This is a genomic window from Gammaproteobacteria bacterium (assembly GCA_016199745.1).
Lineage (GTDB): Bacteria > Pseudomonadota > Gammaproteobacteria > Acidiferrobacterales > Sulfurifustaceae > JACQFZ01.
Genome location: JACQFZ010000043.1, coordinates 1 through 57671 on the forward strand (window position 1 = coordinate 1; position 57671 = coordinate 57671).

The following is a 57671-nucleotide window of genomic DNA, read 5'->3' on the forward strand; positions in this document are numbered from 1 at the left end:
ATGAAATGCTACAGATCTTGAGTCTGACCTTGTTCGAGCGAATGCCATTGGATCAGCTACTTAATAACATCATCACGGATGACATCCAGGCGCTTGCGGCTAATCAGCTGACTTTATTCGATTAACGTCCGGACACTACTGATCCTCAATAACTTTTAAGGTTGAGATTAAGCATGGTGAATATCTCGGCGGATTATCTCAACATCCGGGCGGATGTCGGCACAGCTGGGACGCAATCTTCTCCCCGATCATGATGCACGTAAGATTCGTCGGTGCGCTCGGGATCGTCGGCATGATCGACGCATCCGCCACCCACAGGTTATCTACGCCATAAACCCGCCCGCTTGCGTCAACCACGGCGCCGTCATCGGGAGAGCGGCCCATCTTTGCCGAGCCGCATAGGTGCGCGCTCGGTCGCACGAGGGTCGCGACTGCCTGTTGCAGCGCGACGTCGGAGTTAATCATGCCGTCGGTCCATGCAAGTACCCGATCGAAGCGGGAACAAAGCTCGCCATGCTGCAACAGCTGCCACGCCAGTCGTACCCCTTCCTTGAGCGGCGCGACATCGCTCGGCTCGCCGAGGCAATTGAGCGCGACCTGTGGCGACGCCCGCGGGTCCGCCGAGGTGAGACGAACCACGCCGCGAGAACTTGGCTTCATGAGAGTGACGAGCGCGCCGACGATCGTCGGCGCCTCCGAGATTGCGCGCAATTGCGGCAATAACGCATGCGCGTTCATGCTCGCCAGTACGCAGATCTCCATGTCATCCGCATAATGCGTCCGGCGAGAGGAGTAGCGCAGCAGCGTCTGCCGCGACGGCTCGCCCGGGATGCAAACATCCGGCTTCGGCACACCCCAAATGCCGACCGCGGGATGATCCATGAGCCCCGAGCCAACGCCGGGTAACGCCTGTCTGACCTCGATGCCCAGGGGTGCAAGCGCCGCCGGATCGCCGATACCGGAGCGCATCAGTATCGCCGGCGTGCCGACGGCACCGGCGCAGAGAATCACATTGCGCGCCAACAAACGTCGTGGGGTTCCGGCGACGTCAGCCTCGACACCGCCGCAGGTGTACCTACCGGACCAAAGAATCCGATGGACATGCGTGTCGGCGAGCAGCGTCAGATTCGAGCGGCGGCGTGCCGCTTCGAGATACGTCAACGCCGTCGACATCCGTACCCCATCGACGACATTCCTCGGAATAATGCCGACGCCGGGGGTCTGTGGATTGTTGAGATCCGACGTCTCGGGAAAACCGTGCGCGATACACGACGCCATCAGCGCTGCTTGCAACGGCCGCAGTTCGTCCTTGCGTTCGCGCCGTATCGGTATCGGTCCGCCGCGCCCATGCAGATCGTCCGGGCCCAACAGGTCATCCTCCAGCGCCCGGAAATAGCGTAAGCAATTTTCCCACCCCCACTGTACGCCGCATTCGGCCGCCCACTGATCGTAATCCTGTGGTGTCCCGCGCAATGCCTGGGCGGCATTGACCGCCGACGATCCACCGACCACCCTTCCTGGGTTATACCCGAAAACGCCGCTGCTACCACGCAGTCCGTGCGACGCCTGCGCGGTCGCAGCGCCCTTGATCGACGCACGTATATTCCAGTTCAGGCCGGGCGCTACCGCCGGCTGATTCGCATCGCGCATCGCCTGCAGCATCTCCGTCGTCACCGGCTGGTCCGGACCCGATTCCACCAACAACACGCGTCGTTCGCGATCCTCGCTCAAACGACTGGCGAGAACCGCTCCCGCGGAGCCGGCACCGACGATAAGAAAGTCAATGTCGTCGACAGAGGCCGTCATATGTTTTGATTAGCCATGCAGACTACGCCGAAGACGGAGCCAATATTCCGGCGGCGTCAGGTTAGCGAGTTTGCTCGCCTGGCCGCAGCGATCGAAGTACCCGGTATCGAGCGGATGCGCATGAAACATATGCTCCACCGCCGCGCCCAATGACCGGTCCGCAAACAGCATAGAAGCAAACCTTGCGCCCTCCCACGACAATCGGGCGGCAACTTCCCGGCACTTCGACTTCCATTCCGCGATTGAGATGCGAGATACAAGCTCCTTGTCGGCTAAAAGAATTTCCAGAATCGACGTAACGCTAAGCGGATTGTGATTATCGATATGGACAAGTCCACGGTAGTCGTCGCTAATGAGTGAGTTCTCGACCACTAGATACGCCAAGACATCCACCGGAACGCCGTAGAACAGCGAATCGCTCCAATCGGGCACCGAACCGGCGGCACACGCGGCACGCAACACATTCACGTAGGTGTCGTTGGGTTTTACCCGGCCGCTACGCGCCGACGGCAACGCATGCGAGCTTCGATAAATCTTTACGGGCAGTCCTCGCTCCACCGCGGTAAGGAATACCTGCTCAGCAGCCCACTTGGATTGCGCATAGCCAGTGAGCAATCCTTCCGAATCGGTATGTGCGCGCTCCTCGTGCAAGATCACCAGCTCACCGTTTCTATGGCGCCGGCATACGGTCATCGGCGAAACGAAAAAGACCGGCTTAGTCCATCGTTCGGTCGCGAGCTGCAACGCCCACACTGCGGAGCTCACGTTGGTTTTTCGATGAGCGGTGTAATGGGCAAGCACGTTGAGCGAGGCGCCCAAATGGTAGATGGAATCGACGGAGTCGCAGAGATCGCGCCACGTCGGTGGTTGCAGTCCCCATTGCGGCTCCGCCAAGTCACCACACACCGGTTGCACACGATCTCGCCACGATTGATCGACCTCAATACCGCACTGCTGCATCATGTCGAACAAACGTGCGGCACCCTCGGCGGCGTCGCGTGTCCGAACCAGGCAGTAAATTTTCGCCCGCGTGCGTGCCAACAACTCGGCCAACACGTGCGCGCCGATCCAGCCGGTCCCACCGGTCAACAAAATGTTTTGCGGCGCAGATGGTGGGCGGCGTGCAGCGCTACCATCAAGCGCAGCGACACGTGTAATCGCCGTAGCGATGTCCGCCAGCATAGTGTCACGATCGATCGACGCTATCTCTACCGTTGGCGACGCGTCACCCGGTATCGGTGTACCACGACGCCGATGTAACGCTGCCAACGATTCGATCGTGACGTTCTCGAATAACTCATGCATCTCGAGTCGGAACGACGGCAGCGCCGCGTTGATCTCTCGCACCAACTGCGTGGCCTGAATGGAATCGCCGCCGAACTCGAAGAAATTATCGGTCACGCCGATTTCAACCCCGCCGATGACGCGCGACCATATCGCGAGAATCGCGCGCTCCGCCTCGTCGCGCGGTGCCACGCATGCGCGCGTCGCGCTGTCCGGCTCCTCGACCGGCGGCAACGCACGGTAATCGATCTTGCCGTTGCCGGTTATCGGCAGGCGTTCGAGCGCCACCATCGCACGGGGCACCATGTACTCCGGCAAGCGCCGCGACAGATAATCCTTCAGCGCTTGCACATCCAGTCCGGTTTCGGTCGTTTCGATGTACGCCGTCAGCTGGCGCGTCCCAGCTCGCTCGGCATCGAACACAACGACACACTGCTTCACCTGCGGATGCTGGCGCAACACTGCTTCGATCTCGCCCAGCTCCACGCGATGTCCGCGTATTTTTACCCGACGATCGTTGCGCCCGACGATGATAACGTTGCCATCAGCCGCGTAACGTCCCAAATCGCCGGTGTCGTACAGGCGCTCCCCCGTTTGCGGATGCACGATGAAACGCGCGGCGGTGGCTTCGTCGTCGCACCAATACCCGCGCGCCAATCCGGCGCCGCCGATGAAAATCCGACCTGTAACATGATCAGGACACGGCCGCAGCGCCGCGTCGTACACCCAGAGCGTCTGATTCGGCAACGGTTTGCCGTACGGAATACTGGCCCAGTCGGGCGAGACGGTCTCGATCGGAAAATAATTCGACCAGATCGACGCCTCGGTTGCGCCACCGAGCGCAATCAGCGTTGCATCGGAATAGCGCGCGCGAATCCGCTGCGGCAGATCGAGCGGAATGAAATCGCCGCTCAGCAACACGGCACGCAGCGCCGTCATCTCGCGTCCGTCGTCGTGGAAGCTGTCGATCAGCATACGCATAAGTTGCGGCGTGGAATTCCACAACGTTACGCGCGACTGCGCAATTAGCGCGCACCAATGAAACGGATCATGCGCCTTGCGCGCATCGGGCAACACGAGTGCACCGCCGGCGGCGAGCGGACCGAAGCTGTCGTACACCGAAAGATCGAAACTGAGCGACGACACCGACAACACACGATCCTGCGCCGAGACGCCGAGCAAACGATTCACCTGCTCGATCGTGTTCATCGCCGCGCGATGTTCGATCATCACCCCTTTGGGAACGCCGGTCGTGCCGGACGTAAAAATGACATATGCCAGCCCATCGAGCGCGCCCTCGAGCGAGCGCCGATGCGCGGTGTCGAACTCGCCACGGCGGCTGCCATCGATCTCGAGCACGTCGCAACCTGCCGCGATCGCTACCGGGACCACTCCCGGCTGCGTCAGCAACTGCGCGATGCCGCCGAGGCGCAGCAGCTCTTGCTGGCGCCGCGCCGGCAAATCGGCATCGATCGGTAAATACGCGCCACCAGCGAGCAGCACGCCGTATACCGCGACCAGCTGCTCCCAACCTTTGCGCATCAACACCGCGACCGGTCGGTCGGCGCGCAGACCGTGGCGCATCAACCAATCGGCGACGGCAACGCTTTCGCCGAGCAACTCGCCGTACGTCATGGTGCGCGTGGGCGAAAAAATGGCCGGCGTCTGCGGCGCAGCGCGTGCGCGCGCGACAAATTCTCCCTGCAAGCGTTGCGACGGCAGCGCCGCCGATATCCGATCGATCGGCGCGCGCCGAAGTTGCATGTCCTCGGGCAACTCGACGATATCGCGGCACTGCCAAGCCGACGCATCCGCGCACAGCCGCTCGAGCGCGCGATTGTAAGCCGCGAACATCGCCTCCGGCACGCCATCGTCGAACACGGCATCGGCCACGTCCCAGATCAGTAACAGACCATCGCGCTGTTCCAACACATCGTGATCGAGCCACACCTGCGATGCCTGGCTGATGTTATAACCCATGCGCCCGAACTGCTCGGTGTCGGTAATCGCGTCGGCGTCGCTCCAGATCAGTCCGCTGGTGTAGACCACCGGCAGCGTCGCTTGCAACGGCGCGCCGTTACGTCTGGCCCATTCGCGCATGACGGTCACGCCACTCAGCTGAGCGTAATCGAGGTCGGTCAGAAACTGCTGCTGTAAGCGTTGCGCGAATTCGACGAACGTCAGTCGCGGGTCGCGCCGGTCCACCTCCAGCATCAGCGTCGACGTGAACTCGCCAAGCACGCGGTTCACGTCGGGATGCAGCTGCCGGCGCAGCCCGCTCGTGACGTTCAGCGTGAAATGCGCACTCTGACTCCAACGCGCTAGCACTTCCGCGTATAGCGCCATCACCAAATTCGACGGCGTGAGCCCACGCGCCCGCGCCTCGACCTTGAGCGTATTCCAGCGCGTCTTATCGAGCAGCCGTTCATGCCGGTGAAAGCGCGGCGATCGGCGCGCGGCGGGATCGGTGCGCAACGGCAGCGCCGGCGCGGGCGGAAGCGAGTCGATGCGCGCCATCCAGTAATTCTGCGCGCGGCGATACGCCGCCGAGTCGTGCAGCACCTGCTCCGCCAACACGTAATCGCGAAACGAAAACTCAAGCGCCGGCGGCTGATACCGCGGTTGTTCATAAAACTGATGCCATTCGCGCAGAAACAACGATAGGCTCCACACGTCAAGCATCAGGAGATCGACACTGAGATGCAAACGCACGCGCTCGTCCGGCAACAGGGTCGCGCGGATCTCGAACAGCGGCCAACGATCCGGTCGAAAAACTTGGTGCGACAGCGCCGCGCGCACTGCCACGGTCGCCTGTTCGATGTGCGCAGATATGGCTCGACGCTGATCGCCGACCTCGATCCGATAGCGCGGCACCTCGGGCAACACACGCTGCAGGCCGGTACTGTCGACTACCGCGCGCAGCATGTCGTGGCGCTCGATCACGCGGCACAACGCATCGTTGAGGCGCTCGATATCCAGCGCGGCGCAATCGAACTCGACATAGAAATGTGTCGCGACATCGCCCATTTCGATCGCACCATCGCGCCCGAGCCAATAGGCGTGCTGTAGATCGGTGAGCGGAAATGGTTGAAAGCGATTGGCGGCGTCGGGAGTCCATGCGCCCGACGCCTCTTCCGCGTCCGACGTCTGTGCGCGCAACAATTCCAGAAGCTCGGACTTGTGCAACTGCAACGCATGACGCAGTTCGTCGTTCAACACACCCACGGGCGCCTGGATGCGCAACTCGTCCCGTTCCAGGCGAAGTTTCACACCCAGCTGGTTCAGTTCCGTAAGAAATTGTTCCATCATTGATTCAATCCGATGACCAGTTCATTTTCGTTACGCGAGCACCAGCGTTGCAGCACTCGCGGCGGCGCTCTGACGGACGATGATCAGACCGCCGATGTGCCGACGACATTGGCATCGATGTCGAACCCGGATCGCGGCTCCCTGGCCCAACGTATCGCGATCAGTGTTACCCAGACTCCGAGCGCATGATGCGCAAAATCCGGCAAGTAGAGCACGAGCGGTTTATCTCCGAGTAACAGGTGCCTGACGTTGTGCGCGCCGACAATCAGCGTGAAACCAACGGTCAGTCCCACTGCCGCCCACCGAAACCAGTACCCTTTCACGGTGAGGGCCAACATGGGTGCGAAAACATACAATGCCAACAGCAGCGCCAGTGGGCCGCGCATATCGAAAAATTTCTTCTTCAACAACAGCAGTTGCCATGGCGTCAAATCTATCGCGGCAACGATCATCATTATTTCCGTAAGAAATATCGACAGGACCGCCAGGAACATCATGGTCCAGCCTTGTGCGATAAGTTTTTCAGTAGACTCGTGCTCGGTATCCTTCATGGTGTTGCGCCTCGCTATTGACCTAGGGAACCTCAGATGTATTCATACTTGTAGCGTGCGCCATGCGCACGATTAAGATGATCCGTGCGCATAGCGCACGCGACGTGAATTATTCAGGGCTTCCCTAGCCACAGTCGATCGCCTGCGGAAACCGTTTTCGTTCGAGGTGTGATCGTACGACGGCGGCGACGGTATCGACGTTGCTCTCACTCAACACGGTGTAGTGCGTGCCCGGTACGCGCGCGCAATGCACCGCCCCTGACGTAAAACCCAACCAGCCCCAGTCTTCCGCCGTCAAGCTCGGATGATCGGAAAACTCACCGACGCTGCCATCGGCGGCGCGCAACACGCTGATGTCGGCGGTGATGGGCGTGGGCCGGTAACGACGCGCGGCGCGAACCGTGCGCGTAAAAATCGCCAGCATGTACACCAGCTGCTGCGAATCGAGATTGGCGTGAATGGATCGATGCGCGCGCATGAGGTCGAGTGCTAGTACCAGCGCTCGCTCGGGTTCTACCTCGACGTCTTCGCGTCGTAGGCAGCTCACGTCGATGCCAACGTCGAAATCTTCGAGGAACCAGCGCAACAAGGTGACATTGTCGACCGGCCCATCTTGCATCGGTGCGGCGGCGTCGATCATCACCACACGCTCCACCTCTTCGCCGGTGCTTTCGAGCTGACGCGCCATCTCGAAAGCAATCGCGCCGCCACTCGACCAACCGCCAAGCAGATACGGACCTCGCGGCCGCCGCTTTCGTATCGCCGCCAGATACAACGCCGCCATCTGTTCGATGCTCTCGAGCGGCGGCTGTTCGCCGAAAAGCCCGGGCGCTTGCAGGCCGTAGAACGGTCGATCGAGCTTCTGTGCCAACCCCCGATAACACAGCACGTTGCCGCCGGCTGGGTGCACGAAAAAGCACGGCGCGCCCTCGCCCGTCGTGCGCAGCGGCACCAGCGGCGACCAGGTCGCTTGCTTTTGCAATCTGCGCGCAAGCGTCTCGATGGTTCCGTCCTCGAGCAACAGGCCCAACGGCAAACGTCGCCCGCATTCCTGTTCGATGCGCGTCATCACGCGCACGGCGGCGAACGACTGGCCGCCGAGGTCGAAGAAGTCGTCGTGTACGCCGACAGGCTTGACCGCGAGCACCTCTTGCCAAATCGCAGCGAGTTTCCGTTCGGTGTCGTTGCGCGGCGCAACGAATTCGCGCTTCGCCTGTCCAGCGGGTCCGAGTTTAGCGAGCGCCGCGCGATCCACTTTTCCGTTCGCCGTCAGTGGCAACTGCGCCAACGGCACGATGTGTGACGGCAGCATGTAGGCGGGGAGCTTCGTGCGGAGATAACGTTGCAACGCGTCCTTCATCTCTACCCATGCTCCAGAAGGAATCGCGTTTTCCCTGGCGGGAAGAGCGTGCAGCGAAAGACTCGCGCGAGAACCGGCGTCGGCAACAACGAAGGCAACGAGCTGCTTTCCCACCGGCGTGACGCTAACGATGACCGCCGCCGCCTGTACTTGGGAATGCTGAACCAATACCGCTTCGATCTCCCCAAGCTCAACGCGATAACCCTGAATCTTCACCTGCAAATCAGCACGGCCGAGGAATTCGATGTTGCCGTCCGGCAGATAGCGACCGAGGTCACCCGTGCGGTAGAGCCGTTCGCCGGTGCGCGGGTGGGGCACGAAAACAGCGTCGGTTTTTTGCGGGTCACCCCAATATCCCAGGGCCAGACCGCGGCCACCTATATATAGGTATCCAGGCGCCCAAATTGGTGCATCCTCGCCGTTCTCGTCCAAGACATGCCAGGTCTGGTTGGCCAACGGTTTACCGTAGGGAATGCTGACCCAGGAGGAATCGACGTGCTCGATCGGATAATAAATCGACCAGATCGACGCCTCGGTGGCGCCGCCCAAGCTCACGATACGCGCGTTCGGCGCGACGCGTTTGATCTGCGCCGGCAACGCGACCGGGATCCAGTCGCCGCTCAACATAACGAGTCGCAACGACGGTAATTGCGCCCCGACAATCGCCGCGGCGTCGACCAGCAGTTGCATTAACGCCGGCACGGAGTTCCACACCGTCACTGCGTGTTGCTGGATCGAATCGATCCACCTGGCAGGCTCCGGTTCAGGCGTGGTGGATGGCAGCACGAGCGTGGCACCTGCGGCGGCGGCACCGAAAAGATCGTAGACGGAGAGATCGAAGCAGAGCGAGGAGACGCCGAATATCACGTCGTCCTTCGTCACACCGAAACGACGATTGATGTCGAGCACGGTATTGAGCGCACCACCGTGGTCGATCATCACACCCTTGGGCACGCCGGTGGAGCCGGACGTGTAGATGATGTAGGCCAGGTCGGTTGCTCGCCGCGTCGCTAGAAGCGGCGCGTCAGCGAATGGCGAGCGCTCGATATCGTCGACGTAGACGGCTCGAACGTCACGATGGCCCTCCTCACTCCCGCCTCTCGCCGTGGGAAAAGAATCAAGGATGACGGAAACGGTTTGCAAACGCCGACTCGTCACTACCGCGCGCGCGTCGATGTTCTTCAACACGAAGTGCACACGCTCCGCCGGCCAGTGCGGATCGATCGGCACATAGGCCGCGCCGACGGCGAGGATGCCGAAAACCGCCACCGCTTGCTCGCTGCCCTTTTCGAGCAAAATGGCAATGCGCTCGCCCGGTTGTGCGCCTGCTTGCTTCAAACATTGGGCGAGACGGTTGGCGGCGGCGTATAGCTCGGCGTACGTCAGCGTGCGCTCATCGGTGATGACTGCCGGTCTCTCGGGGAAACCATCGGCGCTGGTCGAGAGTCCTTGTGTCAACAATGCCTCGTAGAGCGGGTACGAGGTCTCGTTGATCCGGGCGCGCTGGTCGCGCTGCGCGCTCGGCAGCAGATCGAACGATGACCGCCGCCACGCCGCTTCGTCGTCGGCGAGTTTTGCGAGCAGCGTTTCGTAACCGTGCTGCATCGCGTCGATCAACCCAGACGGGAAACACGCTTCGATCGCATCCCAACTGACCAGCAACGATCCGTCCGGAACCTCCCAGAACTGATAATCCAGCAGCACCTGCGACGTCTCGAGGCAACTGAAATAAAATTCCTCCCACTCCTTGATGAATAATCCGCTGCCGACCACGAACGGACACGGCGCGCGTCCTGGCGTCTTCTGCGCTTGATTGAGCGCCTGCAACACCTTCATGCCGCTCCAATACAGATGCCGCATATCGGTCGTGAGTCGCGTCTGCAGGCGCTGTGCCCGCTGGTGAAACGTCTCGTGTGCGCGCCAATCGACTTCCAGCGGATAGAGTGACGCGAAGTTGCCGTAAACCTCCATGATCTGCGGATGCATCGGAAAACGATGCGTCACCATGTGGTTGAACAGGAAATGGCGCGATCCACTCCAACTCGAGATAATTTCGGCGTACACCGCCGTCAACGCGTTACTCGGCGTGATGCCGAATCGATAGGCAAACTGTTTGAACCGCGCCCACTGCGACGCCGGCAACCTGAGCTTGCGGCAACTCAAAAAAGATCGCCGGCGTGCAACGTGACCGGCGGCGAGCGGTATCGATGGCGGACCCGGTAGCGCGGCGAGGCGCTCCTCCCAATAGCGCCGCGATGCCTGACCGAGCAGCGATGCCTCGAGTCGCGCCAACGCCAACACACAATCGCGGAATGCCAGGCTCAATTCCGGCAACGGCCGCGGGCGGCGATAACATTCCATTATCGTCGCGAACAATTTCATCGTGCCGTAACCGTCACCGAAAAAATTATTGTGATTGATATGCAACCGCACGCGCGCGCCGGCGTAGCGGCTGACGCGAAAATCCTCCGACGGCCAGCGATCGAGCGGCAGGATTTCGCGCGACATCGCGTCGCGCGTCTTCAGCAATGCCGTCTGCGCTTCGTCAGCGGTGAGATGGCGCAGATCGTCGACCTTGAGCTTCAACGGCTGCCATACGAGCGGCACTTGTAGCTGCAAATCCGGCCGCAGCAGCGGAAGATTGTGCCGCTGCTGATATAGCACCGCGTTCAACGTCGCTTCGAAGCGCTCGACGTCCAACTCCGCGAAATCATTCTCGATATAAAAATGCGGGCGCACGTAATACTCCATGTCCTCGTTCTGCCCGACGAGAAAACTTGCCTGCAAATCCGCCATGAGAAACGGCTCGTACCATCGCGCGGGATCGGGGACAATCGACGGGATCGCCTCGTCGATCGACTCGGCGTCGCGATGTTGCTTCAACCACTCGATCAGCACCGACTTGTGTTCGGCGATATGGGCGCGCAGCGTTTCGTTGACGCTGCCTTTGGGCGCGCTTACCGAGAGCCGGTCGTCCGTGGCTAAACGCAGCTGCACGCCAGCCTTCGTCAATTCGCTAAGCAGAGTATCGAGACTCACAGAATAAATTCCTCGTTCTCGGTACCCTGTTCGACGGCAACCGCGCTCGTGATCCGGTTCAACACGCAGTGACGATAAATCAGATCAACCACATCGGTCCCGGTCGATCCGCCGATAAGCAGGTGAATCGGGATATCGACGCCAAGATCCGCCAGCAAACGATTGCGCAACTGCACCGCCATCAACGAATCCAGGCCCAGCTGATTGAGGCGCCATTGCCCAAACACCGGCGCCAACTCCGCGTGTCTGGCATTGCTCAATTTCAATATCGTTACTACTAAGTGCAGCAGACGATTTAGGATATGCGCTTTGGCAGCGCCGTGTTCCATGTTGCCGAGTTGCTCCCGGGATACCGGTTGATCGGCAACGATGTCAACTTGCACTGATGCTGCATCAACACGACCGACCTCGGACAACAATGCGTACGGCTCAACGCGTGTGGCGGCGGCAACGCGTGTCCAATCGACATCGAATACGCCAATCTGCGCTACGTCGGAATGCAGCGCCGCCGCCAATGCCCGCAGTCCGGCTTGCATCGAGAGGCCGCGCACGCCTTGTGCGGCGAAACGATCTATCAGACCGCGGCGCGCGGCCATACCGATATCGGACCATGGCCCCCAATTAATGCTGAGCGCCTTCATTCCCAACGCGCGACGATACTCGGCTAACGTATCGAGGAAGGAATTGGCGACAACGTAGTTCGCCTGACCGGGCGAACCGATCAACGACGCCATCGATGAAAACAACACGAAGAAATCGAGAGTCGTGTTGCTTGTAATGGTGTGCAGATTCCAGGCACCGCGCACCTTGGCGTCCATGACACTGCGGAAACGCGACCAATCGAGTTGCTCCAGTACCGCGTCGTCCGTTATGCCGGCGGCGTGAATTATTCCTCGCAACGGCGGCAAATTTTGCGCAACGTGCGCAAACACGCGCGCCACTCCCGCCAAGTCGCTCACGTCGACCATCAACGCTTCGACGTGCGCGCCAGCTGCACGCAATAACGCCAATTCCGTTTCGATATCCGGTAGTAAGCGGCGACCCAGCAATACCAGTGAGCGTGCCCCTTGCGCCACCAACCACTGCGCGACCGCCAGACCGAGACCGCGCAAACCGCCGGTAATAAGATAGGTTGCATCACGCCGAACGATCGACGCGTGGGTGGTTTCACAACACATCAACTTTTTAAGCTGAGCCGAGTACCAACGCTCGCCGCGCTGTACGATTTGCCCGACACCGGACAACTGTGCCGCCGCCGTCAACAGCGTCTCAAGTGAATCGTCCCGGCGCGCCGGATCCAAATCGACTTGTAAACACTTCAGTTGCGGATATTCGACGATGATGGCTTTGGTCAACCCCGTCAGCGGGCTTTGCGCTAAACCGCTCTCGCTCATCGCGTTCGCAATACGAAGCGCATGGCGGGTAACAATGACGATCTGCGGCCGATCCACTGCGCTTACCCGCAGAAAGTGCTGCAACGATTGAAACGCGATTTCGGCGACGCGATACACCCGCTCCACATCCGCTTCTTCCTGCACCTCGACAAACGAAGCGCCATCGAGCAACAGTCCATTAACAGCGATGTCCTCGGCGCGCAATGTATCGAAAAGCCGCTGCCAATCGCGGCTCACACCAACATCCAGCACGAACGAGCTGGGACCGATGCGCGAAAATGCCGCACTTGCGTACGCGGCGATCACCTCCTTACCCAACTTGCCAAATTGCACCTGCCACTCACGCACCTGTTCATCATTCGCGACGACTATCAACCATCGTTCCGGCGTCGCACGCGTGAACATCGTTGATACCTTGGGTGTCGCAAGCGGCACCCATTCGATGCCATAGAAATTCGGTAGCTGCTCTTGCGCAGCGGCAATTACCGCGTGCGGCGTTTCGATAAACTGCATGCCTTCGATAACGACGAGCGCTTCCCCTGCTTCATCGAACAGCGTCAAATCGGATTCATAGTGACTAGATGTCGCGCCGGTGCGCCATATCATTCGGCACCAAAACGCGCGCGGCAAACGGGAACGGATCGTCAGTTTGCGTGTACCGACCGGCAGCAGCGCGTACTCTCCTCGCGGATCTTGCTGGCGCTCTAGGGCGAACGACAACAGCGCGTGCGTGCAGGCATCGAGCACGCACGGATGCAAAACGAATCGATCGTTTTCCGTTGCCGTGCTCTCGATCCAGGCGAGCGCTTCCTGCTCGTGCCGCCATAGTCGTTTGAGACCGCGGAAGACCGGTCCGAATTCGAACCCTAAACCGGATAGGCGCTCGTAATATCCATCGAGCGCATACTCCGACCAGCGCTGGGTCACTTGTGCCGGCGTCAATCGTTCCACGACAGGAAGTTGCGCTACTGCCGATGCCGTCGCGCAGAAACGTTCTTTCCAATCGTTGCCGTTCACGACGCGGCCGAAACAACGGATATGAAACCTTTCGTTACCAACGTTTTCGACGATGGTCTGCGTCTCCAGCGCGTCCTGATCGCGTATCGTTATCGCTTCCTTGAAGGCGATACCCTCCAAGACCCAGCCAGCCGGCCTAGTGTTACAAACCTCCTCGACCGCGGCACACAGCCATTCCACGATCGCCGCACCGGGCAACACCGGCGTTCCAAATACGCGATGCTGAGAAACGAAATCGGGATTCTCTTGCGTCAGCAGGCTGCGGAAATAATATCTACCGGGAAGGTCGACCAAATCGAGCCCTCGGCCGAGCAAAGGATGGAGATTGTCCGAAAGATTGGAAACAGCGAACGACGCCAACTCGTGACGCGGTTTGTACCAATAACGATGCACCTCAAATGGATAATGCGGCAGCGAAACCGGCTTCGGGGGCTTATAGTCATTCCCTTGTCGGGCTTGGTACCAACGCTTCCAGTCGATCGTTCCTCCGGACACGTACCACTGCGCCAGACCCGTCAGGAACTCAGCCTCGTCATCGCGCACATCGACCGGCGTGCGCCGTAGGCTGTGCAACCACGTCGCGTTCGGCGTCATCTTCTGTCCAAACGCGCTCAGTACCGGATGTGGTCCGACCTCGACGAACACGCGACAACCCGCATCGGCGAGCGTGCGTAACCCGCGAGCGAATTGCACCGGCGCCATGACGTGCCTGACCCAATAATCCGGTGTAGCGATCTCGCCGCCGGCGATGTCTCCGGATACGTTCGAGATCACGTGAATCGTCGGTGGTGAATACGTGATCTCACGCGCCACGCGTGCGAACTCATCGAGCATGGGTGTCATCAGTGGCGAATGAAACGCGCGATTGACATGCAGCGGCGTAACGACCACGTTGCATTCACCGCTTGGGGTCATCCAGGGTGCGAGCCACGCGTGCAGTGCAGCCTCGTCGCCGGAAAGCACAACGTCCTCGGGGCTGTTGCGCGCCGCGATAGCGCATCGGTCGGGCGGTTGCGACTCGAACGCCTTCGATAGATTCGAAATCGTTGCCGCCGCTCCTCGAACAGCGACCATCACCCCCGCTGGCACACGCTCCTGCATGAGACGGCCACGGTGCACGACCAGTTTCAGCGCATCCTCTAGGCTAAACACCCCAGCGATGCAGGCCGCAACGTATTCGCCGAGGCTGTGTCCGATGAGATAATCCGGTCGCAAGCCGCCACTTTGCCAGAGCGCAGCGAGTGCATAATCAATGGAGAATAACGCGGGCTGGGCATGAACCGTCTGATCGAGTTCCGCGGTCTGGTCCGCGTCACTATATATAAGGTGTGCAATCGGCGACCGACCCGCTAAATCCCGAAGGATTTCATCGCAGCGGTCGAGCACGGCGCGAAAACCGGCATGGTTTTGGTACAGCCCCTGCGCCATGCGCCAATATTGCGCGCCTTGACCGGTGCACAAGAATGCCACCTTCCCTTCAGGGGGCTGCGCAACGAATGAGGTGCGAACCTCGGCTACGCTCTCGCCTCGTCCCACGCGCTGCAGCAAAATCGCTGCTTCGTTCGGCGAGCGCAGTAACATCGCCAGGCGATACGCATGATGCGTGCGGCGTGCCGCGGCGGTATAACAAAATTCCTCAACGGAAATTCGCCCGACGTTAGCATTCAGATACTTGGCCGCAGCCGCCGCCGATTCGCGCAACGCATTTTTGCTTTTAGCCGACAGCGTCAGCACATGCCACGAGACCGTGTGCACTTGTCTCGTCGACACATCGTCAATCGCCTCCTGAAGGACGATATGGGCATTGGTCCCACCAAAGCCGAACGAGCTTACGCCCGCTAGACGCGGACCTTCGCTATTCCATGATTGCAACACGGTTGGAATCGCCATACGACTTCCGCTTAGCGAGATCAAGGGATTTAACTGTTGCAGATGTAAATTCGCCGGGATTTCTTTGTGTCGTAGCATCAGTACGGTCTTGATCAGCCCGGCGACACCGGCGGCGGACTCCAGATGGCCGATGTTCGTTTTCACCGAACCGAGCCACAGTGGCGACGATCCCGAAGCACCGTATACATGTTTCAATGCGTTAACTTCGATGGAATCACCGAGGTGCGTCCCGGTACCGTGTGCTTCGATGTAGCTGATTTGTTGCGGCACCACGTTCGCCGCCGCGAGCGCTTGGCGAATGACGGCTTGTTGGGCTTCGCCATTTGGAGCGGTCAGTCCGTTGCTTTTTCCGTCCTGGTTCACGGCGGAACCCGCAATCAGCGCGAGAATGCGATCGTTGTCGCGCATCGCGTCTGAACGCCGCTTCAATATCAGCACCCCGCAACCTTCACCGCGTACGTAGCCATTAGCGCTCGCGTCGAAGGTCTTACATCGACCCTCTGGTGACATCATGCTCGCCTGGGAAAGCACGACGGTGATCTCCGGCACCAACAGCAGATTAATTCCGCCGACGATGGCCACGTCGCTCTCCCCGGCCAGCAAGCTCGCGCGCGCCTGATGAACCGCAACCAACGACGACGAACAAGCCGTGTTCACCGCCCAGCTCGGGCCTCTCAGGTCGAAGCAATAAGAAATGCGATTGGCCGTGATGCTCAGGGAGTTTCCGGTCCCGGCATAAGCATCGGTGCCAACACCATGGCGCAGTTGCAACTGCCAGTAGTCATACGTACTCACGCCGATGAACACGCCCGTGCGGCTGCCGGCTAGGTTTTCAATCGGGATATTGGCGTCTTCGAGCGCGTGCCACGTCAGCGACAGCAGCAACCGCTGCTGCGGATCCATGCTCTGCGTCTCGCGCGGCGAGATCCCGAAAAACTCGGGATCGAACTCATCGATGCCGTCGATAAACCCGCCCCATCGGGTGTTCATCTTGCCAGCCGGTAGGTTGGTATCGGCGGCATAATAGTTTTGCGCCGGCCAGCGCGCGCTGGGAACTTCGCGAATGGCATCCGTACCGGTCTCAAGCAAGTGCCAGAAGGCATCGACGGAGTCCGCGCCGGGAAAACGACACGCCATACCGACGATCGCGATGGGCTCCGTCGGCCGCGCCGGATTCGATGAAAGCGTCGGTTCCGAACGGGACGGATTGCCCGACAGATGCCGCGCGAGCGCATGCGTATTGGGGTAATCGTAGAACAACGTCGGCTCCACCGACTGTCGCCGCCAAGACGACAGCTCAGCAGCAAGCGCCGACAATTCCAATGAGTTCAGACCGAAGTGGGTAAACGGCTGGTCGAGCGGGATATTCGAGGCGTCGCGTTCGGTGTCGAGATTCTTCTGACGCGCGATCGAGTGACGAATCCACGCGACGGCTTCTTCATAAGAAATGGCATGACGTTCATTCCCAACGTCGATCGTCCAGTCGACGTCAGCGCCGCTCGGTGCAAACGCCGCGACCGGTTTGGACCACACATGCAACGGTTGGCGGCGACCGCGTAGATAATCCTGCTTGCACGCTTGGCGCTGAATCTTGCCGCTCGATGTAACGGGCACAGTAGCCGGCTTCAGCAACTGAACCGCATGGACGTCGATACCATGTTGCTCCGCCACGGCGTCACGAATGGCACGCACGACTTCTTCCGGATCGAGATGCTTACGTTGCGAGCGGCGAATCTCTTGGACGATGACGAGTCTTTCCTGATCGTGCGCGTCCACTGAAAACGCCGCGCCGTGCCCTACCTTCAGCGCGGGATGCGCTCGAAACACGGTCTGCTCGATATCCTGGGGGTAATAGTTGCGACCACGAACGATGATGAGGTCTTTGAGACGACCCGTGACGTAGAGCTCGCCTTGATGCAATGCGCCGAGATCGCCAGTGCGTAGAAATGGACCCTGACCATCGGCGAGACATGCCCGAAACGCGCTCCGGGTATTTTCCGGCTGTCCCCAATAGCCAGCGGCCACTGCCGGACCGCGCACCCAGATTTCTCCAACCTCTCCATCGGAACAGGCACGACCCGTGTTAGGTTCCGCGATCGTCACCTCGAGACCCGGCCATATTTTTCCGCAACTAACGACAGAACGAGTTCGTGCATTCGCGTTCGACGTAGGCACGAATCGATGATGTTCCAACGCTGCGGCGTCAACGTCGTAAACGGAAACATCGCTGAACCGGCGATGATAAGAAACACCGAGCGTCGCTTCCGCCAGGCCATAACAGGGATTCATCGCTTCGGGGCGGAAACCGCAGGATGCGAAACGACGCGTGAAGCTGGCGATGGTCGACGCGCGAACCGGTTCGGCGCCGTTCACGGCGATGTTCCATGACGACAGATCTAATATTTCTCGATCTGTCTCTTCGCGTGCCGCGGCGCATAGGTCGTAGGCGAAATTCGGCGCATACGTTATGGTGCCTCGATAACGACTGATCGCCGACAACCACCGCAACGGCTTCTGTAAGAATGCGATCGCTGTCATCAGCACGATGGTGGCACCGACGGAAAGCGGCTCAAGGATGGCGCCGATCAATCCCATGTCGTGGTACAACGGCAACCAAGTGACGAAGACATCGCGCTCATGCGCCTGCCAACCAGCATGCAAATAGCGGCAATGCGCCCATAGATTGCCGTGCGTCACCCTTATACCGCGCGGGTTCATGGTCGATCCGGAGGTGTATTGCAGGTACGCGAGCGCGTCGGGAAACAGCGCGGGCTGAACCCATGCCGATTCCGACAAATCGCCCAACGGGTCTATCATAATCAGCGGGTAATCGCGTCCGCTGGGAAGATAGCGCGCTAATCGGGCTCGTATAGTCGATTGCGCCGTGGCTTCGACTACCGCCGCTTTGGCGCCACAATCGGCGAGAATGTGTCCGATGCGCTCGGCGTGGATATTGTTCGGCGGCGGATAAGCAGGAATCGGAACCGCGTTTGCGTACAAGCACCCCAAAAAAGCCGCGACATAAGATGGACCGGAGGGCAATAACAGCAGTACGCGTTGATCAACTAGTCCGTCCACCTGAAGTCGCGCCGCAAACGCGCGGGCACGTCGATCGAGTTCTTCGTAACTGAGGCGGCTGGTTTCCCGCTCGCCGTCGTCGAGGAATATCAACGCCTCATGCGTCGGCGCCGTTATCGCCCGATGACGAATAAGCTCCACCAACGAGACGAAATTTGTTGGGTCGATCACGGTTAGTCTGCTCCTTCGAGTGCGACGATGTCCGCTCCACAGATCGCTCGCAGGTTGCGTGTGATTTTCCCCACGTCCCAGTTCCACCACTGTAAAGCGCGTAGACGTTCGATCGTAGGTTGATCGAAACGATAACGAATGACCCGAGCTGGATTACCCCCGACCACGGCATAAGGCGGCACATCGTTGGTGACGACCGCAGCGGTCGCGACAATGGCGCCGTCCCCGATCGTCACGCCCGGCATGACGATAGCGCCGTAACCCATCCATACGTCGTGACCGACCACGGTGTCGCCCTTGATGGGTCGTTCGAGCGGGACCCTGCTCCGCGCCGGTTCCCACCCACCGCCAAACATTGGAAACGGATACGTGGTCAACAAGTTCGTCGGATGATTGCCGCCGTTCATGATGAAGCGCACCTCGGCGGCGATAGAGCAGAACTTGCCGATAATCAACCGGTCGCCGATGAAATCGAAGTGATAAAGCACGTTGGCCTCGAAACGCTCGGGACCGAGCGGATCGTCGTAGTACGTGTAATCACCGACGATGATATTGGGTCGCGTGATAAACGCTTTGAGAAAACCGGTACGCACGACGCCAGCCATAGGATATCGCGCATCAGGTGACGGACCGTGATTGAGCATTATAATTTTCCTACGCTTTCACGAATTTTGTTTGCCTCGCTGGCAAATCGCTGCGTCGCCTCCTCCGCCAAACGCTGCTGCGGATCCATCCAATGCACCTCGCGCGGCGAGATGCCGAAGAATGCGGCGTCAAACTTATCGGCATCGGCGACGAATCCGCCCCAGATGATCACGTCTTTAGGACGGCCCGTGACATAGAACTCGCCCTGGTACAACGCCTTGATCGCATGATGGCGAACAAGCTCAACTAAAAAACTGTGATGGAAACGTCCCGGAGGTTACTTTCTCATTGATAGAAAAGTTAAGCTTTGTTGAGAACAATTTTTCTATATCTCTATGCCTAGTGAAAAGCTCTAACATGATGAAATGCGCCATCGGCAACAATGGAGAAAAACCCGCTAATGCCGGGAGACGACAGTGGTTGGTCCAGCATAATTATTAGATGGCATCATCCAATAACCTGATGAGGATAAAACGGCCCTGAACGTTGGTCTCGAAGTACTCGAGGCCACGAGGATCGCCGTAACCGGTGTACTTCTCGATACGGCGTCCGGCTTTAAGAAAATTCCGTTCCACCGCTCTGGATTCGGCGGTGATGCGCATCGCCGCTATACGGAACGGATTAAATCGCAGTGATTCTTCCATGATTCCATCGTGCCGACTTGTGAAACCGCATTGAAGCGCGAAAGGTGCGAGATGCAAAATATATTCCAACTTTCTCAACCAAAATTAAAAGTGAAAAATATTTCCCATCGCTGAACACTGCACACCAACGCTATTGAGACGAGGACCCGATCACCGGTTTGACGACTGATGTCGCGTGCCGAGTCACGTAGCGTGCGCCACGCGCACGGATCATCTTAATCGTGCGCATGGCGCACGCTACAAGTATGAATAAATCAGAGGTTTCTTAGTAATAACTTTGTCAAATGGGAGGGGGATTAGGAAACCACGGTCCTTCGCAGTCCCTTCTGCGTTGTTTGCAAGGCGACATACAACGGTAGAGCGCCTCAGCAAAACGCGCTTACAAAAAATCCGCCAACCAATAGAACAATCCGACCAATCGGCAAAAATATGCGCATTTTTTCGGCCGATAGGCATTATATTGCCGCAACCGTTCTTATTTCACGTTACTTCAAAACCTTTCGGGACGGTTTGTCCGTCGCCATGGGCGTTCCACGATTTAGCGGGAACTTCCGGTCTTACGAAACGATTGTCGATGTCTGCATGCACTAAACACGTCGGCTATTAGCACCCGCGATGATGATTTGTGATTGTTGGCCCGGGAGTTGCTTTACTGCGGCGCGCCCCGACTGGGTTTGCGCACAAAAACGATGATGAGGAAAACATGCGATCGATAACGAAAGGGGGAAATATGAGCACGCGTACCGTAATGGTAGCCATGACGGCCATGGCATTTTCCGGCGTAACCGCGATAGCACACGCTGGAGCGACACTGGATGCCGTAAAGAAAAAGGGAGCTGTACAGTGCGGCGTCAACACCGGCCTGCCGGGGTTCTCCGCTGCCGATGAGAAAGGTCAATGGAAGGGCATCGACGTCGACGTCTGCCGCGCTGTTGCGGCGGCGGTCTTCGGCGACGCCGAGAAAGTCAGATATACCCCGGTCACGGCGAAGGAACGGTTCACCGCGTTAGCGACCGGCGAGATCGATGTGTTGTCACGCAATGCGACCTGGACCCAGACGCGCGACGCCGATATGGGCATCGGCTTCACCGGTGTCACGTACTACGACGGTCAAGGATTTCTCGCTAAGAAGAAGCTTGGCGTGAAGACCGCCAAGAAGTTGAACGGCGCGGCGGTGTGCGTGCTTTCGGGCACGACGACGGAGCTCAACCTCGCCGATTATTTCCGCACCAACGCCATGAAATTCAAGCCCGTGGTATACGACACTGCCGACGAAACCATCAAAGCGTTCGAAGCCGGCCGCTGCGATGTGTTAACCAGCGATGCGTCGGGGCTCTATGCGCTGCGCACCAAACTCGCCAATCCGGACAGCGCCGTCGTGTTGCCGGAGCTCATTTCAAAAGAACCGTTGGGGCCGGCCGTGCGTCAAGGCGACGACGAGTGGTTCAAGCTGGTGCGCTGGAGTTTGTACGCCATGCTCAACGCCGAGGAACTCGGGATCACCTCAAAAAATGTCGACGAGATGAAGCGCAGCGCCAATCCCGAAATCAAACGCCTGTTGGGCGCTGAACAAATCAAGCACGGATTGGGCGTTTCCGACGACTGGGCCTACCAGATCATCAAGCAGGTGGGGAACTACGGCGAGAGCTTCGAGCGTAACGTCGGTAAAGAGAGCCCGCTCAAGATCGATCGCGGCTTGAATGCGCTATGGAGCAAAGGAGGAATTCAGTACGCACCACCGATTCGTTGACAAGAACAATAAGCTGAACTGCTACCGGCTTGCGTCCTGGCGACGCCAGCCGGGAACATTTAACTAATAATTATAGCGAGTCACGATTTTACATGACGCCAACTCACGATAAGCGTGGGCTACCGCCCAAACGGACTCTTTGGAATGACGCTACCATTCGAGCTCTCGCATTCCAGTTACTCACTGTTTTCGCCGTAACAGGATTACTGCTCTACATCGTTTTAAATACGTTACACAACATGGACGCGCGTGGTATCTCCACCGGTTTCGACTTCCTATCGCGGCCGGCGGGCTTTGGCATCACGCAATCATTCGTCGAGTACAGCGAGTCGACATCGACTTATGGTCGCACGTTCATTGTCGGTCTGCTCAACACGCTGGTGGTGTCGGTTCTCGGCATCGTCCTCGCGAGCTTGTTGGGACTGATCATCGGTGTAGCACGGCTGTCGAAAAATTGGCTGATCGCCAAACTGGCGGCGATCTATATCGAGCTCTTCCGTAATATTCCGTTATTGCTCCAGATTCTATTCTGGTACTTCGCCGTCTTCCTGACATTGCCGGAGATCGATACGCCGATTCAGTTCGGCGATTCAACCTTTCTTACCCGCCGCGGGCTCTATCTGCCGTCGCCGGTGTTTGCCAATGGCTTCTCGGTAGTACTTGGCGCGGCGGCGCTGGCAATAGCAGGAGCTGTTGCCGTGTCGCGCTGGGCGAGTCGACGCCGTGAGCGCACCGGTCGGCAGTTTCCTTCGTTGCTGGTGGCGACGGCGCTGGTGATTGGAATACCGATGTTGGCGTTCTTCGCCGCCGGCCGGCCGCTATCCTGGGACGCGCCGAAAATGGGAACGTTTGATTTCGACGGTGGAATGGTCGTCATCCCCGAACTCGGCGCGCTGCTGCTGGCGCTCTCCATCTACACCGCGACGTTTATCGCCGAGACCGTGCGCGCCGGCATCCTCGCCGTTTCTCACGGGCAGACCGAGGCCGCCTATGCCCTCGGCCTGCGCCCAAGTTGGACACTGCGGCTCGTCGTAATTCCACAAGCGCTGCGAGTCGCCGTTCCGCCGTTGACCAGCCAATATCTGAATCTCATCAAGAATTCCACGCTCGCCGCCGCTATCGGTTATCCCGACCTGTTTGCGGTGTTCACCGGCACGGTACTCAACCAAACCGGCCAGGCCGTCGAAGTTATTGCGATGACCATGGCGGTGTACCTGACGATCAGCTTGCTCATTTCTCTGTTCATGAATTGGTACAACGCGAATATCGCCTTGGTGGAACGCTAAAGCATGACGCATTTTGAACTTCATCCTGATTTGCCGCCGCCGATGACTTCGGTCGGCGTACTTGGCTGGGTGCGCCGGAATCTTTTCTCGTCGCCGCTAAACACCGGGCTCACACTGCTGGCGCTGTATCTGCTCTATATCGTGCTCGTGCCTGCTATCGAGTGGGGCCTCATTCGAGCCGATTGGATCGGCAGCACGCGCGCCGACTGCGACAGCGGTGGCGCCTGTTGGGTTTTTATCGGCACGCGCCTCAACCAGTTTGTGTACGGCTTTTATCCGGGTCCGCAACAGTGGCGCGTCAATCTGGCATTCGGTTTGTTAGCAGTGCTCATGATACCGATGCTCAGTCAGCGCTTTCGATGGAAAGGTTGGTTGGGCGCCCTGCTCTCTGTGATCTATCTGTTCATTGCCTACGTTCTGCTGGTCGGTGGCCACTGCGGCCTCGCGCCCGTGCCGACCGATAAATGGGGCGGCCTGATGTTGACGCTGGTGATCGCCGCGATCGGCATGGCGGCGGCACTGCCGCTCGGTGTACTACTCGCCTTGGGGCGACGCAGTAAAAAAATGCCGGTGGTGAAATCGTTGTGTGTCGTCTTCATTGAACTCTGGCGTGGTGCGCCGTTGATCACGGTACTGTTCATGTCGTCCGTGATGCTGCCACTGTTCCTGCCCGAAGGTGTCAACTTCGACAAACTGCTGCGCGCGCTCATCGGCGTGATGCTGTTCGAGGCCGCGTATATGGCCGAGGTCGTACGCGGTGGTCTACAGGGAGTTCCCAAAGGGCAGCGCGAAGCCGCCGATGCGCTCGGTTTGAGTTATTTCAAAACCATGGGGCTGGTGATTTTGCCGCAGGCACTGAAGCTCGTGATCCCCGGAATCGTCAATACCTTCATCGCGTTATTCAAGGATACGAGTCTGGTGCTGATCATCGGCCTGTTCGATCTGCTCGGCGCCGTACAGAACGCCGTCAAAGACGTCGCCTGGGGCCATGTCGCTATCGAAGGCTATGTCTTTGCGGCACTGATTTACTGGATCTTCTGCTTCGGCATGTCGCGCTACAGCCAACGACTGGAACGCCGGCTGCGTACCGGTCACGAACACTAACCACCCGACCATTTTCTTCGATTCATAAGGTGACGTCATGACTATCGCATCGCTACCGCAAACACAGGATCCCGGCCAACCGATGGTCGAGCTTCGCGGAGTACAGAAGTGGTACGGCAATTTTCATGTGCTGAAAGACATCAACCTCACGGTCACCAAAGGCGAGCGCATCGTCATCTGCGGTCCGTCCGGCTCGGGCAAGTCGACCATGATCCGCTGTATTAACCGACTCGAAGAACATCAGGCGGGTCGGATCGTCGTCGACGGCACCGAGCTGACGGGGGATCTCAAGCATATCGAGAAGGTACGTTCTGAAGTCGGCATGGTGTTCCAGCACTTCAATTTGTTCCCGCACCTCACTGTGCTCGAGAACTGCGTGCTCGCCCCCATGTGGGCACGCAAGACGCCGCGCAAAACAGCGGAAGCCGCCGCCATGAAATATCTTGAACGAGTGCGTATTCCCGAGCAGGCACGGAAGTATCCCGGCCAACTGTCCGGCGGCCAGCAGCAACGCGTGGCGATTGCGCGCAGTTTGTGCATGGGCCCCAAAATAATGTTATTCGACGAACCGACGTCGGCGCTCGACCCAGAGATGATCAAGGAAGTGTTGGATGTCATGGTCGAGCTGGCACAGAGCGGCATTACGATGTTGTGCGTCACCCATGAAATGGGCTTCGCCAAGACCGTCGCTAACCGTGTGATCTTCATGGACCACGGCCAGATCGTCGAAGAAAACCCGCCTTCGGATTTCTTCTCGAACCCGCGACACGATCGCACCAAGCTGTTCCTGAGCCAGATCCTCAAGCACTGAAAGGTGGACGATGACACAGCATAGGGTGTTAGGTGTTGTAGCGATTACGCTGGTTCTTGTTACTGCCCCAGCCTTTCCGGATACGCTCGAAAAAATATCGAGCTCGGGGAAAATTGTCCTCGGTTATCGCGAGTCGTCCGTACCCTTTTCCTACCTCGATGCCAATCAACAACCGATCGGTTATTCCATCGATATCTGCTCGCGGGTGATAGATGCGCTCAAAGCGAAGCTGCAGCGGCCGGCGCTTCAGATGGAATACAAACTGGTGACGTCGGCGACTCGTATACCACTGGTGAGAGAAGGCGCGGTCGATCTCGAATGTGGTTCGACTACCAACAACCTCGATCGCCAAAAAGACGTCGCTTTCTCGGTCACCACGTTCGTTGCCGCCAACCGTCTACTGTCGAAGAAATCGTCACGCATACGAATGCTGTTCGATCTCAAAGGCAAGACCGTGGTATCGACCGCTGGCACGACCAGTCTCAAACAATTATCCGAGTTTAACGAGCGCTATCGCTACGGCATGAAAATACTCGAAGCCAAGGATCATGCCGAGTCGTTCGCCATGATAGCGAGCGATGGCGCCGTCGCTTTCTCTATGGACGACATCTTGCTCGCAAGCCTGGTCGCCAATACATCCAATCCGACGAACTACACGCTCTCGATTCAGCCGCTGTCGATCGAGCCTTACGGCATGATGCTGCGGCGCGACGATCCTGACTTCAAGAAGGCCGTTGACGACGCGATCATTGGACTGTTCAGGAGCGGCGACATAAAAAAAATATATGCCAAGTGGTTTACGTCACCTATTCCGCCGAAGGGCGTCAATCTCAACGTGCCTATGAGCGATATGTTGGAGAAGGTAATAAAGAACCCCACCGACTCCGGCAATCCGGCGTTTTACCACTGACCTATTCAATAACGGTGCCGACGGCGATTTTTCTGTCTGCGCCATGTTTCGAATCCACGTGAGCGGCAACGGACGTTGCCCACGCCTGATATCTCGATCGATGGACGACCTGTTTAAAAAATCGAGAAAGTCGGCTAGGGATTTTGGTGTCCACATCATAAATCACGACTCAGGAGCAAGGTCCATGAATAAGAAGATGCTAACCGCAACCATCGGTGCGGCGTTGTACGCGGTCGGTCCCACGGCGTCTGCGTTAGAGGCGAAAGTATCGGGCCAAGTCAATCGCGCCATCATGTGGGCGGACGACGGCGTCACGCCTAAAACACACCATGTCGACAACGCCATGAGCGGTACCCGATTTCGCTTCACTGGCTCGGACGATCTGTCGACCGACCTGAAGGCCGGTGTCACGCTGGAGTTCGAATATTTATCCAATTCGTCGAGTTCCGTGACTCAATCGAGCAAGACCACAGATTCGGGTCTGAAAGAACGCGTGCTGGAAGCCTACTTCAGCGGTGGTTTTGGTCGGATCGGTCTCGGCCAAGGCGCCGGCGCCGCCGATGGCGGCACTGAAGTCGATCTCTCGGGCACGAACGTTGTGCAATCGGCGGCCGTAGCGGATATCGGCGGCTCGATTACCTTTATGACATCTACCGGCACTACCGGTCCCAAAATCACCGATGCCATCAATCAACAAGACTTCGAAAGCCGCTACGATCGGCTACGATACGATTCGCCGGCGTTCGGTCTGCTGAAGTTCGCGGTCAGCACCGGCACGAAAACCGACACCATCAACGAGGCCGCGATTACTTTCAATTCGAACCTCGGCGGTTCCGGCACGCTTGCCGCCGCCATCGGTTATTCCAAAGAAGATACCAACGTCGCCGGTACGCCGGAAACAACCAAAGGCGGCTCCCTCTCCTGGCTGGCATCGTTCGGCCTGAACGTGACGCTGGCGGTATCGAACGTCCAGAACGACGCCACTCCGACGGCGAAGGACGCCGACTTCCGGTACCTGAAGATCGGTTACAAGTCGGGCGATCATGCCGTCGCCTTGGATTACGGCAAAGGTGAGGATTTCACCGCCGGCGATACATCTGAGATGGTAGGTGTCGGTTACGTCTATACGGCCGCCAAGTTCGCGGAGCTGTACGCTGGCGCCAAAGTCCATCGTTTGGATCGGCCAGGCACTGAGTTTGAGGACATCACCATCGTCACTGCCGGCACGCGCTTGAAGTTCTAGCTCGTTGCACCGACGGCGGCACTTCAAGATCACCGCCGTCGGTGTACTTTATGCGCTCTACTACAGGAGTCTTCGATGAACTGCTCGAAACGCGCTGTACGACGGCATACCCATGCCGTTTCTTTCACTACATTGAATTTATCTCATGGATTAATCGAAAAAATGTCATTTTCCATGAGATAAATTTGTGTCCATACTTTTTCTCGTGCCTCCGAGCGAAGGCTGTCGTCGGTGGCGGACCACTCTCTGATTGAAGGAATGACGCCCATGATTATCCGATCGATCGAATCAATGAGAGGAAAAACAATGCGATTGCTAAAAAAAACGTTCGCTTCTCTGGCAGCAACAATAATGATAGGAACATCTGTGCCAGCGTCAGCCGCTCAGGATTTGCTCATAGGCGGCGGCTCGGCTTCCGGTGTTTATTATCAGGCCGCGTTGCAACTGTGCAACGTGATCAACCGGCACTCGGCCGGCAAGTACAACTGCATCGGTCGCCCGGCGCTGGGCTCCGCGTTCAATATCAACGCGGTAAACCAGGGGTTGCTGGACTTCGGGGTCGCACAATCGGATAGCAACTGGCAATCCTACACCGGCAACGCCGATTGGAAAGGCAAGCCAATCGTTAACCTCCGCAGCGTCTTCAGCATGCACCCGGAGGCAGTACTACTGATCAGTCGTAAAGATACTCGCATTGCCTCCATCGATGATCTCAAGGGCAAGCGCGTCAATATCGGCAATCCCGGCTCGGGTCATCGCGGCAACGCCGAAGACGTGCTGCGCATCCACCGCATCCACCCAGCACGCGACCTCCAGGCCGGGGGCCTGCAACAACACGACGCTTCCCGCGCCCTTGTGGACCGCACGATCGATGCGCTTTTCTATACGGTCGGCAACCCCAACGCCGCCATCGAAGAGCTCGCAAACTCGACTCATATTTCATTGATTCCGATTAACTCGCGGGCGCTGAAAAAATTCATCGCCGATAAACCCTATTACGTAACAACCACGATCCCGGCGGGCACCTATAAGGGCGTTGATCAGCCGACAGAAACCTACGCCGTAAAGGCCACCATCGTTGCTAGCGCCGATGCGTCCGAGCAAATGATCTACGACGTAGTGAAAATTGTATTTGAGCATCTGGACGAACTGCGCAATGCGCACACTGCGTTCAAAGATCTCACCTCGGAGGAGATGCTACGCGGCCTATCGGCACCGTTTCATCCCGGTGCTCTCGAATACTACAAAGAGCGCGGCTGGAAAATTCCGGAAACGCTCGCCGCACAATGAGACCGACGTGGGATTCGTGACAATTCACCCACCTACCGACAATGGCGATAACTTCGCCACAGGCAATGAAATGAACCGTAAATTGAATACCACCCGATCACACCGTGATAATTCGATCAATTTTTGCAGCGGTGTTTGGGAAGCACGGAACGACTATTGGATACACCTATCGGACAACGCGGACCACCTGTTCGACGCCGAGACCAGCGGCGGCGACACCGAACCGGCGCGTCATCACGTCGCGAAGATTCTGCAGCAACTTGAACCGATCGAAAGCTATTGGTCATTCCCTGGCCGGATCCAGTTCGAGCGCCTCCTCACACTGTTTCGCGACGGCGAGTTTCGCCTGTTCAGCGAGTCGGTGAAACCGATCGCGCGTGCGGTATCGGGACAGACTTACCGCTCCGCTCCAGACGGACCGCCCTTCGCCGGCAACGACACGGCCGCCGACGAAGAGACACGCCGACAACTCGGCGACGACGCGCGCCGTCCCTACTTCGAAGTGCTGATTGTCGATAACCTGTCGGCACAGCAGGAAGAATCGCTGCGCGCACGTGTGCGCCGCCGGCGCCGACCCGAAGACAAATTTATTTATGAGATCGTAACCGTCCCCAGTTACCAGGACGCTCTAATCGCGGCGCTGCTCAACTTCAATCTCCAAGCCTGCGTGATCCGCCACGGTTTTTTGGTGAAGTCGAGATTCACGCTCGACATATTGCACAGGCTGGTCGACGGCAATGAAACGGCGTTACATGTGCTCGAGCGTATGTCGAAAAGCGAGCGCGGTTGCTGGCTCGGCGCCAAGATCGCGCAACTCCGGCCCGAACTCGATCTATACATGGTGGCCGATGTGTCGATGGAGAACATCGCCGGTCAGCTGTGCGATAAATTCCAGCGCGTGTTTTATGGCGAGGACGACGATCACGAGCTGCATTGCAGCATCTTGCAGGCGATCGAAGACCGCTATCAGACGCCATTTTTTACCGCGCTCCGAGAATACAGTCAGCAACCGACAGGGGTATTCCACGCGCTGCCTATCTCTCGCGGCAAGTCGATCCTGCAATCGCACTGGATCCGAGATATGGCGCGGTTCTACGGACTCGGTATATTCATGGCCGAGACCTCGGCCACGTCCGGTGGCCTCGACTCACTGCTGGAGCCAACCGGACCGATGAAGCTTGCGCAGGTGCTCGCCGCGCGTGCATTCGGTTCCAAATACACATTCTTCGTCACCAACGGCACCTCGACCGCGAACAAAATCGTCGTGCAAGCGTTGATCCAGCCGGGCGACATCGTGCTGCTCGACCGCAACTGCCACAAGTCGCATCACTACGGCATGGTGCTCTCGGGCGCGCGCGTTGCGTACCTCGATGCCTATCCCCTAAACGAGTACGCCATGTATGGCGCCGTACCGCTGAAGGAGATCAAACGTACGCTGCTTGCATTTCGCCGTGCCGGCAAGCTCGATCGGGTCAAGCTCATACTGCTAACCAACTGCACCTTCGACGGCGTCGTGTATGACGTTGAGCGCGTCATGGAGGAATGTCTCGCTATTAAATCGGATCTGATCTTCCTGTGGGACGAGGCGTGGTTCGCGTTCGCCGGGTTTCATCCGACCTATCGCCGGCGCACCGGCATGGGCGCCGCCGCACAACTGCGCGAACGCTTCGCCGATCCCGACTATCACCGACGCTATCTCGATTTCAAGGAATCGTTCGGCGATACCGCGGACGACGCGCGATGGTTGTCCACGCGACTCGTCCCCGACCCGATGACGGCACGGGTACGTGTGTATGTGACACAGTCGACTCACAAGACACTGACGGCGCTACGACAAGGATCGATGATTCACATATACGACCAGGACTTCAAAAAAAAGGTCGAGGTTGCGTTTCGCGAAGCGTACATGACACACACGTCGACCTCGCCCAACTATCAAATATTGGCGTCGCTCGACGTCGGCCGTCGACAAGTTGAACTCGAAGGCTACGAATTAGTGCAAATACAATTAAACCACGCAATGACGCTGCGAAAACGGATCGCGACGCATCCGTTGATAAAAAAGTATTTCCGCTTTCTTACTCCCACCGATCTGATTCCAGCGGAATTTCGACCACCCGGCGTCGATAGATATTTCGACTCAGACCAGTCCTGGACATGCATGGAGCAGTGCTGGCGGAGCGATGAGTTTGTAATCGATCCCACGCGCCTGACGCTCTATATCGGCGGGACCGGCATCGACGGCGACACTCTCAAGCACGAGTACTTGATGGATATGTTCGGCATCCAGATTAATAAGACCTCGCGTAATACTGTGCTGTTCATGACCAACATCGGCACCACGCGCAGCGCGGTCGCGTACTTGATTGAAGTGTTGGCGAAGCTTGCCCTCACGTTCGATCAACGCACCGATAACATGAGCCCAGCGGAGCTAGGCCGGCATCGAGAGCGGATAGAAACGCTAACCCAGCGACAGCCACCGCTGCCGAACTTCAGCGAGTTTCACTGGCAATTTCGCGGCGATCCATCGACAACGGATGGCGACATCCGCAAGGCGTACTTCATGTCGCACGACGAGAGCTTGTGTCGTTATATCACGTTGGCGGATCTTGAGCGGCAGGTGGCGATGGGTCGGACGCTCGTGTCGGCGGCATTCGTGATTCCCTACCCGCCCGGCTTCCCGGTGCTATTACCCGGACAGCTCATCAGCAAGCAGATCCTCGCGTTTATGGAAGCGCTCGATACGCGCGAGATTCACGGTTACCGCCCGGAGATCGGCTTTCGCGTATTTACCGACGAGGCATTATCGACAAAGGAGATCGCGCCGCTGCGTAACGTCTGATTCCATAAATTCAATGGCGAAAGTCTCGGCGCGCTAATCCGTAGGTAATCATTTTCTGGTTCAAGGTACGGCGCGGTATGTCGAGTTCGTCGAGCACCGCCTTGATATTGCCTTTGTGGCGAATCAGCGCCTGCTCGATGACACGGCGCTCAAAGTGGCGCACCTGATCGGCGAGATTGTCGGTGGCGCCGTTTTGCGACGCTGAATTGTCAGCGCTTGTCTGAACCGTAACGGCCGACGGCACCAACCAATCGACGCCGGTACCAATTCCAAGCACATAACGCTCGGCGACGTTGCGTAGCTCACGGATATTACCCGGCCAGTCATAGTCGACCAACGCACGCAGATCGTTAGCTGTCGGTGGTTGAACCTCGACGTTGTGAATCCTGGCAGCGCGGGCACAGAAATATTCGAATAGCAGCGGAATATCAGACTTGCGCTGGTGCAGCGCAGGAATGCGCAACTCGGCCACGCCAAGGCGATAGTACAAGTCGGCACGAAATCGTCCGGCCGTAGACAACGCGCGCAAATCAGCCTTGCTCGCGGCCACCACGCGCAGGTCCACGGAAATCGATTGGTTGGATCCGAGCCGCTCCACTTCGCTTTCCTGCAGCACCCGCAATAGCTTGACTTGAAGATTGAGCGGCATGCTCTCGATCTCATCGAGGAACAACGTGCCGCCACTGGCGTGCTCCACCTTGCCTATCCGCCGACGCGTGGCACCGGTAAACGCACCACCTTCATGACCGAAGAGTTCATTTTCAAAAATGGACTCGGGTATGGCGGCGCAGTTGATGGCAACAAACGGCCGATCACGGCGCGTACTGAAATCGTGCAGACAACGCGCCACCAATTCCTTACCGCTGCCGGTTTCGCCGTTGATGAGAACATTTACCGTGGTCGCCGCCAGCTTGAGGACGCTGTGCCGCAATTGCTCCATCCCCTTGGAGATCCCGAGCAATCGGCCCTCGACACCATTCTGCGAATCGATCTGCTCGCGCAAACGCCGCACTTCGATCACCAATCGGCGTTTCTCGCCGGCCCGGCGCAATACATCGATCAACTTTTCCGGATCGAACGGTTTTTCAATGAAGTCGTAGGCACCGATCCGCATGGCCTCGACTGCCATGGCAATCTCACCGTGGCCAGTGATCAACACCACCGGCAAATCAGCATCCAAAGATTGGATACGCCGCAGCAGCTCGAGACCGTCCATGCCGGGCATTTTGACATCGCATAGCAACACGCCGCGACAATCGCGATTGATTTCGCCCAGCAGCACTTCCGGCAACTCGAAAGTTTTTATTTCGAATCCAGAAAGCGTGAGCCAACTGTGTACAGACTCGCGCATTGGCGCTTCGTCATCAACGAAGTAGACGACGGGATGTTGATTCATGAACGTGTTTCCACCGCGGTATGCAACGGAATGGTAAGGGTAAAGACGGCGCCACCGCCACTGCGATTGGCCACACGTAGGGTGCCACCGAGGTCGGTGACGATGCCATAGGAAATCGATAGCCCCAAGCCGAGGCCCCGCCCCACTTCCTTGGTAGTAAAAAAAGGATCGAATAAGCGCGGTAGGTCGGTAGGCGCTATGCCGGAACCAGAGTCGGCAACACTGACGATGGCGCGTCCATCGCCGATCGTTGCTTCTATTATGATAAGGCGATGTCCGACATTAGCCGTGGCGTCGATGGCATTGCTCAGCAGGTTGACGAACACCTGCTCCAGGCGCACTTCATCGGCCAGCACCAACAACGCCTGTTGCGGCAAGTTCAGCTGCAACTCGACGGCGTGCAAACGCCGCTTGGCGTCGATCAGGGTGACAGCGCGATCGATAGCAGTCTGCAACGCCGTCGGATGCAACACGCCAGGGCTCTTGCGAGCGAAAATCTTTAGATGCGACGTGATGCGACCCATGCGCTCCGTCAGGTCGGACATAGCACGCAGATGTCGCTCACTTTGTTCCTGTTCGCCTTGCCCCAATAGTAACCGCAAGCTCGCCATATAGGTGCGCAGCGCGGCAAGCGGCTGATTGAGTTCGTGCGCAATACCGGCGGAAAGCTGGCCGAGGGCTGCCAACTTTCCGGACTGGATCAACTCTTCCTGTGCCTCCTTGAGCTCGCGTTCTGCCTGCTCGCGGTCGACCACCTCCTGGCGCAGGCGCTCGTTGGCAATTCGCAGTTCCTGCGTACGCAGCGCTACGCGGCTCTCGAGTTCATCCTTAGCGTGCAAACGCAAACGGATCTTAAGTTGGCGCTCGCGCAGGAACAACGCTAGTAACACGATCAATATCGCCACGGAAACCGCGATATAAACCATATGCGTAATACGCTCTCGTACCGGCGCGAAATCGGACAGATAAAACAGTTTCCAGTCAAACTCGGCCAACTCGCGTTCCTGGACAAGATAGCGCGGATTGCGATTGCGCCAAGAGGCAACCTGGGTTAACAAGCGGATGACGTGCGTTCCAGGCGCCAGGCGGCGTTCGACGGTTAGTTCAAGTGGCAAGATCTTGCGATTAATGAATTCGCGACTCACGTGGCCGCGCTTGCCGGCGTACTCAGCTAGCGTCGCCAACGAGCGATACTTCCACTCGTCATGGCTCGCAAGCAGAACCACACCATCGCTGTCGACCAGCATCACCGATTCGAGGCTTGCGGTCCACGCGACTTCGATAGGATCCAGATTGATCTTGACGATAACGGCGCCAATCGGTTTCTCTGCATCGACGATAGATCGCGATAGATAGAAACCGGGCTCGCCGGTCGCCGCGTCAATCCCGAAGAATCCGCGACCGTGCCCTAATGTCGTTTCGGTAAGGTACGGACGAAAACCAACGTCTGTGCCGACAACATTGTGCGGACTACGCCAGTTGCTTGATGCGCGGACAACGCCTGCCGCGTCGAGAATAAACAACTCGTCGGTGCCTGCTTCGGCGTTGGTACGCTCAAGTAAACGACTGGCACGCTCATTGAGCGCTGAGCGGTTGATCTTCAGGGCGGTAACGATGTCTGGGTGATTCGACAACAGCAACGGCAGCGGGCTGAAACGGTCGATAGCGCCACGGAGGGTCTGCGCATAAAGCTCCAGCCGATGCTCACCGACTCGCTGCAGTTCGGCTACCGCGCCCCGCTCTGCGTAACCCCACGTCTGCCACACGGCGAAGACGCTGGTGACAAGCAAGAACAGAAGAATACCCAAATAACGACCTGTGCGCTGGGCGACAATCATTGGCATCGCACGAGCTCAACAAAGTACACCGACGGTCGCGACGTGCAATCGTGGTACCTCCTTGGGATTATCAACGCTTGCTCAATCATGCAATTTTTTCTTGTTTTCGGACCGCCTATTTCTCAATCGCGGTAACTCGACACTCCGTCCCAATATATCAGTTGGTCGAGCGTCCGCCGTGGTGATGGCGATGTCATCGGCGAACCGATGGCTGAGCAGAATGACACCTGTGAATATATGGTTTGCTATTATCGCGGTTAAAGACCCGATTGTTGATTGGTGTTGTCGTGTTCTTCAAACAAATTATACGGATAGCCGGCTCTTCCTCGAACCTGTAGTCCGGTCGGTCGCTGTGCTCCAACTTGGGATCGCCGCGCCAGAGGGGAATCGTCGTCGTGATCATGTGGCTCACAGTTACAAGTTGGAATAGCTTTGGAGGAGGCAAATCGCTCACGGTTTCGGCACGCTATCGTCATCCGGCGTATCGGACGGGGAAGCATCGTCCAGTGAGAGCGTCGAGACGTACTGACGATTGGGTTCGACCGAAAGACGTCCGCCATCCCATTCCTGGGTCAGGTGTTGTAGAAAGCGCGCCTCGACGCGCGACCGATTCGCCGCCAGCGTTTCGGTCATGGCGCTGGCGATACGATCGATGACGTACGCGGGGTGGCGGACGTGACAGATATCAGCACCGAAGCGCAAGAGTTCGTCACGTGACGGATACGTCTTTTGCTTGTTGAGCTTCAGTGCCAAGGTACGATCGACCATCGACCGGCGGGTGCGGTGGTCGACGTAGTCGTAGACGGTCGTCGTGACCACATCGTACAGCGGCGCCAGCGTCGGTGACGCCGCCACTGGGCGCTCATAGAGCAAGCCAAAGTTTTTCAGATGGGCATCGCCGTTACGCACCATCACCGACAACGCGACGTATTCAAAAAACCGCTGGCGGCTTTCCAAACCTTCGCCATCGCGACAGAAGGCTTGGATGAAACGGGCGATGGCTTCGTAGCTGCCTTGATACTTGTAGTTACCCTGCGTATCCGGTGCTTTACCCATCAGCACGGCCATGTCCTCGAAACCGAACGACCTGCCCTCGTTGAGGTCGAAGCGTTCCATAACAAACAGACCGCCATCGTTCGAAAGCCAGAAGTTGGGCACGCGGATGCCCGCGCGCCGCGCGGCGTCCATGCATAAGAATTCGTTTTGCGTGAGGAACGGAAATTCGTCGCCGCCGGACTTCACGATCAGATCGGATTGGGCGACAGTGGCCCGATGCGGCAGCGGTTTTTCAGCGTCCGGAATCATGACCTTTGGCTGCACGCCGGAGATGCCGGACTCGAAATAGGTCTCAACGAGAAAATTAAAAAGTGCTCGGGTCGGTTCGCGCGTCAGCAGTTCGTCACGCCCTACCTGCGGTTTCGGGCGCGATCGCGACTCCCCAGGTAATGCAAAGGTCAGTCGCCCAACTTGGTTACCGCCAACGATCGACAAGAGTTTCATGTCGTCGATGGTTTCGTGCTTCGCCATGCGCTCGACGATTTGGCGGTATAACCAACCCTCAGGTTGGTTCATGGCGAACACCGGCAGAAGCGTCGTCGACGCATAGCTCTCCGCCCGGATCGGCATCGTCAGCGACACCTCGCAGGAGTGATCGCCGGTGGAATAGTTGAACACGTAGCGGGACTCGCGATCGAGCGCACCCGATTCCCCTTGTGGGGTCGAAACGATCAGACGTTTAATCTTCTGCGGGCTCATCCAGCAACTCGTTCAAGCGATCAAGTTCAAGGCGCGCATCGACGATGGTAAGCCCCTTATCCAAAGCGGCCAACGCCGCGAGCACTGTGTAAAACTCGACGTTCTTCCCCGCCTCCAAATCGGCAATGGTTTGACGCCGACAACCGACGCGTGCGGCAACCCATTGCTGGGTCTTGCGTCGCGCGAGGCGGTTGGCGCGGAAGGCGGCGCCGAAATCTGAGGCGGAAAAGAGGTTGGTAGTCATGTTCGTTTTTACGAACTTTTAAAGTTTATATTCGTATATTGTTCGTTATAACGAACTCTCTGTCAAGAATAGATGGTACTGCCCCTTGGCTCACATTGGCGCCTACTACCTTTATGAGGGGTCGATTAACTTTGCCCCAACGAATTTGCCGGTCGGTCGAGGGTTCGCGGACGATAAATTTATCGTTAGCGGAGCGGCCGCTGTGTACGACTAACGGGCCGTCGGCGGCAACAACACCTTCGTGGCGACGAAGCGCGTGCTCGTAAAGCACGGGGACGGAAAGGTTCCAATGCACTTCGCCTAGCTCGGTAAGTCCGTGAGCGGCGAGCCCGTGTCGATCTGGCTCACCTGAATATTGCTCTTCCATTACGCTGTCCTCGAAAAATTGGAATTGGCTTAGAAAGTTTTCGCATTAAATGGAGACGACGTTCGCGCCGACGGCGCATCCGCTTCTGCTGTGAAATGTCGTGGCGAGGAGCTCGCTCTTGGGATTACTATTCCCCCATGTACGCCCAACGTACCTGGGGATTGGTCAACAACGCCGCCGCCGAGTCCGTCAACACAATGCTGCCGCTATCCATGACATAACCGCGATCACTCACTTGAAGCGCGAGCTTCGCGCTCTGCGCCACCAGCAATACCGTCACTCCGTCACGTGCGATCTGGGTGATGACATTGAAGATCTTCCGCACCATGATCGGTGCGAGACCCATGGTCGGTTCATCGAGCAGCAACATTTTTGGTCGACTCATGAGCGCGCGACCGATGGCGACCATCTGTTGCTCGCCGCCGGACAGCGTGCCAGCCGATTGCTTGTAACGTTCTTTCAACAACGGAAAGCGTGCGTATACGCGTTCGATGTCGGACTTAACCGACGCCTTGTCATTGCGGGCATACGCACCGACGGCAAGGTTCTCGGCGACAGTCAATTGGCCAAAGATGCCGCGCCCCTGCGGCACGAATGCCATACCGCCGCGCGCCAGCTTGTAAGCCGGAACGCCTTTGATATCGGCACCGTCATAAACAATGTGACCCTGCTTGAGCGGCACGAGGGCGCAGATCGCTTTGAGAATGGTGCTCTTACCAACGCCGTTGCTGCCGACCAACGCGATCTCCTCCGCTGCGTCGATGTTCGCGCCCGCCAGATACGCGTCCAGCACCCGTGGATCGCGCTGCACTGCTGCGCAGCGAACACCACTTCTTCGTCAAAATCGAGTTGATTAGTGCGCAAGCATGGGCCAGCGTCGACGACCGAACTCATGTTGTGATACCAGCTCGGTCGTACCTTCGGATGATCCCAATCCGGCGTCCAGCCGAAATCCGCCGGATAGATATCGGTGGTAAGACGCTCTTCAAAACCATGCAATTGGTCAGCGCCACAAAAATGCATCTTGCCGGACAAGATGGTGCGATAGCCGGCATGGCGCAAATAGTGACCGAAGGTCAGCGCCTCAGACGGTAGTTCTGCCGCATTGTCGTAACCGCCGGTTCTCGATGGTAGCTTGCCGGTCATGAACACGTAACGCGCCGGCGTACATAACGGGCTGTTACTGTAGGCGTCGTCGAACACAACTCCCTGGGCGGCGAGAGCATCGATGTGAGGCGTTTTGCTGACCGAGTTACCGTAGATACGCAATGCGTTGGTGGTTAACTGATCTGCCATCAACAACAGAATATTAGGCTGAGATCGATTCATGAATCTCCGTGGTAAAAAAATAACGTATAAAGTAGCGTCGTATTAAAGATAGCCTATCTGCTATTTTTGACGTGTGAAGATGCGAATTCCTCATTTGTCCATTAAGACTGCTAATGGCTACACGTTCGCAACTGCCGCCGCTGCAATCACTGGTGTTCTTCGAGTGAGCCAGTCTTTCTAAATTTGTTCCGCGATTGGGTTTCCGACAAGTGCCGAGCATCGATAGCACAAAGCCTACGCCACGCTCGCTGGTATGCCGCCGGTGACAAGACTCTACGCCGCGTTGTTACCCTGCGTGGTCGGCATCCTGTGGGGTTGGTCACCAGGGCTTCGTCTTCGTGATACGGCGATGTACGTAAAAAGTCGGGCTAGCAAGCTAAAGCTGCCATTCCTGCCCGCTGCGATAGACAAGTACATTTACACCAGCATCGGTTAATCGGCTTTGCACGCACCAATGGCGAGGATCGGCGAGTGCATTCGCCTCGTGGCATTGCCATCGTGGTGAAACCGGTTCCTGCCAATCCGTTAGGAAAATGTTTTGCGCGAAGGCGGCGAAGCTCCCTTCGCCACAGGCTTTATACAGCGCTTCTTTCAACGACCAGATGAGTGTCCGCGCCTGTTGGTTGTCGCATTGTCTCGTCGTCATCACCGCTGCCACTTCAGTCGCGAGCACCAACTCGGAAAGGCTTTGCGCCCGCACCGCGGCGCATAACTCCGTATCTATTCCGAGCGGAACATTGCCAATGGCGGCAACCGCGTAACGTCGGCAATGACTGATCGAGAGGTAGGTTTGGTCGTCAATAAAAGGGCGGCCATTTTGCTGACGGCGGATTGTCGTCGCCGAAAGTGCTGATGATCCACCCCGGAAATGACGGAGTGCGTATTTGGCTGCCAACCGTCCGGCCAACCATTCGAGCCGGCGCTTTTGAATCGGGAAGCGCTCGAACTGGTGTATCTCATCCACCGTCAGCGATTCGATTAACAACGGTGGGAGTCGTTCGTCGATAAACCAGTCGCGGCGAAATTTCTCCAGATCGATCGTCGCGCAAACTATCGACGCCGACGGCTCCGACCACTCTGTTATGGCGATCTCCGGGAGCAACACGGAAGTCACTGCGGTTGCCGATGAACCGGGAGAGAAGAGGCTTCTGTTATCACAAGTTATGTCGGACTGGCACATCTCTTAATTTAAAAAGCTGGACATGTCTTCACAAACGGCGGCAAACGCCTTAACAAAACGATCGATCTCGCGCTGCTCGATGACCAATGGCGGCTGAATCCGAATCACCGTCGAACTGTTCGCCGTTACAAACGTAAGAATATTGTGATCGTTGCCAAGCTTGGTGACGAAGCGCAAACAGAACATTTCGCTAAACGTTTCTTCCATTTTGTCGATTGCCGAATTCAGGTGCTGCTTGACCTCATCCGGAAAAAATTGATAGGTCAGATGCCAATTACCGGAAAAGCGCGTGCCCAACTCGTTGGCGCAAGCCCGGATTGCGCCTTTGAAGTTATTGTCGAACTGAATTCCCAGCATCAGGCCCTTGCCACGAATCTCGGTAATGAACGGATAGTTCGCGGTCGCGCGCTCAAGCTCCGATTTGAAATAGTCGCCGAGACGCTCCGCCCGCTCCGGCAATCGCTGCTCCAACACGCCGTCAATCGCCGCCAACCCGGCGACAGCGGCGATATTGCCGCCGCCGAAGGTGGAGGTATGAAGCGCGAATCGATCCGCCGTCCCATACGCGGCGTCCCATACCGACGCGGTGCTAAGCGTGGCGCCGATAGGAATGACACCGCCGGAAAGCGATTTTGCCAGCACCAAGATATCCGGCTCGAGTCCGTCCCATTCGCTGGCGAACATCCGGCCGGTGCGACCCAAACCGGTTTGAATTTCGTCGACGATGAACAAAGTTCCGGTGCGACGACACACTTCCTGAGCACCGGCGAGATAACCCGCCGCCGGCACGCGCACACCGCCCTCTCCTTGAATCGGCTCGACGATAAACGCCGCAACATCCATCGATGCCAGCTCGCGCGTGAGCGCATCGAGGTCGCCGAACGGTGTCGACGTGCAACCCGCTACCAACGGTTTGAAATGCTTTTGGTGCTTTTCCCGGCCGGTAACAGAAAGAGCCCCCAAGGTTTTGCCGTGATAGCTGTTCTGCGCATACACAAAACGCGGACGTCCGGTGGCGGCCCTGGCGGTTTTCAGTGCGGCCTCCACCGCTTCCGTTCCGGAGTTGCTAAAAAATACCCGCTGCAGATTTCCCGGCGCTATTTCACAGAGCCGCTCGGCGAGCCTGGAGGTTTCTTGCGGTAACGAAACGTATTGGACGAAATTCGGCTTCATCTGACCGAGGTAGTCCTGAATAGCTTGGGTGACACACTGGGGATTGTGACCCAAGTTCAAGCAACCGTAGCCGGAAACCATATCGAGAAACGGATTGCCGTCGGTGTCGGTCAGCGTGCATTTCTCGGCGCGATCGAACACCCGGTCGCAATGCTGCATGCCGAGAAAATCTGCCATTACCGGATTGATGTGATGGCGATACCGCTGCGCTGTCTGCGCGCGCCGATTCGGATTTTGTTTGTCGCCGCGATCGGGCTTAGCGGTGTGATGAAAACCGCGGAAACTTTTTATCAGTTCCTTATCGATGCGCTGACCGTACGACGCCAGCGGAAATGCCTCGAAGCCATGAGACTGTGCGAGCTTGCCGATTTCGAGCACCTTCTCCGGTGCCAAGGTGCGGCCTATCGAAAAACATTCGGCACGTTCCTCCAGCGCCAATACCATCGTCTCGGCCAGACACCCATTGATCTGCTGTTTAATACCCATGTTTAAAAATTCACCGCCCATTCGGACCTTGGGCGATGCACTGACACAACCCCCATCTATTACCAGCACATCGCTGCGCGAATAAGGCATCGACGGTACATCGCGCGGCAAGGCGATATCGATGACGATCGCGCCCGGCAACAATCGCGCGGGATCGATCACGCCGCCGGCAGAAGTCGCGGCGACCAACAAACGGTTCGCGGCGATACAATCCTCGACACGCTCAGTCAGCGTTACTTGATCACGCCACTTGGCGGGAAGATGTTCCAATAACGATTCTCGTTTGGCGCCGCTTCCTTTGTGCACCAGCTCTACCTGACATTCCATTGCCAGCAACAACTTCGCCATTACCAAGCCGATGGAACCGGGATAGCCGACGATCCCTATACGCGTCTCCTTCGGCACCAACATCAGCCAATCCAACACCTGACATAACGCGCTATAGCCCGCATACGCCGTTAGTGAATTGCCGCTAGTCACCGGCAGCGATGCGTCGCGGGAGGTATCGAGTCCGCGGTTACCGATGATGGAGGTGAATCCTCCGAGTCCGACCAACTGTGCGCCCCGATCTCGCAACGAGTCGATGCCCGCCAAAATCCTGGCTTGCACCTGGTGCACCGACGCCAGCATTTCTTCAGCAGTAAGGGGCATGTAGCTCACCATACCCTCGCAGACAGCCGAGCTGGCCGAGCGAATTTGACCAAAATCGACGAACGGAACGAGATTTCGCTGATGCCAAACATCTCGCTGATATCCGCTTTGGAGATCGCTCGCGGTTCGCTCCAGCAGGTCGAGCATCTTCACATACCGCTTCAGGTCGACCGATGTAGGATGCGCAATAAATCCGAATTTCATGATTTTCTCTGGTATTAGTTACAAGTAACTTCTGATTTACCCAAGCATCCCCGCGAAGGCGGGAATGACAAACAGGCAATTAATCAGAACTCCCTTAAGCTGTTTCCGCTTCGATCGACGATATGTCGTCGCTCACTGTCAACGCGTCGCGTTGCCATCCGGTCGCGGTCGCCAGGCTAAGACCGTCACCCTCGCTGTTATGCGACACGACTACGGAAAACAGATTAATGCAACCCCGCTTGAGCAATGCGGCCGTCAATATTTCCGAATCGAACGTGTTCAAGGTGCGGCAATTTACTTTCAGACCGGCAACCTCCCCCTCCCAATCATCCGAAAAAATGTTGACGAGTCGCATCTGTCGCGACGTCTGTTTAAACAGAATGCGTTCTTGATAGGTATTGATAATGGAATGGCCGCCGTTGAGGAAATAAAAAATGGTGATGTTCTTGTTCATCCGTTCCGGGTAATACAGCGCATTCTCCACGAAACAGGGCAGCACGTCCGGTACCAGTCCTTTGGCACCATCACCGACAAAAGCGAGGACATCGACCGGACTGGTGTACGCCACACTTAACGTGGCTTGCAACGCATCGCCCATCAATGCCCGTCCATACCAGCCGGAAAATCCGTGCCGGGTTCTGGCGATATTTCTAACAGCGGAGCTGCCACAACGGCCGACGTCATACATGCCCGTGTAATCGTAGTTGCGCTCGACGATCAACTTTTCTATCAACCCATTCAGGCGATGAAAGAAATAGTTCGGGCTCATCGGTATTTTCGGTAGCCGGCTCACCACATCCGATGGCGCGTCCGGTACGGCGTCCATGATCCGATAACGCCTATCTCTCAATGCCGGCGATACGTCGAGATGCGCATCGACGTATTCCAAGAACGCGCGATAGCTCATCACCAACGGATAATCCGCGAACGGCGCGATATGATCCGCATTGCTAGTCAGCTGCACAATATTCAGCTTGCGCGCAAGGCGCCCTTCGGAAAATGGTGTCGCAATTTGCGAAAGCTTGCTCTTGAGAAAGAACAAACATTGATCCGCGGTCGGATTGATTTTTTCGCGGGTATGAAGATAACTGTAAACGCGCGGACTATATCCGTATGCCGCCAATGTGCCGAGATAATTTCGGTTACGCTTCCCGTCAACGAACTTGGGAATCGAACCGGGGTGGATCAGCGAGTCGACCAGCGCGATCCCGGCACGATCGGCGATAGATAAACTAAGTTTCAGTTCCTCATCATTTATCGCACCGCACTGCCAAAGCAGCCGAGGAGGACCGTCGTTGATGATCCGCATCACCTCGTCGAGCACCGCCGACGTCGATCCTATCGCCGGGGGTAGACTAGTCGGTCGCGGACGACTACCCGGAAACGCCAAGTCGATATGACCGCTGGCATCCAGCACCGCTTGCGTAGCCAGGATCACAACCGGACCTTCATTGGCGTCGTAAAGCTCGGCCGCCTTCTGTAAGTCCTGCACCAGCCGATCGACGCTATCCAAGTAAACATGGGGGATGCGCCGAGCGCGCAGCACTTCGCGCGTATCCTCATCGCGCGACACGGTGCCTTGAAACGCAAACCACTGTTCGGCGCGGTTCTCGGCACAAACGATGAATCCCTTCGCACGCGCCTCGCGCAAGTTAGCCATCGTCCCTTTGAATTCATCGATCATGCCGCTAGTAACGATGATCACGAACGGTTTGCGGTACAACTGCCAGTTCGCCATCGCACCACAGGCCAAGCTGTGCTCACTGGGTCCGCGCAACATCAGTACACCACGCCGGCCGGCTTCCACTTCGAAATAGTTAATCAGGTTGGAAACGAGCGAACCGGTGTAATAAAAACCCAACCAATCCGCACCCGCTCGTTGCGACATGAATTCGATGAGCTTCGCCCCCAACGTATTGTTGGACACGGCCTTCGCCTGTGGCTTTACCAGGCGATTGGTATAGCTCAGTTCGAAAAAATCCATCCACAAGCACAACAACTCCGCCTGCAATAGCGATCGATCGTCCGGCAACACACAGTGGATGTACTCCATCGGTTGAAAATGAAGCTGCGTCTTTCGTTGTCGGGTAAATACAGCCGAGGCGAACTGCCGATAGAACAGAATCGACGACTGGCGCAAACGATCATAGAAAGCCGTCAGTTGTCGATCGATCTTCAACGAATCGATATCCGCCGCCAATGGATCGGCATAATCTACGCAAACTAAGCCGACCCGAAGCGGTTTGCCTAATTCGGCCGCAGACATATCAACGATTTTATTTACTGCGTGGTCGAGCGATTCGGCCTGAATCAACGCGATCGAAATGGGTTCCTCACTGATCCGCAAAAAGCGCAGCGCTTTCTCTCTGGCCTCACGATACACCGGCGACATTTCGGGCGGTGACAGCAAATAGTCGATGTCGGCGTGGATCGTCAGGCCCAGATGGGCCTGGTCGCACAGATCTTTCAACATTCCCACGAGCGCTTCAAAAAAGTAACGGCTACGCGTTACGGCGACGATGGCAATTGTCGTATCCATGGTCATGTCGTTACGGAAGAACCGCATGCGCGGACATGCCAATTCTTCGTTCCACATCAGTTGCCGGCACCGCCGGGTGTTTGCCGCGTTCTTCGATGCGCACGAGCCCGGCGTTGCCGTCCAGATAAATCAAATCGCCGGTGTTGATAGTTTGCGTGGCGGTTTTTGTGTTCACCACGGCGGGAATGCCGAATTCGCGCGAGACGATCGAGCTGTGCGATAACGTCGAACCCACATCCGCGACGACACCCGCGGCCAACACAAACAGCGGCGTCCACGACGCGTCGGTAAAGCGCGTCACCAGAATTTCACCGTGCTGAAACTCATCGATTTGCCGGTTCAAGTCGGTAATCACGCGCGCTCGCGCCACCGCCACACCCGGACTTGCACCGAGGCCAACTATCACGTTGACACCGCCGTCGACCGCGACCGTTGCGGTAGTCTCGCGTGTCGGTGTATAGCCACCGATGATTACCATCGGTGGCTCCTTGCTGTGCCTATTCACCAGGTGCTGGCGCCGGTTGCGCTCGATCAGCGCTTTCGAGAACGCCTCCGCGGCCGACTTCTTCCCGGAAACGTAGGTCCGGAATTCGTTGAAATCGATATAGGGCAGATCGCTCACAGCGACGACGCCTTGCCGCTCCAATCGGCTAAGCACCTCGACGATGATCTTTCGATAAAACCAGGTATGCGCAATGAACGTGGGCCGCACGGCTTCCCGGCGTTCCGCATTTTTGCCATAAGCCGAGACGATGAGCTTGAACAAAACGCGTATCTTGAACGGCAACTTGGCCAATAATTGTGCGGTATCTTTTTCTCTCGCCGCATCAGTTGCGCCAAGCTGCGCTTCAATCCGAACTTCCTTGGCGAGATACAAGCGAATCACCTGCAGAATATAGGTAGGGTCGTCGCTCCAACGTGGGATGCTCAATTCGAACTCTTGCCGTGCACGCGTACCGAATTCTTTCAGGAACGGCGCCAACGCTTCCGCCAGGAATGCGTGACCTTCGTTATCACGTTCCAACGTCTCGATCAGATCGTCGGTACTCGTATCCAGGAACAACTGTCGCAACGCGGGCGACGCATTGACCGTCTCGGTCAATGCGACTATTCCACGAGTCACTTCAATCGTCCGAAGATTATTCATCGCCGCCTTGATGCGGTTCTGCAATCCCTGTCCTTCGCCGTTGAGCCACTTACTGCACAGCTCGGTCAGCGCGTCGTATAGCGCGAACGACTGTAGAAAAAACGGCATGTAGGCGGCGCTTCCGATCAGAAAAAAATGGTCGACGCGTTTCAGTTCCGCATCGAGCGCTGACAGGCTCATGGCGTCGAGATTCAGCCCGCGGAAACGCGCCGTCTCGCGCTCGCGCAACACCAGCATTTTCCTCACCGTGCGACCGGCGGTGAGCATGTTGCGAAGCTGAATCACCAACCAATACAGACCGCTTTTCAAATACCGAAATCCGGAAATGGGCGTGCCGTAAGGATTGACGTAAGCCGATAAATCCACCTCGTCATTGGCATAACGTTGGGTGAATTTCATCGGCTCATGCGTTGGCGGGCACTGCGTCAGCAAGTGCGCCGACGCGGAGATGTTCAAATACACGTGCCCCTGAAGGTAACCCATGTAGTGTTGCGAGTTGCCGATATCGCGCAGCCCCATCGTCTTCACCGACGGGCCGTGAATATGGTGCTGATAGAACCGGCAGAACGAAAGGCCGAGCGGTGTCATCAAGCCGGTCACGATCTCGCCGGTATCCAAACGCGAGAACATCGCCTGGTCGCGAATGCGCGGATCGGTTTCCTCGGCATCGGCATAAATCTTCGCGCCCGGCTTCGACGCCGTTATCGTGATCGGCCGCGCCTGCAAGATCCAAATTTTTTCGTCCTTGATCGCCCACTCGATATCGACGTCCTGACCATAATGTTTGCGAATCGCGTCGGCTTGAACGGCAAGCTCGATCGCCTTGGCATTGGTCAACGTTCTCGCCGAAACCCACTGCGGCGGCGTTTCCTGCGTCACGACACCGCCGGCAAGTCCGGGCGCGGACATCGTCCATTTTTGCCGCACCGAACAATCCGCGACCGCAAAGTGGTCGCTGCGCACGACATAGGTGTCGGTCGACACTTTTCCCGCGACCACGCCCTCGCCCACACCCCAGCACGATTCAATAATCGTGCGCGTGGAATCGCCGTCGATAGGATCAGCAGTGAACAAAACGCCAGCGACATCGGCGTCGACCATCGCCTGTATGACAACGGCGATGCCGGTCTTGCTGTCGGCAGCCGCGCCCGCCACCGCTTGGTGACGACGATAAGTTTGCGCACGCCGATCCCACAACGAACCCCAAATGCGCTTTACGCTGTCTACCACAGCGCACGCATCCTTCACGTACAGGAAACTGTCGAACTGTCCGGCGAACGAACGCAACGCGCCATCTTCATCGACCGCGGAAGAACGTACCGCTACCGACTCGCCGCCGATCGCTTGATAGACATCGACAATAGCGTGTCGAAGGTCGAAAGGAATTTCCGCTTGTTCGATGCGGCGGCGAATCTCTGCATGGGTATCGAGATCGAATGAACTCAAGCCGTCGATCCAGCGTTCAATCCCCGATGTCTTCAAAAACATTTGGTAAGCGTCGGCAGTGACGCAATACGCCCGCGGCACCGAAAATCCCGCGCGAACTAATGTGTTGAGCGATTTTCCCTTACCGCCAAGACGTTCGACGCTGTCATCGGCGGTTCCAGTAATTTCTACTACGTAACGACCGCTGTTCATGGGATTAGCTGCTCGGAATCAACTCCTTGTTGGAGCGGGATGTGTCCCGATTCACGCGTCATATGTTCTTCCGCCTGTGCCGCCGCGCTGCATCCCGCCGCAATCGCACTTTCGAGATTGCCGATGCCGATGCTGTCCTGGTTGGCAAAAAAGATACCTCGGTGCGGATGCGACGCGCGCACAAACACGTCGTCTTTCATCTGACCCCGCTTGGCGATCACCAAGCTACGCGGCCAACGCCAGATCTTGATGTCCTGAATCAGGTCGGTGGCAATCCCCATCGCCTGCAACAATTCACACGCTTCCAAATAAGTAGATCGCTGCAAGTCGTCAAACGTCGATAGCGTCAGCTTGCCTTGGTCCGCCTCGCGCGCGACCGGTTTGAGCAGCGTTAGCACACCGATGTCGTCAGTGCAGGCGCTGTCCATCCAGTTCGCCACCAAACACGCGCCGCTGCGACACCAGTCGTTGGGATATTTGCCGGTGACATGGGTTTCGATGAGATAACCCCCGAAATATTTTTTTGCAGCCGCTTTCTCAAGAAACACGTTGGCCATGCAATAGTCACGATGCTCGATTTGCCCGATCGCTTGGCGCTGACCCGCCGGTAAATCGTCGATGGCTTGCAGCGCGGAAAATTTCGGTGCCGCCCAAATCACGCTGCCGGCGGATACTGTCAAACGTTGACCGTCTTGCTCAAAATAAATTTGATATCGAGCACCGTCGTGTTGCACCGCATCGACACGTGCGTTCTTCTTAAGTGCGCATTGCGATCGGCAACCGAGCCGTTCCTGCAAGCGCTCGGTGATTAGTCCGTTGCCGCCGGGGAAACTAACCAACGATCCATAGAGATAGCCGATTAGAAAATAAAGCCCGACATAACCGGAAACTTCTCGGGCGGAAAGACATTCCGCCCGCAACGTCGTCTCGACCGCATCTTCCACCAACTTGCCGAAACGACCCGTCGGCGCTAACGATCGCGGCAATCGCGCACGCGCATCTTGATCGAACAACAACTCGTGCAGCGATATCGAATCCAACTGCTCCATGTCCTGTCGACGCCAGCGACCGTCTTCTCGCCAGGGTAGTGCTGGATACCGGTCTGACCCCGGCTTGAATCGATCGAGATAGGCAAACAGCGCCGCGAACGTTGGATCGCCCAGTTTCTTTGATGCAGCAATGAGCTTGCGCCTGGCGATGGCACTGTAGATAAGGTTGACGGTGAGACCGTAAATACCCGGATTCAACAATGCCGCAGGGCGCTTCAATAGCCCCATCACCACTTCATCCATCGAGCCGAGCAATCGCCGTGTGTCAAAAATCGCCAACATGTCGGCGTCGCCGGCCACCCGCCAGGTGTTCCAAAGATCGAGGTCGCGCAGCAGCGTCGCTACTTCACCGTCATTAGTGGGGAGCTGAAAACAGGTGCCGCCGATCGCAAAGCGCAGCCCATTGCGGTATTCCGTGCGCGCATTACCACCCAACTCCGTCCCCTGATCGAGCAGCAACACGGATCGATTTTGAATTTTCCAAGCGGCAGTGAGTCCCGAAACACCGCCGCCGACGACAACGACGTCATACTCACCGAGGGCGCGCCCCTGCCGGCTGCTGGGAGAACCGAAGGGCCTGCCTGCCGGCTCGAATTGTGTGGTGGGAAGCGCGTTAATTTTCATTGTTAACCCTCGGCAAACTCGATTCTTGGAAATGCATCAGCCCACTACAATTGCCGGTACCCCGGCGGAATCGGATCACAGATTATTTGTTCGCTGACGTCCGCCATTTGCGAAAAGCGCGCGACCAACGATTGGAACAATGGAGTTCGCATGTCTTTTTCAAAATCCGACCAGGAACTTATCTGAACGATCTCGAGAAAATCGCAGTCTCCGCCGCGTTCCACACGTTGCATGTGAAAGCCCATAACACTCGGCAAATTATGGCAGGCGGCGTAGTCCACCTCTTTGACCCATTTGACGAACTCGTCGGCGCAAGCCGTGTCTTTCAGTTTGATTTTGTCGATGACAATCAACATGGTGATTTACCTCGTCTCGTCGCCGAGCGCTGTCGTCGGAAAAACACAAAACGGATTGATGGCGCGGCGATAGCGAAACGAGATAGTCGGCGTTTGCGCCGGCTCGCCGACGCGGGCGAGGAACCAAATCTCGTCGAGTACCTGCAACAGTTGTTGCAACTGAGCGCGGATGTCGTCGTGCTGCAGAACAACGCTCACGGGATGTAACGCCAAACCGTTTTCCGTCGCTGCCAGCCACAACGCGAGCATCGATTCTCCGGCGAGGAATTGTCGTTCGGCGTAATCCGCAATGCTCCGCACAACTCCCTGTGCTCCCGGGAGAGGATTAACAACAAGCGAGCCGTTGCTCGCTGCCTGAGCGCTTTGTTCGATCGACGAGGGAGAATATGTTAGGTAATAAACGGCGGCGCTATGTGCGACCAAATCGCCGAGTTGTCGAGCGATTCGCCGAGCAACTCCCAAGCGCACGGAAACCGGCATGAACACCGGCGCCAACAACCCGCGGTACCAGGCTCGCTTCCACGCCGGCATCGGTCCCAGTAATTGCTGAATATTGAAACCGATGTCATCTACCTCACCGGTGCGCTCGGAGAAGTCGATGTGGCGATAGCTCTCGGCCCACGCGCGTCGATCGCTGAAATCACGCTCGGCGTGGCGGGCAACGAATTCAGCGAGTCGTTTTACATCTTGTCGCTGATCGCGCTTATGCCATGTGCATGCATCGTCCGTCGACAGCCGATACGGCAACACCGATCCAGCATCAGTCGGTAGCATGCACACCGAGGAAATTCGATAGCGACCACGCAACGTTTTGCGTTGCTGTGCCAAACGCAGAAGATAATCGAGTTGAGCAGGTTGTTCCGAAATCAGTTGTTCGTTGATAAAAAATACCGCGAGCGGCTCACATGTCGAAAATTTTTGTGCCCCCATCGCCGTAGCAGGCGCCCACCCCTGCGAAAATAGCTGGACCGCAACATCGATTCCCTGTAAGCGCAGAAAGTTATGAAACAGCGCGGCAAAACCACCGACGCTCATGCGCATTTCTCTTTTTAAACTGAGCAATGCCGATAACGATCTGGTCTGATCGATACCCAACACCAATGCGTTACGCCATTCAAAAGGAACGACTGGGGACGGCTGAACGTGTTCGGTGTAGAACCGCTGATTGCACCCGATCAGCGACCACGGCTGACAGTTATGCGATGACGGCGCCAGGCTGGCCCATTCGGCAGCACGCCGTATCTTTGTCGCGATAACGTCGGTCATCAATGACCCCTTACATCGTCGCCGGCTTGCGCCGGCGCACCGCCGCCGTTCGCAGCTGGCGAGCAAGATTGTTTTTCAAAACCTCGGTCGTGCCGGAGAAGATTGTGGACGGTAAAGAGTTGCGCAATTGCCGTTCGATCTCGCCGGTCAACACGCCGTAGGCGCCGTGGATTTGCAAAGCGTCAAGCCCGTTCTGCACGGCGCCGTCCGACGCCAACAGCTTCGCCATCGCCGAGCTGATGGGATGCGACTTGCCTTGGTCGAGATGCCACGCGGCTTTGTGAACCGCGAGCCGCGCGGTTTCGAGGCGCAAGTACATGGCGACCAGCTTGTGGCCAATGGCTTGATGGTCGCCAATCGCTTGGCCGAATTGTTGGCGCGATTCGCTGCGCGCCAACGTCAGATCGAACTGGCGCTGCATAAGACCCAGGTAGAGCGCGAACAAACAAGTGCGCTCCCATTCCATCGATGCCTGGAACACGGCACCGCCACTACCCTCGGCACCGATACGATCGTGTTCGCCGATCCAAACGTCGTCGAACACGATATCGCCCATGGCGGTGGTGCGCAGGCCGACCTTTTCGTGCGCCGTGGCGCTGACGGTCACGCCGGGTGCGTGCCGATCCAAGATGAAGGTGCTGAGATCGAAAAAATTTCCGTTATCGGCAGTACGCGCGTGCACGATCAGGAAATCGGCGACCGGCGCGTTGGTGATATAAGTTTTTTGACCACGCAGACGGTAGCCATCTGCTTCTTTGACGGCACGCGTCTGTATCGCGAATACGTCCGAGCCGACGTCGATTTCGGTGACAGCATGTGCGCCGATCAAACCTTGCGCTCGGATCTTGGGCAACCAACGCCGCGATAGCTCGTCGCCGCCGTAGCTAACCAGTGGATGGATACACGCGCACAGATGCGCGGCAAACGCGAATACCAATCCCGTATCCAAGCAGTGCTCGCCCAACGCTTCCAGCGCCACTGCCGTATCCAACGCGCCATACCCGCGCCCGCCGAACGACTCGGGCACGAGCAAAGCATCGAGACCGTGTGCGCTCAACACCTTCCAAAGATCGCGCGAGAACACACCGTCGGCGTCGCGCTGCGTCAGATGGGGATCGACGAGCTGCAGGCACACCTGCGCAATCTCTTGGCGAATGTCTTGTTGTTTTTTGCTGTAGGCGAAATCCATCGGCGTTATTCGCGATATGCTTCCAGTAACAAATGAAAGTTGATCCCGCCGGTACCGAAAGCATTAATCGCCGCGCGCTTCGGGCGCTCGGCGTTAAAAGACCATGCTTGGTTTTCCTTTAGGACGTCGAAGTTCTTTGTATCGAGCGCCAGCACCGGATTGATCTCTCCGCGAATCACATTGGCGGGATAGCAATCCTGCTCCATCGCCAGCAGCACTTTATGGACGCTGGCCATGCCGGCTGCGGCGAAGCAATGGCCGAAGCGGGTTTTGAGCGCGCCCAATTTCAGCACCTGATCGGAACCGCGCGGATAGACGTCGGCTAACGATTGAATTTCGATCTCATCGCCGATAGTCGTACCGGTGCCGTGGGTCTCGACGTAGTCGACGGCATCGGATTCATACGCGACTTGAGCGAATGCCCGCGTCATCGACTTGACCTGCCCCGCTACATTCGGCGCGATGACTGATTTGCTTTCAGTACAACTGCCAACGGCGTTGAGCACACCGTGAATCCGCTGACCAGTGCGCTTAGCATCCGCGAGCCGGGTTAGCACCAGCGTTCCGGCGCCGTCGCCCGGCGTAAAGCCGGTGGCTTGATCGGTGAAGGTGGCGATCAGGTCCGGCGCCAACATGCGCTGCGATGAGCACAGACATAAGTCGGTTATGTTGACGGGCAGTTCCACGCCTGTCACCAACGCCAAGTCGCAGCGACCGGAACGCAAGCGGTTCATGGCAAGCTCAATGGCCGCCAGCGAACCAGCGCACGCCGCCTCGACGGCGACATAGCTCGCCGGCGCACCGAACTGCTCGGCGACTTGCCGGCTAATACCGCTAGCAGCCAGATGTTCGAGATCGAGTGATGTGGGCAACTGTTGCGCGAGCGCACGCTCAACGGCACGTAGTCCGGCGTCGACGTCGGCCGCGGGCAACTGCAACTCATCGGCGGTTTCATACAGAAGGTCTTCGAACTTTCCGTAGAGAAATTTGAACGCCGCCTGTTTTTCCTGCTCCAGCGTCAGGTTGGATGCCGTCACTGCCAGGACACGTAACGGCCACTTCACCAAATTGGCCAACGCGCCCACGCCCTGCGCCGCTTCGCGCGCCGCCGCGCGCGCAGCCACATGAGCGGCGCTATGACAGCTGTCGTCCGATAATTGCCGAGCGATCCGTCCGATATCCAGCGTCGAGGCACGCTGCACGTAGTAACTGGCTGGCTCAGCGGGATCGGGATGCCAATAAATCTCCGGCTTGAAGTACGCCGAACGCAGCTCACTAAAACACTCGTCGTTACTCGTTAATCGTTGCCAATATTCCTGCAAGCCGACGGCCTTGCCATAACAGCCGCCCAGACCGATGACGGCAATGCCCTGAGCTTCATTTGTGGATCCGTTCAGAGGAACATATGAAGGTTCCGAACACGTCGGGAGCGATGGAACCGTCGCGGAGAAATCGCTGCCGAGCTTGATCGCAAACCCGTTCCCGTGCAGACCGATGCCGGCCACTAAGGTGCTGACGCGTTCCTGGTCGATGGCGATGACCTGCCGTGGAATTATTAAATTCGACCACTTGGAAAATCGGCTCGACACGTCGTCATGCGGCGCTACCGACGGTGGGATTTGTCGGTGTTGAATGACCAATAAAGCTTTAATAAACGATGCGAATACGCTCGCAGCATAGGTGTACCCGGTGACGCTTTGGGCCGCGCCGACATAGCAAGCGCCGTCATTCGTCGAACCACGGGTCGCGGCGATACTGGACAGCCAATCGGCAAAACCCGCCTCTCCGCGATTACGGACCGTATCTATATATAAGAGTGACGGGTCGCTAAGCGGCGCTTTCCATGGGCTGACGTCACCAGCGCTGTCATTGCCGGGCAACGGCGCCGAATAGGCGGTATCGATGTAGGCTAATGCCTTCGACTCCGGTCGTTCGCAGGCCTTCAGCACCACCGCACACACGCCCTCACCGAAACCACCGACACCGTCCGCACTAAACGGCGCACCACACCGCGATACATCGACCCCCTGCTTTGCCAACACCTCCAGCATCAACGGTGATTCCAACCGCTGTCCGCCGATAATAAGCACCGCCTTGGCGCGGCGCTGCTGCAAGGCGTCGATCGCACTGATAAACGCCTCGATGCCACCGCTGTCGAGCGACTCCAGCGCCATTGCCCGGCCACGCAACTTGAAATAAGCAGCGATCCGCGCCGGGATTGTGCTCGCCATCTCGCCGACCTTGTCGTGCGACGTGGCAGTGAAGGCGTGCTGTAGTTTTTTCTTGATCTGCGCGGTAATCCGCGGGCGCAATGCCGGATCGAGTGGCGTCGCAAATTCCACAGCCAGTTGCTGACCGAACAAACGTGCATAATTTTCATAAGCGCGGTTCAGGCCGAAGCCCGTGCAAAAAATAACGTCGGTGAGTTCAGCATCGATCTCCCCCTGTTCCAGCCCGGCTTGCGTCAACGCTTGCTGCGCGACCTCGAACAAATGCAACTGAATCTCGTTGATGGAATCTCGGTAAATCGGTGGCACGTTGAATTGCCCATAACTAGCCCTGGGCTGATCGATACGTTGAACATTCGTACGGGAATCGTGCCACGGAGAGTGTTCGACAAATCGTTGCCAAAGCTCATCGAGATTGTTGGCTCCGGCAAAACGGCAGGCCACTCCCGTCACGGCAACACGGGGAACACCGGCAGATGCCACCGTCATGAGAGCGCACCCGCTGGCGCGCCATCCACCAGCGCGCGGTAGTCGATCTTGCCGTTGGGATTTTTTGGCAACACCGGAAGCGCGCCGACGTTATGCGGGATCATGTATTTCGGCAGATGCTCGGCGCAGAACGACTTGAGCTCGGCAACGGATATCTTGGTGTCAACGCCGCGGGTGGCGATGTATGCGATCAGCCGCGTCGTTTGTTTTTGCTCGGCGACGACGGCGACTTCCTGAATCTGCGGGTGCGTCGCCAACACCGCTTCGATCTCGCCGAGCTCGATGCGAAAGCCATTGAGCTTCAACATGCGGTCGATGCGGCCGTGATAAACGAGCTCGCCGTTTTCGTAACGGCCGAGATCGCCGGTGGCGTGACAGTTATGTCGATGGTTGTCGCCGTTCTTCGGATCCTCGCGATGCCAATAGCCCGGCGTCACGCATGCGCCCGCCACCCAGATCTCGCCAAGCTGATCGCTTTCCGGAGGCAAGATGTCGCCGGCGTCGTCTTGTAGCCAAACCTGGGTCTGATCGATCGGCCGGCCGATCGGCACCGGCGCGGTCCGCTGCAAGTCCGGCGGCGTCACCTTGTAATACAGGCACACGTTGGTCTCGGTGGGGCCATAGAAGTTATACAAATCGCACGTTACCGGCAGACAACGCGCCAACGTGCTCAAGGTCGGCATCGGCATAGTTTCGCCGGCGAATATGACACGCCGTAATCGCAATGGCTCGATGCGTTCCCAGATCCGCGCGCGTGTCATCAATGCCAACATCGACGGCACGGTATAAAGCACGGTGATGCCGTGCGTCTGCAAAATTTCTTCGAGCCGTCCGATAGTTTGCGTATCCGCCTCATGCGTCACGTAAACAGCGGCGCCGTGTCGCAGACTCACGAACAAATCGAAGGTGCTCAAGTCGAAATTGAAACTGGCGATATTTAGAAAAGTGTCTTGCGACGTCAGCGACAATTCGCGCCCGCACCACTCGACGAAGTTGGCAAGATTGCCCCGACTCAGTTGCACGCCCTTCGGCTGACCCGTCGAACCGGAGGTGTATAAGATGGCGGCGATACGGTCGGCGGAAACGTCGCGGGGTTCCGGCAGTTCTATGGGTTCGGCGGATAAAGCATCGAACGAAAGCACTGTGACGCGAGGATCCTCGCTCACGTGCACGCTCGGCTCAGCGAACACCAGAATGCTCTCGATAAAATCCGGCACACCCACCGCTGCAAGCGCGTCATAGTGCGCTGCGTCGAGCAATAACGCGCGTGGGCGGCAGTCTTCAAGGATGCGCCGTGCGCGCGATAGCGGCTGCGCATCGTCCAGTGGAACGTAGACACCACTGGCATAGAGCACCGCCAATATCGACAACGCGTAGTCGTTGCTTTTGGCCATCCAGATAGCCACACGCTCACCGGCGAATTCAGCGAGATACCGGTTGGCCACACCGCTCACCCAGCCGGCGGCCTGACGATAACTGACGCCGCCATCGGCTAATAGAAAGGCGCGATTCGGTGTTGAGCGAGCGTAGTGCGTTAGTGGAAGATGCATTAGTAATGGTCGTCTCTAGGTTCCAACCGTTGTCATTCCCGCGATCGCTCTTGCGCATCCCTACGCCGGCGAGTCGCGCCTCCTGCGCAGCAAGGCGGGAATCCATGCAACTTCGCTTACACCCCTATGGATTCCCGCCTACGCGGGAATGACCGAGGGGAAATTTCCTGAGCATTCCGGGTTTCAGTTAACTTCCAGAAGTCGCGTCTCACACGCCACCTCGATCAGAATGTCGACCGCTTGATCGAGATCCTCGCGCGTATGTGACGTCAGCACACTGATGCGCAATCGCGCCTCGCCGACCGCAACACCGGGGAACACCACCGTTTGGCAAAATAAACCGCGGCGACGCACGGCGCGGCCGAACGTCATTGCTTTTTGTTCGTCGCCGATGGCGACGGGAATGATCGCGCTGTCACTCTGTTCGGTGTCGAAACCTTGCTGCTGCAACGCCGTGCGCAGATAACGAATGTTCGACCACAGCTTTTCGATGCGCTCGGGTTCTTGCTGCAAAATCTCGATCGACGTAATCAAACCGGCGGCAACGTGCGCCGGGATCGCCGCAGCGAACACGTACGCATTCGCATAGAAACGCAGATAATCGATCACGTCGCGATTGCCGACGACGAAGCCGCCCATACCGGCCAGCGCTTTACTCAGCGTGCCGACTTCCAGATCGACGGCTCCCTTTAACCCGAAGTGCTCCGCTGTACCCGAACCGCGCTCGCCGAGCACGCCGGTCGCGTGCGCATCGTCGATCAGCAAGCGCGCGTTGTACTGCTTGGCCAGGCGAATCATGTCCGGCAACTTGGCGATGTCGCCGTGCATGCTGAACACGCCGTCGGCCACAATGAGTTTGCCTCCGGGCCTATCGGCCGCGCGCTGCAAAACTTGCTCCAACGAATCCATGTCGTTGTGAGAATAAATCCGCCGAGCAGCGCCGGCCAACTTGGCGCCGTCCTGAATACTCATGTGGTTGTAGACATCGCTGATGACGACGTCGTTCGGACCGAGCAACGCCGACAACACGCCAACGTTGGCGGAATAGCCGGACGGGAACACGATGCAATCGTCTCGTCCTTTGAGCGCGGCGAGCTTGGCTTCCAGTTCTTTGTGCAACGCGCTGGTGCCGCCGATCAACCGCGAACCAGTATGAGTGGCGCCGAATTTTTTTGCGGCATCGCCGATCGCCTGAATAACGCGCGGATCGTTCGCCAAGTCCAGATAGTTGTTGGAGGCGAACATCAGAAACTCGCGCTCTTGGCCGGCATGCTCGTCGAAAATGACGGCGCGGTTGGCGCTACGGTCTTTCGCCGCCATGCCGTACCAGAACAGTCCCTGGCTCGTGCGATCTTTTAGAAATGGTGCAAAACGCTCGACTTTCGCGAACAAATCAGCACCGCCATCGCCAACGAAATCGCGTATCGTTAGTCGGTCGTAGTCGGCTGGCACCGTAACCGCGGAATCGACATCGTTGTCGCTTTGGCGCACGGCACTCGACGGAAACCAGCGATACCACGCTTCCTCGCCAAGCTCGTACTTGCCAAAT

Annotated in this window: 33 protein-coding genes and 1 pseudogene (1 of these 34 running past the window's edge); 8 read left to right on the top strand and 26 right to left on the bottom strand. The window is 57.6% G+C overall.

The features are described 5' to 3' along the window. Positions 1–198 precede the first annotated feature (198 nt). The 8 genes from HY308_10240 to HY308_10275 all read right to left on the bottom strand — a co-directional run bounded on the left by HY308_10240 (position 199) and on the right by HY308_10275 (position 20188). On the bottom strand, positions 199–1806 hold the full coding sequence (locus HY308_10240; protein ID MBI3898660.1) for a GMC family oxidoreductase N-terminal domain-containing protein: 1608 nt from the start codon (positions 1804–1806) through the stop codon (positions 199–201). 9 nt (positions 1807–1815) lie between these two features. Beyond that, complete coding sequence (locus tag HY308_10245) at positions 1816–6399, bottom strand: amino acid adenylation domain-containing protein (GenBank protein ID MBI3898661.1); 4584 nt, start codon at positions 6397–6399, stop codon at positions 1816–1818. 83 nt (positions 6400–6482) lie between these two features. Beyond that, positions 6483–6950, bottom strand: coding sequence for a hypothetical protein (locus HY308_10250; GenBank protein MBI3898662.1), 468 nt, complete (start codon positions 6948–6950; stop codon positions 6483–6485). A gap of 124 nt (positions 6951–7074) precedes the next feature. Next, positions 7075–11349 carry an amino acid adenylation domain-containing protein gene (locus tag HY308_10255; GenBank protein MBI3898663.1) on the bottom strand — a complete coding sequence of 1425 codons (4275 nt, stop codon included), beginning with the start codon at positions 11347–11349 and terminating at the stop codon, positions 7075–7077. Beyond that, positions 11346–18899 (bottom strand): SDR family NAD(P)-dependent oxidoreductase, encoded by a 7554-nt coding sequence (locus tag HY308_10260; GenBank protein MBI3898664.1) that lies wholly within the window; start codon positions 18897–18899, stop codon positions 11346–11348. Before HY308_10260 ends, HY308_10255 begins: the two co-directional genes overlap by 4 nt. 2 nt (positions 18900–18901) lie before the next feature. After that, positions 18902–19543, bottom strand: coding sequence for a CatB-related O-acetyltransferase (locus HY308_10265; GenBank protein MBI3898665.1), 642 nt, complete (start codon positions 19541–19543; stop codon positions 18902–18904). After that, the gene (locus HY308_10270; protein MBI3898666.1) at positions 19543–19758 is read right to left on the bottom strand and encodes a hypothetical protein; all 216 of its coding nucleotides are present in this window, start codon (positions 19756–19758) and stop codon (positions 19543–19545) included. The genes HY308_10265 and HY308_10270 overlap by 1 nt, the downstream gene beginning before the upstream one ends. Before the next feature lie 223 nt (positions 19759–19981). Then, the gene (locus tag HY308_10275; GenBank protein ID MBI3898667.1) at positions 19982–20188 is read right to left on the bottom strand and encodes a hypothetical protein; all 207 of its coding nucleotides are present in this window, start codon (positions 20186–20188) and stop codon (positions 19982–19984) included. Positions 20189–20918: 730 nt separating this feature from the next. Between HY308_10275 and HY308_10280 the strand changes: the two genes are divergently transcribed. From HY308_10280 to HY308_10315, 8 genes are all read left to right on the top strand, one after another. Then, positions 20919–21938, top strand: coding sequence for an amino acid ABC transporter substrate-binding protein (locus HY308_10280; protein MBI3898668.1), 1020 nt, complete (start codon positions 20919–20921; stop codon positions 21936–21938). 92 nt (positions 21939–22030) lie between these two features. Continuing rightward, positions 22031–23224, top strand: a complete 1194-nt coding sequence (locus HY308_10285; protein MBI3898669.1) for an amino acid ABC transporter permease — start codon at positions 22031–22033, stop codon at positions 23222–23224. Positions 23225–23227: 3 nt separating this feature from the next. Next, positions 23228–24328, top strand: a complete 1101-nt coding sequence (locus HY308_10290; GenBank protein MBI3898670.1) for an amino acid ABC transporter permease — start codon at positions 23228–23230, stop codon at positions 24326–24328. A gap of 82 nt (positions 24329–24410) precedes the next feature. Further along, on the top strand, positions 24411–25139 hold the full coding sequence (locus HY308_10295; GenBank protein ID MBI3898671.1) for an amino acid ABC transporter ATP-binding protein: 729 nt from the start codon (positions 24411–24413) through the stop codon (positions 25137–25139). Positions 25140–25149: 10 nt separating this feature from the next. Further along, positions 25150–26049 (top strand): amino acid ABC transporter substrate-binding protein, encoded by a 900-nt coding sequence (locus HY308_10300; protein ID MBI3898672.1) that lies wholly within the window; start codon positions 25150–25152, stop codon positions 26047–26049. A 184-nt stretch (positions 26050–26233) separates the two neighbouring features. Further along, entirely contained in the window at positions 26234–27292 is a 1059-nt protein-coding gene (locus tag HY308_10305; protein MBI3898673.1) for a porin, read from the top strand. A gap of 306 nt (positions 27293–27598) precedes the next feature. Then, positions 27599–28582, top strand: coding sequence for a TAXI family TRAP transporter solute-binding subunit (locus tag HY308_10310; protein MBI3898674.1), 984 nt, complete (start codon positions 27599–27601; stop codon positions 28580–28582). 70 nt (positions 28583–28652) lie between these two features. Next, positions 28653–31424, top strand: a complete 2772-nt coding sequence (locus HY308_10315) for an aminotransferase class I/II-fold pyridoxal phosphate-dependent enzyme (GenBank protein MBI3898675.1) — start codon at positions 28653–28655, stop codon at positions 31422–31424. Positions 31425–31434: 10 nt separating this feature from the next. Here HY308_10315 and HY308_10320 read toward each other — a convergent pair whose 3' ends face one another. From HY308_10320 to HY308_10405, 18 genes and pseudogenes are all read right to left on the bottom strand, one after another. After that, complete coding sequence (locus tag HY308_10320) at positions 31435–32820, bottom strand: sigma-54-dependent Fis family transcriptional regulator (GenBank protein MBI3898676.1); 1386 nt, start codon at positions 32818–32820, stop codon at positions 31435–31437. After that, positions 32817–34664 carry a sensor histidine kinase gene (locus HY308_10325; protein ID MBI3898677.1) on the bottom strand — a complete coding sequence of 616 codons (1848 nt, stop codon included), beginning with the start codon at positions 34662–34664 and terminating at the stop codon, positions 32817–32819. Before HY308_10325 ends, HY308_10320 begins: the two co-directional genes overlap by 4 nt. A 444-nt stretch (positions 34665–35108) precedes the next feature. Next, positions 35109–36413, bottom strand: coding sequence for a type II toxin-antitoxin system HipA family toxin (locus HY308_10330; GenBank protein ID MBI3898678.1), 1305 nt, complete (start codon positions 36411–36413; stop codon positions 35109–35111). Beyond that, positions 36394–36657: a helix-turn-helix domain-containing protein gene (locus HY308_10335; protein ID MBI3898679.1), complete on the bottom strand. Its 264-nt coding sequence runs from the start codon at positions 36655–36657 to the stop codon at positions 36394–36396. The genes HY308_10330 and HY308_10335 overlap by 20 nt, the downstream gene beginning before the upstream one ends. A gap of 25 nt (positions 36658–36682) precedes the next feature. Continuing rightward, positions 36683–37024 (bottom strand): phosphoenolpyruvate carboxykinase (ATP), encoded by a 342-nt coding sequence (locus tag HY308_10340; GenBank protein MBI3898680.1) that lies wholly within the window; start codon positions 37022–37024, stop codon positions 36683–36685. A 127-nt stretch (positions 37025–37151) separates the two neighbouring features. Beyond that, on the bottom strand, positions 37152–37835 hold the full coding sequence (locus HY308_10345; protein ID MBI3898681.1) for an ABC transporter ATP-binding protein: 684 nt from the start codon (positions 37833–37835) through the stop codon (positions 37152–37154). Further along, a pseudogene (locus HY308_10350) lies at positions 37835–38353 on the bottom strand (sulfatase-like hydrolase/transferase). The gene HY308_10345 and the pseudogene HY308_10350 overlap by 1 nt, the downstream one beginning before the upstream one ends. Before the next feature lie 376 nt (positions 38354–38729). Further along, positions 38730–39533 (bottom strand): 4'-phosphopantetheinyl transferase superfamily protein, encoded by an 804-nt coding sequence (locus HY308_10355; GenBank protein ID MBI3898682.1) that lies wholly within the window; start codon positions 39531–39533, stop codon positions 38730–38732. A 3-nt stretch (positions 39534–39536) separates the two neighbouring features. Beyond that, complete coding sequence (locus HY308_10360) at positions 39537–42047, bottom strand: aminotransferase class III-fold pyridoxal phosphate-dependent enzyme (GenBank protein MBI3898683.1); 2511 nt, start codon at positions 42045–42047, stop codon at positions 39537–39539. 94 nt (positions 42048–42141) lie between these two features. Continuing rightward, the gene (locus HY308_10365) at positions 42142–44586 is read right to left on the bottom strand and encodes a biosynthesis protein PigD (protein ID MBI3898684.1); all 2445 of its coding nucleotides are present in this window, start codon (positions 44584–44586) and stop codon (positions 42142–42144) included. A 10-nt stretch (positions 44587–44596) separates the two neighbouring features. Continuing rightward, positions 44597–47371: a phosphoenolpyruvate synthase gene (locus HY308_10370; GenBank protein ID MBI3898685.1), complete on the bottom strand. Its 2775-nt coding sequence runs from the start codon at positions 47369–47371 to the stop codon at positions 44597–44599. Continuing rightward, positions 47368–49044: an NAD(P)-binding protein gene (locus tag HY308_10375; GenBank protein ID MBI3898686.1), complete on the bottom strand. Its 1677-nt coding sequence runs from the start codon at positions 49042–49044 to the stop codon at positions 47368–47370. The genes HY308_10370 and HY308_10375 overlap by 4 nt, the downstream gene beginning before the upstream one ends. 44 nt (positions 49045–49088) lie before the next feature. Continuing rightward, entirely contained in the window at positions 49089–49400 is a 312-nt protein-coding gene (locus tag HY308_10380; GenBank protein ID MBI3898687.1) for a RedY protein, read from the bottom strand. A gap of 6 nt (positions 49401–49406) precedes the next feature. Next, positions 49407–50666 (bottom strand): hypothetical protein, encoded by a 1260-nt coding sequence (locus HY308_10385; GenBank protein MBI3898688.1) that lies wholly within the window; start codon positions 50664–50666, stop codon positions 49407–49409. A gap of 10 nt (positions 50667–50676) precedes the next feature. Then, positions 50677–51855 (bottom strand): acyl-CoA/acyl-ACP dehydrogenase, encoded by a 1179-nt coding sequence (locus tag HY308_10390; GenBank protein ID MBI3898689.1) that lies wholly within the window; start codon positions 51853–51855, stop codon positions 50677–50679. Positions 51856–51860: 5 nt separating this feature from the next. Next, a complete protein-coding gene (locus HY308_10395; GenBank protein ID MBI3898690.1) occupies positions 51861–54572 on the bottom strand; it encodes a polyketide synthase in 2712 nt (903 codons plus the stop codon). Further along, the gene (locus tag HY308_10400) at positions 54569–56122 is read right to left on the bottom strand and encodes an amino acid adenylation domain-containing protein (protein MBI3898691.1); all 1554 of its coding nucleotides are present in this window, start codon (positions 56120–56122) and stop codon (positions 54569–54571) included. The genes HY308_10395 and HY308_10400 overlap by 4 nt, the downstream gene beginning before the upstream one ends. 183 nt (positions 56123–56305) lie before the next feature. After that, positions 56306–57671 carry the 3' portion of an aminotransferase class I/II-fold pyridoxal phosphate-dependent enzyme gene (locus tag HY308_10405; GenBank protein ID MBI3898692.1) on the bottom strand. It continues 236 nt past the right edge of the window, so only the last 1366 of its 1602 coding nucleotides appear in the window; the start codon falls outside the window, past its right edge; its stop codon occupies positions 56306–56308.

Coding starts and splice junctions, on each gene's coding strand:
- HY308_10240 (MBI3898660.1), bottom strand. CDS start 1,806: ATGACGGCCTCTGTCGACGACATTGACTTTCTTATCGTCGGTGCCGGC.
- HY308_10245 (MBI3898661.1), bottom strand. CDS start 6,399: ATGATGGAACAATTTCTTACGGAACTGAACCAGCTGGGTGTGAAACTT.
- HY308_10250 (MBI3898662.1), bottom strand. CDS start 6,950: ATGAAGGATACCGAGCACGAGTCTACTGAAAAACTTATCGCACAAGGC.
- HY308_10265 (MBI3898665.1), bottom strand. CDS start 19,543: ATGCTCAATCACGGTCCGTCACCTGATGCGCGATATCCTATGGCTGGC.
- HY308_10275 (MBI3898667.1), bottom strand. CDS start 20,188: ATGGAAGAATCACTGCGATTTAATCCGTTCCGTATAGCGGCGATGCGC.
- HY308_10280 (MBI3898668.1), top strand. CDS start 20,919: ATGAGCACGCGTACCGTAATGGTAGCCATGACGGCCATGGCATTTTCC.
- HY308_10285 (MBI3898669.1), top strand. CDS start 22,031: ATGACGCCAACTCACGATAAGCGTGGGCTACCGCCCAAACGGACTCTT.
- HY308_10290 (MBI3898670.1), top strand. CDS start 23,228: ATGACGCATTTTGAACTTCATCCTGATTTGCCGCCGCCGATGACTTCG.
- HY308_10295 (MBI3898671.1), top strand. CDS start 24,411: ATGGTCGAGCTTCGCGGAGTACAGAAGTGGTACGGCAATTTTCATGTG.
- HY308_10300 (MBI3898672.1), top strand. CDS start 25,150: ATGACACAGCATAGGGTGTTAGGTGTTGTAGCGATTACGCTGGTTCTT.
- HY308_10305 (MBI3898673.1), top strand. CDS start 26,234: ATGAATAAGAAGATGCTAACCGCAACCATCGGTGCGGCGTTGTACGCG.
- HY308_10310 (MBI3898674.1), top strand. CDS start 27,599: ATGCGATTGCTAAAAAAAACGTTCGCTTCTCTGGCAGCAACAATAATG.
- HY308_10315 (MBI3898675.1), top strand. CDS start 28,653: ATGAACCGTAAATTGAATACCACCCGATCACACCGTGATAATTCGATC.
- HY308_10320 (MBI3898676.1), bottom strand. CDS start 32,820: ATGAATCAACATCCCGTCGTCTACTTCGTTGATGACGAAGCGCCAATG.
- HY308_10325 (MBI3898677.1), bottom strand. CDS start 34,664: ATGCCAATGATTGTCGCCCAGCGCACAGGTCGTTATTTGGGTATTCTT.
- HY308_10330 (MBI3898678.1), bottom strand. CDS start 36,413: ATGAGCCCGCAGAAGATTAAACGTCTGATCGTTTCGACCCCACAAGGG.
- HY308_10335 (MBI3898679.1), bottom strand. CDS start 36,657: ATGACTACCAACCTCTTTTCCGCCTCAGATTTCGGCGCCGCCTTCCGC.
- HY308_10340 (MBI3898680.1), bottom strand. CDS start 37,024: ATGGAAGAGCAATATTCAGGTGAGCCAGATCGACACGGGCTCGCCGCT.
- HY308_10355 (MBI3898682.1), bottom strand. CDS start 39,533: ATGTGCCAGTCCGACATAACTTGTGATAACAGAAGCCTCTTCTCTCCC.
- HY308_10360 (MBI3898683.1), bottom strand. CDS start 42,047: ATGAAATTCGGATTTATTGCGCATCCTACATCGGTCGACCTGAAGCGG.
- HY308_10365 (MBI3898684.1), bottom strand. CDS start 44,586: ATGGATACGACAATTGCCATCGTCGCCGTAACGCGTAGCCGTTACTTT.
- HY308_10370 (MBI3898685.1), bottom strand. CDS start 47,371: ATGAACAGCGGTCGTTACGTAGTAGAAATTACTGGAACCGCCGATGAC.
- HY308_10375 (MBI3898686.1), bottom strand. CDS start 49,044: ATGAAAATTAACGCGCTTCCCACCACACAATTCGAGCCGGCAGGCAGG.
- HY308_10380 (MBI3898687.1), bottom strand. CDS start 49,400: ATGTTGATTGTCATCGACAAAATCAAACTGAAAGACACGGCTTGCGCC.
- HY308_10385 (MBI3898688.1), bottom strand. CDS start 50,666: ATGACCGACGTTATCGCGACAAAGATACGGCGTGCTGCCGAATGGGCC.
- HY308_10390 (MBI3898689.1), bottom strand. CDS start 51,855: ATGGATTTCGCCTACAGCAAAAAACAACAAGACATTCGCCAAGAGATT.
- HY308_10395 (MBI3898690.1), bottom strand. CDS start 54,572: ATGACGGTGGCATCTGCCGGTGTTCCCCGTGTTGCCGTGACGGGAGTG.
- HY308_10400 (MBI3898691.1), bottom strand. CDS start 56,122: ATGCATCTTCCACTAACGCACTACGCTCGCTCAACACCGAATCGCGCC.